Here is a 57,671-nt window from a genome sequence, read left to right on the forward strand (position 1 = left end):
CTCACTCAATATAATCACTCCTGATGTTTCCCCCTAACATGTCATTAGGGTTATTTTCTATCAAAAGTGGCTCAGTTTTCAATTGCTATGGTGGCTCACTTTTAAGTTACCATATACACACATTTCTATGTATCGTGCGTTTAGACCCGTACCTTCAGAAGTTCGTCAGCTTAACCCTTTCTTATAGGTTTATTCGCATACTCACCATATTCATTCAACTCAAGCATTATGATTTACACCACCCCATCGGGTAGGCTTTCGTCAGCTAAATTACACTGTTACGGTAAATTCTTACGCCTTTTCACCGAGCTTATAACACTATCATTCTTACTAAATCAAGTGCTATTCGACTTAGAGAGAACCCTTCGGAGCGTTACCCCTTCATTTGATTCTTCAATATAATCCTTCAATTCCAAAAGGAATTGCCTAGCCTTTACCAGAGAAATGTTGCCATCCTCCATTTAAACTAGGAACATTTCGCACAATTAATGCTACCCGATAGTTGAAGTGTATTTTCTCACAAATAGGATAGTCTAACAGGTTGTCACATCGGCTATTCGGCCAACCCTTTCAATATCTATATGCCACTATTTAACTTCCACATTCTATTAACTCCTACTAATTCTTCTCCATTAAATCCCATTCTATATACATCTGGTTTTGTTGTTTGAAATAAAAAATCTAAATCATATTTACTGTCATAATAACCCATCATCAAAGTCATTACAGCTCCATGAGTACCTACAACTACTTTCTGCCCTCGATAAGTATTTAATATTTCTTTTAAGGTTTTTACAGCTCTTGCCTGGCAGTCCTCATTAGACTCCCCTCCAGATAAAGAATAAGTTGATTCAGAGAATGATCGGTTTAATAAATGAATTAACTCCTTATCGGATAGACGTTTATCTTCTAAGGAAAATATTCTCTCTTTAAGGTCCTCAAATATCAAAACTTTTTTCCCTAATTTATCTGCAAGTTCCTGAACAGTTAGGATTGAACGCTTGTATGGACTGGAGATAACAGCGTTAATACCTTCTTCAATCAATAAATTAGCTATCCGTTGAGCATCTATTTTTCCTTTAATAGTTAATCCTCTTGTTCTTTCACTTCCGACTTTTGGTGAATCACCGTGTCTCACCATATATATATAAGTTTTCATATATAATTGCCCCCAGTATTTATCTTTCTACAGTGACGTTTATTCCACAATTGTGCCCGTTTGCTTTAAAAAATTAAAAATCACCAATCTAATTTCAGCAGTTCTGCAATTAAATCAGAACTACCAGGCATCAATAAAACTATCGACACCACAACGAATAAGATTCCAATTACAAATAATAAAATTACTACCTTAACCGCTAAAGAGACACCTTTTTTCATGATTCCTATAATTATCAAAATGACACCTATTAAAAGCAATAGTAAATACCAAAAACCCATGACATCACCCCTTCTGTAAATCACCTGTTCTTAAACAATCTTGGCCCGATTGTTGAACACAAGTTGAAGAACACTCTTCCACAATCCTTACCCGATATTAAAGTAGTCTAAATTAGTTAGTCAATATCTTTGTCGCTTCTGTACTCTAAGATGTCACCAGGCTGGCATTCCAACACCTCACAAATAGCCTCTAAGGTTGAAAATCTGATAGCCTTTGCCTTTCCATTTTTTAATATAGAAATATTAGCCATCGTTATCCCAACCCTATTTGAGAGCTCAGTTACACTCATTTTCCTTTTTGCTAACATCACATCAATATTGATTATAATTGCCATTGTTTCACCTCAAACTGTTAAATCATTCTCTGACTTTATATCTAGTGCATTTCTTAATAATTTTTGAAGAACTCCAGCAAATACTGCTATAACAATCGAGGCAAAAATTATTATAAAGCCGATAATTGCTATTCCTGGATGCAAAGCACTTTGTGACATAAGTAAGATGGATCCTATTACATACAAGATACTTATAGTAATTGCACAATACTTAATTAGGTTTAAAGAGTTTACAGATGACTCCGAAAAGGCATCTTCATTATCAATTAATTTCAGAAGTCTTATAGCCTGATACAGAGCAACAAAAAATGGGATAGTAGTTAAATACAAACCTAATAAAACAGGATACTGTAAAAAAGCAAACTCTGGAAATATTTCTGCCGTATCATTTGCCAACCACGGCAGGAAAAAAATACACAAAGAAAGTACGATAACTCCAATAAGAAAAACAGCTATCTTTAAGAAAATTGTTGAACCTCGTTTCATTAAAAAGCACCTCACTTATTAACTGATAATTACACCTTAATACATTATTTATTGAATTGCAATAAATATTTATCATATCTTATTATTTCTTTATTGTTATATTTAATAACTTCAATTTCTAGCAAAATTAAAAGCATTCCTTCTTCACAAAGGAATGCCTTTATACTTCGAGTTACTCATAATTAATAATCCTTCTTCTACTAAACTGCCACGTTAGTTTAAGTATGTTTCTTCACAATCTATGTATATTATAACACGTAAATATCTTTTTTTTAGATAAGTCGCAATAAAGAGTCACTTCAAATTGAAAAAATGTTCCGCCAATTACTATGGCGGAACCAATGTTAATTAGATATCTATTTAGCTTGTTAATTGCATCCAAAATTGTGGTTTATTTTATCTGTTTTTCTTAATGCGATTTTTCATTTCGTACCTCAGAACGGAACCGTTTCGTATAAAAATGCACGCTGCTTATTAAAAAATACTACCTTTTATATTCGCTGCCTTTTTCAAACTTCTAGTATGCTCCGCGAATATTACTCTTCACTTTATCCTTGTAGAATTTCACCAAACGGTCCATTTCTTCTGTTGTATAGTCTCTCACGTCCAACGCGCCTAAATTATCTTCCACCTGCTTTACGTTGCGGAAGCCTGGAATAACACTAGTTACTGCTTCCTCTTCAAGAATCCATTTCAAAGCAGCTTTGGTCATATTTCCCCTTCCTTCTGCAATCCATTCAAGCTCACGACTTAGCTCTACACCTTTTTCAAATTCAAGTCCAGCAAAGGTTTCCCCAACATTGAAAGCTTGTCCACCTTTGTTAAAGTGACGGTGATCATCTTCCTCAAAAGTGGTGTCCTTACTGAATTTTCCTGTTAACAATCCACTTGCAAGCGGTACTCTGGCAAGAATTCCAACGCCTTTTTCCTTCGCACTTGGGAATAACTCCTCAAGTGGTTTTTGACGAAAAATATTAAAGATAACCTGTAAAGCGGTAGCATCAGTGTTCCCCAGTACGTACAATCCTTCCTCCACTGTTTCAACGCTCACACCATAGTAACGAATTTTCCCCTCTGCCTTTAACGTTTCCAATACTTCAAACACCCTGCCATCTTTTAAAATTTCCAGTGGTGGACAGTGGATTTGATATAGATCAAGCGTGTCACGTTTTAATCGTCTTAGTGTATTTTCCAGATATGTTCGAACCTGTTCCTCGGAGTAATTTTGTGGATTGGTAATATCACCAGCACGGCAGAATTTACTTGCAATATGAATATCTGCTTCCTTCCCCTTCGTTGCCTTCGCTAAAAGCTCCTCGGCATGACCATCCCCATACACGTCTGCTGTATCAAAGAAATTTACACCTAAATCCATTGCGCGTTCTAATCCTTTTAACGCTTCCGTATCATTTGTTTTTCCCCAAGCACCACCAATTGCCCATGTGCCAAAACTTAATTCACTAATCTTCAAATCTGTGTTTCCTAACTGATTATATTTCATACAGAACTCTCCTCGTTAGTTGATTATGTAATGTGGATTGGTGGTGCGCGAATTTTGGAGATGGGTGCGCGATTTTCTAATGGTAGTGCGCGAATTCTAGTGTTGAGCGCGCGATTTTCCGATGGTATTGCGCGAATTCTAGTGTTGGGTGCGCGATTTTCCAATGGTAGTGCGCGAATTCTAGTGTTGAGCGCGCGATTTTCCAATGGTAGTGCGCGAATTCTAGTTGAGCGCGCGATTTTCCAATGGTAGTGCGCGAATTCTAGTTGAGCGCGCGATTTTCCAATGGTAGTGCGCGAATTCTAGTGTTGAGCGCGCGAATTCCGCTACTCCTCGCGCGATTTTTCCACGCCACTGCGCGAATTCCGCTACTCCTCGCGCGATACCCTCGCGCGATCACTCAACTCAAAACCTCTCCCCCACACTTATACACTAGAAAGGCTATCACATGACAGCCTTTCTAATGTTAATCTCTATATTCCATCAAACGTTTGTTTAAATCACTTGTTTTTCCATAAACCTCTTTATAAATAGCAAACAACCCTTTATATCTCTCCACATTTTCTGGAATTGGCGTATATACCTTGTCTTCTTTTAGGAATTCATTTGCACATTCTTTCAGGGAATCAAACCAGCCACAGCCATATGCAGCAAGCATTGCAGCTCCCATACCTGGCCCTTGCTCACTTTGCATTTTCACAATGTTTGCACCTAATATATCTGCTTGCATTTGTAGCCAGGATTCATTTTTCGCTCCTCCACCAATCGAAACAACTGTATCAATGTTTTTACCATTTTCGCGGAATATTTCTACCGATTCATTTAAAGAGAATGTGATTCCTTCCAAAACGGAACGGGCAAAATGTTTTCTTTCATGGGATGCATCCATGCCAATGAAGCTTCCACGAATATTCGCATCCACATGCGGCGTTCTTTCCCCCACAATATATGGAGTAAAGATTAGTCCATTGGATCCAACTGGAACCGTATCGATATCTGCCAGTAACGCTTCAAAACTGATATCTTTTGCAAAAGTGTCTTTAAACCAAGAAAGACTGTAACCAGCTGCAAGTGTCACTCCCATCGTATAAAATACTTCTGGGGCAGCATGATTAAAGTAATGAACTTTTCCTTCGAAGTCCTTGTCACCATTCGCTTCATACGATAAAACGACACCAGAGGTTCCTGTACTTACTAATGTTTTTCCATCTTCTAGAATCCCGGAACCAATCGCACCACATGCGTTATCGGCACCACCTGCAAATACTTTTGTTGCATCACTTAATCCCGTTGCTTCTGCAATATCCGCTGTAATGGTTCCCACAATTTCATGAGAGCCAACAAGTGGTGGACAAATTTCTGGATTAATCTCAAGTACCTCACAGATCTCTTTGCTCCATGTTTTCTCCGCTACATGAAGTAATAACGTACCTGCCGCATCAGAATATTCCATATGCAGATGCCCAGTTAATTTTAAGCGGACATAATCTTTTGGTAATACAAATGCTTTTGCTTTCTCGAAAACTTCCGGTTCATTGTTTTTCACCCACAGAATTTTTGGTAGGGTGAATCCTTCCAATGCCGGATTTTTTGTTAGGCGAAGTAAGCGCTCTTTGCCTACTCTCTCATAAATTTCTTCACATTCTTTGCTGGTTCTTGTGTCATTCCAAAGAATCGCATTTCGCAATACTTCCTGGTTTTCATCGAGTAGTACTAAACCATGCATTTGCCCAGAAAAACTTAGTCCTTCTATATCTTCCGGATTTCCTTTAAATTCTGCCAACAATTCAGTTAGTCCAGCAATCGTTTGTTCCACCCAATCATTAGGGTCTTGTTCACTGTACCCAACTTTTTCTTGGATAAGTGGGTAGGACTTCGAAACCTCCTGCGTCACTTCCCCATGTTGATTAACTAATAATATCTTAACGGCACTTGTCCCTAAATCTACTCCAATTACATATTTCATCATTTAATCTCTCCCACATCTCATTAAGATAAAAAGACGAAGACACCTGATGGGAAGGTCTTCGTCTTTCTCATTGTCATTCCCTGATGGAAACGGATATAATCTATAAATTACTCACCAGCAAAAGTAGTTAGTAAGTATTGATTAATTGTAGCTTTCATTCTTTCTAGTTTACCAGATTCATTCTTGATTTCTGTTAAACCTAATGCATACGCTTCAAGCTTGCGTAAGTCTGTGTTTCCTTCCACGATATCAAGTCCAATACCATCTTTGTATGATTTGTAACGATCATCAACAATGTTTTCAAGGACTTTGTCATCAATTAAACGTTGCGCTACTTTTAGACCAACAGCAAAGCTGTCCATTCCAGCGATATGTGCATGGAATAAATCTTCTGGTGTGAATGAACCACGACGAACTTTTGCATCAAAGTTCAAGCCACCACGGCCTAGACCACCATTTTTCAAGATTTCATACATTGCTAATACAGTTGTGTGAAGATCTGTTGGGAATTCATCCGTATCCCAGCCTAGTAATGGATGGCCTTGGTTGGCATCCACAGAACCTAGCATATTATGAATGCGTGCATAATGTAATTCATGTTCGAATGTATGACCAGCTAATGTCGCATGGTTTGCTTCGATATTGAATTTCAAATGGTCTTGTAAACCATAGTTTTGTAGGAATGCATAACCACTTGCCACGTCAAAATCATATTGATGGGTTGTAGGCTCTTTTGGTTTTGGTTCGATTAAGAATTGTGCATCAAAGTCAATTTCCTTCGCATAATCGATTGCCATATGGAACATACGAGCTAAGTTATCCATTTCAAGCTTCATATTTGTATTAAGTAGTGTTTCGTACCCTTCACGTCCACCCCAGAATACATAGTTTTCCGCACCTAATTCTTTCCCAACTTCTAAACCTTTTTTCACTTTAGCTGCTGCATATGCGAAAATATCTGCATTATTAGAAGATGCTGCACCATGTACAAAACGTGGATTACTAAAATTGTTTACCGTGTTCCAAAGTAATTTGGTTTTACTATCTTTCATATAATCCTTGATCATCGCAACAATCGTATCTAAGTTTTGATTCGATTCTCTTAATGAAGACCCTTCTGGTGCAATATCCACATCATGGAAGGCGAAATATGGTACGTTTAGTTTTTCAAAAAATTCGAATGCTGCTTCAACGCGTGCTTTTGCAAGGTCCATTCCTGAGAATTTATCCCATGGGCGAATGGCAGTTCCAGCGCCAAATGGATCAGATAAGTCTTCGGTAAATGTATGCCAGTACGCTACGCCAAAGCGTAGGATTTCTTCCATTGTTTTACCGTTAATTTTTTCTTCTGGGTTATAAAATTTAAATGCAAGTGGGTTAGTTGATGTTGCACCTTCGTATTTGATGTTGTTTATGTTATTGAAATATGCCATTATAAAACCCTCCTAAAATATATCTTAATCATCTCATTTAATGTAAATGCTTTCATGAATTTATTATAACACCCTTTTATTCGTTTGTCTATTGGATGAACAAAGTTTTTTAGGAATTTGTCATCCTGAAAAACAGTATTACATTTGGAATTTATCTAGAATATCCTTTAATTCCTCCGATAGTTTTTTTAATTCCGATGATGTCGCAACAAGTGAACTGCTCACATTTGCTTGTTCTTCTGTTGACGCAGTTACCTCTTCACTAATGGCAGATGATTCCTGAGCTGTAGCACTTACTTGCGAAATACTTTCATATAAAACCTCCTGTGAGCTTTGCAGTTGATTAATCGACTTAGAAACGAGATGAATTTTATCTGTGAATTCACGCATTCGTTGACCAACCTGATTCAATAATTCATCTGTTTCCTGCGCTTTCGCCACCTGTTCAGTGAATATTGGATTTGCTTCATCCAATACATCTAACGTTTCTTGTACGCGACTCATAATATCAGAGATGATCGTTCCAACCACCTGGATGGACTCTTTCGATTTTGCAGATAGCTTTCTAATTTCATCTGCAACGACAGCAAACCCTTTCCCCGCTTCCCCTGCTCTTGCAGCTTCAATTGCCGCATTAAGTGAAAGTAAGTTCGTTTGTTCGGATATACTTTTTAAAATCCCCATTACATCACTAATTTGCGTCGTACTCGATTGGAGTGCATCTGTTTTGTTACGTAATGTTGTTGTCATTTGATCCCCATGTTTCGTCTGTTTCACTAGTTCATTCATTTTCTGAATGCCAATATCACTACTTTCGAGTACTTGTTTTGCATAACTTTCCATATCTTGATTGTTGGTAAATACATTGTCTACTTCAAGGTTAATCTTGCTTGTTAAATGGTTGCCGTTTTCAGCCTCATTGGTTAAATTTGTTGCACCACGAGCAATTTCTTCGGATGCAGATGCGATTTCTTTCGCAGAATCGGATTGAACTTTGGATACTTCCGTTAATTCTGAAGCAGCCTGGAGTACTTTAGATGATGCCTCTCTTGTCTTACGCATCATGTCTGACATGTTGCCAAGCATTTCGTTAAAACTGTTTGCTACTAATCCAATTTCATCTTGACGTTGCGTAAATTCCGAACGCACCGTTAAATCACCTTCTTTTGCACGTCCCAATAAGGTCGAAATATGTTCTAATGGTACCCCTACCATCCCCACAATCCGTTTTCCCATGAAGAAGGAGAATACGATAGAAAGCACAATGATGATTAAAGTAATATAAAAAATAATGTTCGTATCCTTCGTCAATTCTTTTGCCGTCACTGTACCTGTTAAATACCAGTCGGTTACATCCGATTTATCCTGAAAAACATATCTTCCTTCGTTTAAGAAAACATTTCCCTCTGAATCCGCTTCAATCTCAAACGGATTGGCTTGGTTAACTTCCTCTTCATCAAATGAGAAGACAACTTGATTATGTTGATCTACAATTTTCAGGAATCCATCTTCGCCAAATTTCACATCCTGTACGGCTTCTTTTATTAATGCATGATTTATTTCCATTAGCATAAAGTATGAACTGTTATCAACATTTATTGATTGGCCAAACAGAATGGTAGGTGTCTTTTCATCACTTGATTCACCAAGTTTTTCTCCACCACCTATCCAGATTGTAGAAGCTTCTGCATCCATTGCCTGCTGGTACCATTTCGAATCTAGTATTGCTTCTTTATCTTTATCGGGCAATAGTGCTAATGACGTGAGAATCGTTTCATTTTCTTTATCAATCAAATACATGTCGAGGTTTTCATCCACTAATGCAGTTTCGGATAAATAATCGGTTATATGATTTTGTAATTGATAATAATCATTTGTTTTTTCTTTTCCATTGAATTGACTAAAAGCCCTAAGTGATTCTGTGAAATCTTTGTTCATCAGCATTGCGGTAATCCGGTCTTTGTATTGCTGAAAGATATAATCGATGTTATCTCCCGTTTGGATGATTGTTTGTTCCGATGCCGCTGTAACTTTAGTTGTAATCACATGATTCGATATGACATAGGATGACACTCCAACGATTGATACACTAATTAAAACACTAACAATAAAACGATATAGTATTTTTTTGCTGATTGATTTATTGCGTTTCGCCGACTTTTTTCTTTTCTTGTAAAAGCCAATCACTTGCATTACCTCCATCAGTTTTTTTTAAAATAGGCTTTTTGTATTGATTGTTGCTATTGATGTAAAATGCGTAGTAACCTCATTTCCGTTTGTTATAACTTGGAGGAACACTCGCCGTCCGGGATCGCTCCGGGCGGATGCTTTCCGCGGGCACGGCCTCAGCCTCCTCGAGAAGACCACTCTGCGGGGTCTTCGGACACGTGCTGTTCCCGCAGGAGTCACCGCCCTCCACTCACCCGGACTAGTGAAGTTGCATGATGCTTTTTTTAACTATTCCTACCACAGTTAATGGTTAGAAAACTTAAAACTAGTGGAGGCAATACACGTAGACTGCGGGAGGATCACCAGCCGCCCGCGCAAATGAAGTGTATTGCCGTAACGGTAGGACATGTATTTTCTCAACTTACTGCGCAGTTTATATCGTTTAAGTCACTGCTTAATCTTTAATCCTATAGAAAACAGCTTTTAAATCTCTTCCCAATAAATTGGGCAGAAAATGTTTTTTGACGTTACAATATGTAAAAAATAAAAGTTATCGTATAATGATTGTACACGCTTACTTTTAAGCACTTGATTTCGATCTAAGGAGGGACACAGCTTTGAACAGTACAACAAGTGCTATCTATAACATTTTGGAATGGATAACTAAATTCGCATATGTAAATCTTTTATGGATTATATTTACATTAGTTGGTGGCGTTATTCTTGGTTTCTATCCATCCACCATTGCGATGTTTGCTATGGTTCGTGATTGGTTACGAGGAACATCCGATTTACCAGTGCTAAAGACTTTTTGGAAATATTACAAACGAGACTTTTTAAAAAGTAACCTGTTAGGAATATTTGTAAACATCATCCTTGCAATGATCGCTATAGACATTTATTTCATTCAATTGAACATGAATGAACAGTTAACCTGGACTTATATTCCATTATTCGCGTTCATGCTTATTGTTGCTTTGTTCCTGTTTTATCTATTTCCAAGCTTTTCCCACTTTGATTTAAAAGTAGGGCAACTGATGAAAAATACCTTTCTCATCATGTTGATTAGCCCAATACAAAGTTTTCTTATCATCATTAGTCTTGTATCGGTATTTTTCATTATGCGGGCAATTCCAGCACTGTTCTTTATTTTCGGCGGTACTACCTATGCCTTCATCACCACTTGGCTCGGATTACATGCCTTCAATAGAATCCAGCAAAAACATGAAAATACGTAACCAAAAGGCCACCTTACCTATCTATTTATCACAAACAGAAAGGTAAGGTGGCCTTTTCAAAAGATATGATAAGTGACAATCCCTCTCCATTTCCCTCGTCACCAAGCATCAGCACTTTCGTATCCTATCCTTTTACCGCACTTGCTGAGAGACCTTCCATGATTTTATCACTAAAGAATAAGAAAGCAATAATGATTGGTAGTACACTTATTACTAATGTCGCACCAATTGCTCCCCAGTCTGTCATGTACTGTCCAATAAAGTTCTGAACACCTACTGTCAACGTTTTAAATTTATCGGAACTGATAAACGTGTTAACAAATACGAATTCATTCCAGTTATAAATCATATTAATAATAACCGTCGTTGACATGATAGGTGCAGAGATCGGCATAATGATTCGGAAAAATAAGCGATGGATGGAGCTACCATCAATTATCGCCGCTTCCTCAATTTCTCTTGGTATTGTAGTGTAGAAGCCAAGTAAAATCATTACCGTTATCGGCAGATTATAGGTCGCATACGTAATAACAATTGAAATTGGATTATCAATTAAATTAACATTCAAGAACATGTTATACAATGGAATTAAAGCCGAATGGATTGGAATCATCAGACCAACCATGATTAATCCCAATACTAAACCACTGAACTTCCACTTCATTCGGGTAATCGCAAATGTTGCCATGCTAGCAACGAGAATCGTCAGAACCGTTGCTACTACCGTAATCCAAATACTATTCCAGAAATACGTTCCAATTCCACCTTCAAATACTTTCAGGTAATTCTCCCACTTCGGATCCGTTGGCAAGGCAAATGGGTTTCCTGCAAAAATCTCTTGATTTGTTTTTAAAGAAAACATAAATAGCCATATTATCGGGAATATTTGAAACACACCGACAAGACCTAAAGCAACATACAGTAAAATATAACCGATTCGTCTCATGTTATGCCCCTCCTATTAATATTGAATTTTATCTTTGCTGGCTGTTAATTTTTGGATGATTACTGTAACAATTAAGGTTATGATTAATAATAAGAACCCTATCGCACTACCATAACCAAAGTCATAGCTCGCAAAGGCTAATTTATACATATAGGATGCCATAACTTCACTTGCTCCATTTGGTCCACCACTCGTCATAACGTAAATCAAGTCAAAGTATTTCAAGGAACCAACGATTGATAATACAATCGTTACTTTAAATACGTTCATAATTAATGGAACTTTAATCTTCAGAGCGATTTGTAATGGTGTTGCACCATCAATCTTCGCTGCTTCAATAAGTGATTCAGGAATATTTTTCAGTGCAGCATAATAGATGAGGATGTAGAATCCTGCATATTGCCAAATAATCGGAATAAAGATGGCAAATAATACAATGTTTGGATCTGCCAGCCATGTTGGTGGATTTTCAATTCCCAATCCCCTTAAGATACTGTTTAACATACCATTGGATGGGTTATAAATCTTAATCCAAAGCTGCGCAATAGCTACAGAAGATAAAAGCATTGGAATTAAATATATTTTTCTTAAAAGGTTTGCACCTTTAATTTTCGATGCCAGTATTAGCGCAACCGCTAAATATGCAATTAAGCTAAGTGCAGAAAATAGCGCTAATAGAAAGGAATGTAGTGCACTTTCCCAGAATTTAGAGTCTTGAAGTGCAGTAATATAGTTTTCCAAACCAATAAATTCCATTGCTCCGATTCCGTCCCAATCCATTAACCCAAAGTATCCGGAAAGAATTAACGGAACAACGATGAGAACGCCTATTAAGAGGAGTGCTGGAAACGTATATAGGAAGATAATCCATTTATTGGACATTACTTTGTTCATAACATTCAACCCCATAGTCTTTTTTTATAAAACCAGCATTTCGCCGCGTCTTTTTGCGAATGTGTTAGTTTCTCTTATATTTTTTTAAAGAAAGAAAAGGACATATCCTGGACTTTGGATCGTCCTTTTCTTTGTGGCTTTCAAATTGTATTACTCTTGTTCTAGTGCTTCTTCATGCGCTTTTGCAAAATCTTCTGGTGTCACTTCTCCACCAAATAATGCTTGAATCATATCCAAGTGTACTTGTGCATCCTCTGCACTCATTTGAACGTCTGCATATAATGTAATATTTTCCGCTGCATTTAAGTCATCTAAAACATCAACATACATTTGTGGAAGATCCAGGGAACCCGCGTCAACCTTCGTTGCAGGAATAATACCTACATCTGTTACTGCCCTTTCGCCCCATTGTTCTACAAAGTAAGATGCAAAGTTTTTAGCTTCTTCTTTAACATCAGAGTTTTCAGCCACGAATAGTCCTACACCAGGGCCACCTACATAATTGTTTGTGTTTCCATTTCCATCCACTGTTGGGAATTTAAAGTAACCAACTTTATCTCTGAATTCCTGTGGTACATCTTCATTTGTTGTGAAGTTTGGAAGATCCCAAGTAGCGATTAAATACATTGCCGCTTGTTCTCCCATAAACATACTTTTTGCTTCTTCATCTGCAAGACCATTGAATCCTGATACAAATGAATCTGCATCAACTAATTTTTGTACTTCTTCCGCTGCTCCAACTAATGCCGGGTCTTCAAAAGAGATTTCACGATTGATTGCTTGTGTTAATACATCTTCATCACCAGCTAGTCTATTCGCTAAATACATGTACCACATAGAACCTGTCCATGCATCTTTGTTACCAAGTGCGATCGGGTTTACCCCATTTTCTTTTAATGTTGCAACAATTTCATTTAATTCTTCGATTGTTTCGGGTGCTTCTAAACCATATTCATCAAAAATTGCTTTATTATAGAAGATGCTAGAGATATTTAATTCTAAAGGAAGACCGTAAGTTGTATCATCAACTGAGAACGCTTCCGTTGTTCCAGAAACAAAATCATCTTTGTTGATCACATCATCTAACGCTGCATACATGTTACCATCAACATATGGTTGCATATAACCTGCTGCCCAAGTCATACCAACATCAGGTAATTCATCAGAAGTAGAAAGAACTTTAATTTTATCTTTATATTGTTCGTTACTCAATACTTCTAACTCAATGGTTGTGTCTTCATTTTCAGCCTCAAAATCAGCAATGATTTCGTTTACAACTTTATGGTGCTGAGCTGAACTTCCCTCTGGCCATAAATGCATGAATTTTACTGTTTTATCACCATCACCCGAACTCGATTCACTTGAACCGCTTTCATTTTCACCACCACCACAAGCTGCTAGTAAAAATACCGATAATAAGAAAATACCAAAAACTGCAATCGCTTTCTTTTTAAACATTTTGAAACCCCCTATATAAATTATTTAGCTTATTTCTTAAGCTATTTACATAATAGCAAAATTCACATCGTTTGTCTACTGGATAAACAAAGTTTATAATAGACTTGTATTATGATATACTATCCCTAAACTGGAGAAAGAGTTGAAACACGATGAGGGCAAACAAGACTTGGAACCAACACGTTGTAAAAAAGGAGAACAAAGCTTTAGTTCTTGAAACGATTAGTGAGCACTCGCCCATTTCTAGGGCAGACATTGCTAATGTTACAGGTTTAAACAAAGGAACCGTTTCATCATTAGTAAATGAACTGATCGAGGAACAACTAATCAATGAATCCGGCCCTGGTAAATCCAGTGGTGGACGTAGACCCGTAATGCTCCTTTTTAATCAGTTTGCCGGTTATTCAATTGGAATTGATTTAGGGGTAAATTATTTATTGGGGGTGTTAACTGACCTTAAAGGAAATATTTGCTTTGAAAAACGTGTGAAATTTAATAACTTAACGTATGAAGAGATTTTAGAGGAAATATGTAAAATAGTAGATTCCCTAACTACTTCAGCTCCTGAAAGCCCTTATGGCATCGTAGGTATTGGTGTCGGTGTACCAGGTATTGTAAATAAGGATAGTAAAATATTACTTGCACCAAATCTCAATTGGAGAAATATTGAATTGAAAGCCGTACTTGAGGAAAAATTCAATGTTCCAGTTGTAATTGAAAATGAAGCAAATGCAGGAGCATATGGCGAGAAGAAGTTTGGCGCTGGCAAAGATTATCATAATGTCGTTTATGTCAGTGTCGGTATCGGTATTGGTGTTGGTCTTATTTTAAATGGCAAGCTATATAGAGGAAATAATGGTTTTTCTGGTGAGTTTGGACATATGACCATTGAAGTGGATGGTGCGAAATGCAGCTGTGGGAACGAAGGTTGCTGGGAACTATATGCATCCGAAAATACGTTATTAAAAAATGCTGCACGAGCAGAAATTAAAGCCCCACAAGACGAGGACCTTACGTTGGAGTATTTAATGGATTTAGCTGAAAATGGTGATGCTGACACAATCAACCTTTTCAAAGATATTGGAAAATATTTAGGTGTAGGAATCAATAATATTATTAATATCTTTAATCCAGAGCAGGTAATCATCGGAAATCGCATGGCTGTAGCGGAAGCCTACATGGAAGATTCGTTAAAAAATTGGATCCATGAACAAGCACTTTGGTTCAGCCAGAAGGATTTAAAAATAGATTTTTCACAGCTGTCAACACATTCCACAGCTTTGGGAGTCGCAGCATTTTCCGTACAAAATTTTTTAAAAAATAGTATACATGAGGAAGCACAGGCACTTTAAAGTGTGGAGCTTGTTCTTCCTTACGATAAAAGAAAGCGCATACTTAATAAAATATAATGAGGTGGACAATGATGACAACAATTCAAAACCCAATACTAACAGGCTTTAACCCAGATCCAAGTATTTGCCGTGCTGGTGAAGATTACTATATTGCTGTTTCGACATTCGAGTGGTTCCCTGGTGTAGGAATCTATCATTCTAAAGACTTAAAAAACTGGCGATTAGTATCTAGACCGCTAAATCGCTTAAGTCAGTTGAATATGTTAGGTAACCCTGATTCTGGTGGAATTTGGGCTCCAGCTCTTTCCTATAGTGACGGAAAGTTTTGGTTAATCTATACGGATGTCAAAGTTACGGAAGGACAGTGGAAAGATTCCCATAACTATCTTGTTACTTGCGACACCATTGACGGCGAATGGTCTGAACCAATTCACATGAACAGTTCTGGTTTTGACCCTTCCTTATACCATGATGAGGATGGCAGAAAATATTTTGTAAACATGTTCTGGGATCATCGCGTGGGTCATCATAATTTTTATGGGATCATGATGCAAGAATATGATGTCGAAAAGCAAAAATTGGTTGGTAAAAAGGAAATTATCTTTAAAGGCACAGACATTATGCTAACCGAGGCTCCACATCTATATAAAATGAATGGCTATTATTATCTATTGACCGCTGAGGGTGGGACGAAATACGATCACCAAGCAACCATTGCGCGTTCTAAGAATTTATGGGGACCATATGAAGTCCATCCAGAAAACCCATTGATTTCATCCTTTGCACATCCTAGAAATCCGTTGCAAAAAGCAGGACACGCATCGATTGTACAGACTCATACGGATGAATGGTTCCTAGTACATCTAACAGGACGTCCTTTGCCGCGTGAAGGTCAGCCTTTACTAGATCCTCGTGGTTTTTGCCCACTTGGCCGTGAAACAGCTATTCAGCGATTAGAATGGAAAAATGACTGGCCATATGTTGTAGGAGGAAACCAACCTTCTGTAGAAATTGAAGGACCGAATATTGAAGAAGTAAAATGGGAAAAAGAATATGATGAAAAAGATGATTTTGATTCAGAAACATTAAATGCCCATTTCCAAACATTACGTATCCCATTAGGTGAGGAAATTGTTTCATTAAAAGAAAATCCTGGACATTTACGTTTACACGGACGTGAATCACTAACATCTAAATTTACACAAAGCTTTGTTGCAAGACGCTGGCAACATTTCAATTTCACAGCAGAAACAAAAGTCGCTTTCAATCCTGAATCCTTCCAGCAAGCAGCAGGACTTGTAAATTACTATAATACACAAAACTGGACCGCACTTCAGATTACATGGAATGAGGAAAAAGGAAGAATCCTAGATCTTACTGTATGTGATAACTTTGCGTTCTCCCAACCACTTCAAGGAAAAGAAATCGTAATCCCTGAAGACGTTGAATACGTGAACTTACGAGTTGATGTAAAGACAAACATCTACACGTATTCTTATTCCTTTGATGATGGTGCGACTTGGAATGAGGTGCCAGTAGATTTATATTCTTACAAGTTATCAGATGATTATATCCAAGGTGGCGGCTTCTTCACTGGAGCATTCGTAGGAATGCAGTGTCAAGATACGTCTGGTGAAGGACTACCTGCAGACTTTGATTATTTCGTTTATCAACCAAGTGAAGATTAAATGATGAATGTGGGGAGCAGTGTGTATGCGCGGTGTTTTGGGTGATGGCGCGCGATTCTTAGTGCTCCTTGCTCGATTCTTGGGTGGTGGCGCGCGATTTCTATTGCTCCTTGCTCGATTTTTTGGGGTGGTGGCGCGCGATTTCTACCGCTACTCGCTCGATTTTGGCGTGGTGGCGCGCGATTTTTAGTGCTCCTTGCTCGATTTTCGCGTGGTGGCGCGCGATTTCTACCGCTACTCGCTCGATTTTCGCGTGGTGGCGCGCGATTTCTACCGCTACTCGCTCGATTTTCGCGTGGTGGCGCGCGATTTCTACCGCTGCTCGCTCGATTTTCGCGTGGTGGCGCGCGATTTCTACCGCTGCTCGCTCGATTTCCGAGTGGTGGCGCGCGATTTCTACCGCTACTCGCTCGATTTTCGGGTGGTGGCGCGCGATTTCTACCGCTACTCGCTCGATTTTCGGGTGGTGGCGCGCGATTTCTACCGCTACTCGCTCGATTTTCGCGTGGTGGCGCGCGATTCTTACTGCTACTCGCTCGATTTCCAAGTGATGGCGCGCGATTTCAACCGCTACTCGCTCGATTTCCGAGTAATGGCGCGCGATTTCCAGTGCTACTCGCTCGACTTTCGAATGGTGGCGCGCGATTTCAACCGCTACTCGCTCGATTTTCGGGTGGTGGCGCGCGATTCTCACTAAACCACGCGCGAATTTCTCTAAGCATAGTCAATCTTAAGAAGAAATATAAGATCACAAAATAACCAAACAAATAAATGTTTGGTTATTTTTATTTAAAGCACACATCGATTTCTTTCATGTTATGTAAATGGTTGTCACTGTTCAATTATTAACCGTGTGTTAAGCACCTCAACCCTCATGCCTACAAGTTTAATTTATCCTTCGTTGCTTCCAACCATTTCGTAGCCATGAGCATGTTCCCCGCTGAGTTCATATGTACCCCGTCCATTGTCAGTCCATAACTACCATTCGATTTCAGATATTGAATAAAGCATTGATGAGTGGGAACAAGAATAGCTTGATATTTATCTGCTAGCTTCTGAACAATTTCAACATAAGCCTTCAATTTTTCATTGCCAATGGAATGAACTTCTTCTTCGATAATCGTTGGTTCCATCAACACGATTATCGCATTTAATTTTGATATAACTTGTTCTAGTAAGCCTGTATAGATTCGTTCAAAGTCTTCTGGGTAAATCTGATCGATGCCCGGACTGTCTAATTGACGCCAAACATCATTAATCCCAATTGAGATTGAAATAATGTTTGGAGCCAGTGAAATAACATCTCTTTCCCAGCGTTCCTCTAAATCAATTATTCTATTTCCACCAACACCTTGATTCATCATATCAAACTTTATTTTTGGAAAATTTGTTACGAAATAATCATGTAAGATGCGGACATAACCATTTCCTAGATTTTCTTGATCCTCGTGCCTGCCACACTCCGTTATACTATCTCCAATGAAAAGGATACGCTTATTCATCATTGCTCTCTACTCCAAAAGAAAAGATAGTCTGTGTTTTATTTACTTCTCCTTCTTCCCGGATGATATTTGGGAATCCTTTATGATGGAGCGATGCTGGTGAGCCTTGTGTTTCCAGACATAGTCCAAGATATTTCTTCGTTACCCCTTCTGTTAACTCTAAGCCTTCTACCAGGTTATTCGAAGTATACATAACAACACCAGGTTGATTGGTTTTAATGGTTAGTTTTCTGCCACTATTTTCATCTTTGACAATTGCTTTTTCCTCTTTTTCATTAGCAAAGATAAAGTAGTGGTCATACCCACATCCAGCTACTTGATTTTGGATGAAATCATCATTGAAACCATCTTCTAATCGTCGGCCATTTCTAAAATCAAAAGTAGTTCCCTGCACATTTAAAAGTTTCCCTGTTGGAATAAGCTCCTCGTCAAGCTCTACAAACTGTTCGCTATCCATCGTAACTTCATGACGATTAATGGTGGATTTTGTATCTCCACTTAGATTAAAATACGTATGATTTGTCAAAGTAAGTGGAGTCATTTGATCTGTGTATGCAGTATAATTAATTATCAATTGATTTTGGTTATTCAGTGTGTATGTGACTTCTGCTTCTACATTACCAGGAAAGCCTCCCTCTCCATCGGCACTCTTATGAATTAATTTAACCATTACTTCATCACTCAACGCTTTAGGCTCAATCTCCCATAAAGCATGGTTAAATCCATTCGCCCCGCCATGCAAGCAGTGCTCATCCTCGTTTGATTCCAGCTGATAGGTTTTTCCATTTAATTCAAAAGCAGCTCCTGGAATCCTACCCGCCACTCTTCCAACTATGGCTCCTAAATAACCAGGATTTGTTAGGTATTGCTCCAGGTTTTTATACGCAAGAACAACATTCTCTGTCTTTCCATCTTTATCGGGAACAAGTATTTCCGTTATAATCCCTCCATAATTTAGCAATGATACCGTCATGCCGTGATCATTCATTAGTGTTGCCTTTTTCCATACTTGGTCATTGGTTGGTTTTACTTCTTTTATGTCAATTTTCACTGTTCTTCTCCTCACTGTTCAAAGTGGATAGGTAAGGTCTTTTTCCTTAAATTTGTTGATTAATAATAACCCTGTACATCTGTCTCGTAAATGAAATGCCTCATTGATACTTTGGGCAACAAGCTCATCATCTAGACCCAATTCTTCCGTAGTTGTAGGTCCACCAGTCTTCTGAATCAGATTTCTAATTTCCTTGGGGCTTGGAATGTTATCCAATATTTCCATGATTGACTGCCAATTTCCCCTTATTCTACCTCCATATTCCCCAGTATCGCGAGCGGGTAGATCCTTCAATTTCTGCTTATATAAGTCAACGATAATTGCAGTCGCGACTCCTACCTTGGCACCATGTAGTAGTTGCTTCGCGTCTTTTTTCAGTAAATCCATTTCCCAGTAATGCGATAGATGGTGTTCTCCTCCTGATGCTGGTCTTGAAAAATCTAGCAGAAGCATAACTAATCCCGATTCAATTAAAGAATGGATTAGAATCGTAACCCCTTCATCATCTGCCTTTGCTATTTTCGATACATTTTGCACACAAGCCTCCAATGATTTTCTTGTCATCTCTGCAGCAAATCGATTATAAGGCTCTCCACCAATACACGCTGAAATCTTCCAATCCAACAAGGAGGTATATTTTGCTAGAATATCACCAAAGCCAGCTGCAGTCATTTCCTGTGGTGCCGCTTTCAATATAGTGATATCAGCAAATACTGCCACAGGGAATGTGGTCTGAATGGTTTGTTTTACACCACGAAGGATAAGTGGTGAGCCTTTTGACGTAAAACCGTCTACAGAAGCTGCAGTTGGTACGGAAATGAAAGGAATATTCATTTTACTTCCACAGAATCGAGTAATATCGTGAATCGTGCCAGAGCCAACCGCAATGTATATATCTGTTTCTAATGGCGTTTCTACTAATAATTCAACTATCGTTGCTTCATCCGCAATCACTTGTTGATGACGATTTGCTTTTAGTAAAACAGTCTTTGTCTCCATACCAGCTTCGACCAACATTTTCTCGATTTGTTTTCCAGCTGCTACGTATGTATTATCATCAACAACTAGAATAATATGTTTATAGTCATTCTCTAGAACAAACGGTAAAATTGCTGCCAAAACACCATTTCCAACTTCAATTTTCGGTAGTGTTACATTCTTCACACCAAGTTCTTGTGCTAATTGATAGATTTCATCTGCTATTTCCATAAAATGACCTCCATTTCAAAAGGAAGCCGATAAGATGCTATCCTACCGGCTAGATTGACGTTATATTTACCATTTTTCTTCATCAGGATAAGGACAGGTTTTATAGGCTAACTTTGCCCTGAATTGGACAAAGCAGCCACAAAAACCACATGTATTACCATAAAGGAGTGATGGACACTTCTTACATGTTGCAAGTCTTTTATTGTATGTTTCATCATCAACAATGTCGGTTTCTAATTGTAGTTGCTCATCTATTTGCTTTTGAATATATTCATCCGAGACAATTACTGAACGTGAGCAGCCTTTACAGCTCATATTCCTCATCCTTTATGTCTTATTTTACGGTAACGGTTGCAATGATCTTCTGTTGTGTGAGATCTTTTGTCATCCCTGGGTAACCAACGTATGGATTCCCATTTTCATCCCAGAAAAGTTGCTGTACGCGTGCATGACGATTATGGTCATATAAGGAGTTCCCTACAATTTCTTTATATGGACGTGCATGGTACACCATTAAATCTGTTATGCCATCCTCAGCAATTGTAAAACTATTATGTCCTGGACCATATTCCATCGTTTCCTCGCATGTAGCAAATATAGGTTCCTTCGATTTAGTCCAGGAGGTTGGATCTAATAGATTGCTATTTTCGTCAGCGGTTAATAACCCCATTGCATAACGATGATCTGTCGCACTAGCAGAATAAGTGATAAAAACGTTGCCATTTCTCTTAATAACCGCAGCACCCTCATTTACATAAAACCCTTGTTGTTCCCAAGGCAAATCTGGGGTTGAGAGCACAACTTGATTTGGTTTAATTGTCCATGGATTTTCCATTTCAGCGATATATAGATTAGAGATGGTATCATTGTCCACTTTTTGTGCCCAAACTAAAAATCGTTTTCCCTTGTTTTCAAAGGTTGTTGCATCTAATGAAAAGCTTTTGAAATCAGTATTAATCTGCCCTTTTTCCACCCATTCACCTTCCAAGGGATTTTCTGAGCTGCATTCTAAAACATAGGGGCGGATAGCCCAAACATCATCCCTATCTCCTGCCGCAAAATGGATATACCATTTGCCATTAATAAAATGGAGTTCTGGCGCCCAAATATGTTTAGACATGATTCCTTCTTCATGTTTTTCCCAAATGACAGTTTCAGCTGCATCTTTTAATCCTTCTATTGTCTTTGATCTTCTAAGAACAATTCGATCATATTCTGGATAAGACCCTGTAAAATAATAGTACCCATCCATATGTCTATATACATATGGATCTGCCCTTTGCTCAACAAGTGGGTTCGGGTACTCCTTTACTTTGATTCTGCCTTCCACTTGATAGGTTCCAGGTGTATCGTATTGCTCAACAGGGGTTTCATCCCACGCTACATCTACATCCACTGTTATTCCATCTTCTATTTCGATTTGTACCTTGTTCTCCAATTCAGGTCGGTTACCAGCCCACGTTGTAACTTGCAAATGATCCACTGTTTTCACCATCATATGTAATCTCCCCTGCATGTATATTTTTAAAATAAGACATTCAAACTAATTCCCTAATATCCTTCGTCGAGTTTCTTACAACAAGTTGTGGTTCATATACAATTGATGATACTTTTTCATCAGGTTGTAAACCATGCTTGATATCTAATAAATTCAACATCATTTTTGCAGCTGTTTCGCCCATTTCACTCTGTGGATGTCTGACAGTCGTTAACTTCACCTCAGAAACTCTGGACAGAACAGAATCATCAAACCCTATTAATGAAATATCCTCTGGTACTTTAACATTTTTCTCTCGCAATACATCCAACAATATCATGGCAAGCTCATCATTGTAACAGACAATGGCTGTTGGTCTATCCTCACCTGTCTGGGACAGTATTTCTTCCAATTCCTCCCGCGGTTTGGTCATTTTTTCCTCGGTATGATAGGTTATAATATTGCTTGGCTTAATTTGCACTTGATTTTTTCTATGGGCTTTTAAATAACCCTTCATCCGTCTAGTTCCTTGTATATCATCTGTTTTGAAAAAGCCCAAAATATTATGATGTCCTTGTTCTATCAGATGTTCTGTTTGTAGAAATCCACCCTTCTCATCATCAATTGTGATACTGAGTGGTTCCAGCTCATCATAATAAGCATTAATCATGATGTATGGAATATTTAACTTTTCCAGGTTTAAATAATAATTAATATTTGGATTAGACATGGCACTTTGGGTCGGTTCAATAATGACACCATCTATATGGTGCGTCAGTAATTTCTCTAAAATTTGCTTTTCATTTCCATGATTATTATCTGTGCTAAATAGACTCACATGATAATCATTTTTACTTAAATGAGATTCAGCCCCTCTAATTATGGAAGGGAAAATATAATCAGAGATGTGCGTTGTAATGATTGCAATGTTCTTTTGATTCGCTTTAGAAGCGTCCATCTCTGTTCTTTCCGCACAATACGTTCCAGCTCCCTGTTTACGGTATAACCACCCTTGATTAACAAGGTCTCCAATGGCTAGTCTAACCGTATGACGACTCACATTAAACCGTTCCATTAACTCACTTTCCGAACTAATTTTTTGATTTGGTACATAAGTTCCATCTAATATTTTTGACTTGATAAATTCTCGGACAATACTATGCTTTGTCTTCATATTACACCTCTGTTCTCATTCACGTCTTACTTGTTCGTATAAGTAACATTATAACAGTTTTTCTACCAATACATACATTGAAAAATCCATAGAGAAGAAATCGGGATTATAAAGGGAATAAACGTAAAAATAACATTATTCGCTCGACTGAATATTCCCCTCCATTACACTTCATTAATCCAGACTAACATTTCCCCAGGAGAACGATTGCACCAAGCATAGTACGGTATTGCTTTTATTTCCACTAGAATCTGCTCATCATCATTCGATGCGTATAGATTGTCTTCCCACGCATTAGGGTCAATTCTTACCGCATCTCCTTTTATCGTGACAACACCTTCCAATAAGTCTTTGTCAAAAGTCACATCAAATCTACTTGCTTTAGGCAGGTAGATATTAGAAAGGTTCTTCCCGTTGTCCACTTCTTCTAAACAGTACACTACAGGCCCTCTTTGCAAGGCAACTTTTCCAGCATTTACCCTTACACTAGGATGGGATTTCATACGTCTTACAGGCATTGGGAAAAGCAATTCAATGTGATCACCTTTTTCCCATGTGCGCTGGATATACGCATAACCATCCTTCGAAACAATACCGACATGGATTCTTTCACCATTTACCCATAGTTCTGGCTGTTTACACCAACCTGGAATACGTAATGCAATGGTAAAGGAATCTGCTGTTTCCGGGTTAATGGATAAAGTAACCTTTTCATCCCAAGGATATTCTGTCGTTTGAATAATATTCACCATTTGCCCATTTAATTCTACATCTGTCTGATTTCCAGCATATAAGTGTACAAATAGTTGATTATCGTCCTTGGAATACATGTAATGACCAATAGAACTGATTAACCTTGCAAGGTTAGGAGGGCAGCAAGCACAGGTAAACCATGGTTGTCTCACTGGTTTCACATGTCGTTTATCATGTCTCGTGCACGCTTTTGGCCAGACCTCTAATGGATTCACATAGAAAAACTTCTTCCCATCTAAATCCATCCCACTAATGGTTCCGTTATAAAGTGCCCTTTCCATCACATCTGCATATTTGCTATTAGTCTCTAAGTCTAACATCCGCTTCGCCCAAAAAACTAATGCTATTGATGCACATGTTTCGGTATAGGCGGTATCATTAGGCAAATCATAATCAAAGGAAAAAGCTTCCCCAAATTCGCTGGACCCAACTCCAGCAGTGATGTACATTTGCTTTTTGGTTAGATTATCCCACAGTCTTTCGCATGCCTTTCTCAGAGAATCATCATTTGTCTTTAATGCAAGGTCCGCCATCGCTGCGTACATATAAATTGCTCTTACCGAATGTCCAACAGCCTTTTCCTGGTCTCTAACAGGTTCATGTGCTTGGTGGTATTCATAACCATGGTGGTAAAAGAATGGGTTTGTATCGCCCCGTTTTTCCCTTTCCATATCAAAATAATGCGGATTTTGTCCACGCTGATCAATGAAATATTTACTTAATTCTAAGTACCTTTCATTTCCAGTAACATCAAATAGTTTAACTAAGGCTAATTCAATTTCTTGATGTCCAGGATAGCCACGGATTTTCCCTTCTTCGTTTCCAAATACAGTGTCGATATAATCTGTATAGTTACACATAATGTCAAGAAATTTACGTTTTCCAGTGACTTGATAATAAGCAACAGCAGCTTCGATTAAATGACCAGCACAATACAATTCATGATTGTCACGAACATTTGTCCAGCGCTGTTCAGGTGCTTTAATTGTGTAGTAAGTATTTAGATAACCATCTTCCTGCTGTGCTCTACCTAATAAATCAATCAGTTCATCTGCCGTTTCTTCTAGTGCTTGGTCTGGGTGATTTTCCAAGCTAAAGGCAACTGCCTCTAACCATTTTGCAACATCGCTATCCTGGAAAACCATTCCATAAAATTCACCCCGAGCTTCCCCTGCTGCAATTTTTAAGTTCTCAATCGCATGACTTGGTTCCGTATCTGGTAAGCGGTCGTTCAGTGCATTCCATTGATAAGGGATAACCTCTTTCCTCACAACTTCCATGTATTTATTCCAGAATCTATCCTTCATTTGAACCTTAATCATCTCATCACCCCTTAAGTTTCATTGCTTTTAAAGATGAGGCTGGGACAAAACTAAAACCTTCCAATCAAAAGGCGAATATTATAGCATAGGAAGCTCATAATATTAACTTTTTACAATTGAATGTTAATTCGCAGTTGATATAAAGTGTTGATTTCTTTAATTCAAAATAGTGAAGCTCTCGCTCACACTTATTAATGTTAGGAGCTGTCAATCGCTCCGGCAGAATACTTCGCTTTCCGTGGGCACGGCCTCAGCCCTCCTCGCGAGCAAAGACCGCTCACTGCGGGGTCTTCGGACACGTGCTGTTCCCACAGGAGTCTTCGCATTCTGCCTCCGCTATGTTAAGTGCTCTAGATTTTATTAAAGCTATTGAACATAAAATCACGTTTTGGGCAGTTCTACCTCACAAAAATAGCATTTTTTAGTGGAAATCAAGTAGAGCAGGAGCTTAGTGGAGGAAACACACGGAGACTCCTACGGGAGGATAGGCCTAGGTGAGACTACGTAGTGCGTTAGCACGAAGGAGGCTCACCAGCCGCCCGTGGAAAGCGAAGTGTGTTTCCGGAACGACGTGTTTTACACAATACTGAATTAAATAGATCCGAAGTTTATACAAAGTCCTCCATTAATTTGAATTTAATGGAGGATTTAAACTTATAGCTTGGACTTTTCTTTACTAAATTTCTTTTGTCCCATCCTCATTACATTTATAAACGATTATTTGATTGACAATACAACAACAGACTTAGAAGGTAATTCGATATCTAGTCTATTCCCTTCTTTCGTGAATCCAGTAAAAGTTTTAGGAGTTACATTTTCTGGTTCTTCAAATGTATTTATTGCATTCATTTCATTTGCAGTTAAGATTCGTCCAGTTACTTCAGATACATCAAGTCCTCGTAAATCTAAGTCAAGGCTAGCTGTTTTTGCTTTATCAAGATTACATAAGCTAATGTTTACTGTACCGTCTTTTGCCTTTGAAGCAGAAACGCTTACTTGTGGGAATGTGAAACCATTTTCATTGATTGTATCTACATGAAAATCTAATGCAATTCTATCTGCATCCTGATGGACTTTGTACATTTCAAATACATGGTACGTTGGAGTTAAAATCATTTTATCGTTTTCAGTAAGAATCATTGCTTGAATGACGTTAATCATTTGAGCAATATTTGTCATTTGCACACGATCACTGTGCTCATGAAAAATATTAAAGTGAACGCCAGCAATCACTGCATCCCTTATCGTATTTTGTTGATACAGGAATCCTGGATTCGTTCCTGGCTCTACATCATACCAAGCACCCCATTCATCAATAATCATGCCGATGCGTTTTTCAGGATCATATTTATCCATAATTGTGCTATGTTTCGTTATCAATTCATTCATATACATCGTTTGCTGCATCGTTTCATCCCATTCTACTTCTGTAAAGTTGACTGCTTGTCCCTTATTCCAGAAGCCACCTGGATGTACATAATAATGTAAACTCAACCCATCCATTAAATGATGTGCCTCACGCATTAACACTTCTGTCCAGTGGTAATCATCAACGTTCGCACCACCGGCTATACGGTAAATTTGATTATCCCCATAGTTTCTTACATAGGTTTGATAACGACGGTACAGGTCAGCATAGTATTCAGGGCGCATGTTACCACCACATCCCCAGTTTTCATTACCTACACCAAAATATTTCAGTTTCCAGGGTTCTTCTCTCCCATTTTCACGTCTCCAATTCGCCATTGGCGACTCTCCGTCAAATGTCATATACTCAACCCATTCTGACATCTCCTGGACCGTACCACTTCCAACATTTCCATTAATATATGGCTCAGCACCCAACATGTCACAAAGCATCATAAATTCATGTGTTCCGAAGTGATTATTCTCAACAACACCGCCCCAATGTGTGTTAACCATCCGCTTACGACCTTCACGTGGTCCGATGCCATCTTTCCAGTGGTATTCATCAGCAAAACAGCCACCAGGCCAGCGAAGCACTGGAATATCCAATTTTTTAAGAGCTTCTAATACATCATTTCGAATTCCGTTTGTATTTGGAATGGAGGAGTCTTCCCCAACCCATAACCCTTCATAAATTCCACGACCTAAATGTTCTGCAAAATGACCATAGATATTTTTGTTAATTTTTCCTTTTACAATATCTGTATTAATCGTAATTTTATTTGACATTTTGACACCTCTTATAAGTTTATTTTAGGAGTGTAAACCTGTATTGGTGATAGTTTTAATAAAACTGAAGCATGTGGATCCAGTTTAAAACTTAGCATGTCCTGAACAGGTTCTAACTGTTTTTCTCGCCATATATCCCTTACTTGAACTTTCCCAGTTAAGTTCCCATCTATTTCATTCAAAGCTATATTTATATTTTCTCTAGATTCTCCGATGTTAAATAATGCTACATACATATTTCCGTTATTGTCATCTGCTGCCCACACTACTTTATCTTCATTTCTACACACTTGTCTCGAACAGCTGGAATTACGATGAACCTCCAAAACCTCCTCATTGGTCAACAAGGATAATGTCCACTCATCATTATCTCTTAATTCTCCACCAAACATTAGTGGCGACTGGAAAATACTCCATAGTGTCATCATGGTGATCTGTTCATCTTTGGTAAAACGGGTCCATCTATCACTAGCTCCACCATCCACAGAGCGAATACCGATATGCCCGAGCGGGAGCATATCTGCATCTGGCCAGTGTCCTAGACCAACATGTTTACTCCATTTATTGCAGCGATCAAACATGTCATAAAGTAATGGCCAAAGGTCCCAGTAATCATCCGTCATCCGCCACATATTGGCATTTTCTTCTAGTAAACTAGCATGTTCCAGTGGAGCTGGCCCTGGTGAAAGACTTAATACCATATCCCGTTCACAATGATCCATTGCTTTTCGAATCAATTTGATTTCTTCGGTATGGATTCCATATAACTTGGAATCAGAAATATCATCTACCTTTACAAAGTCCACTCCCCACTCTGCATAAAGTTGAAACAGGGAGTTATAATAATCCTGCGCTCCTTCTTTTGTCGCATCAATACCATACATATCTGTATTCCACGGACAAATTGAGTTAGGCTTAGCAATCTCTCGTGCTCGAATACTTGTCCCTAAAATAGCTGTGTTTTGATGTACTGCTTGACGAGGTATTCCACGCATGATGTGAATGCCAAATTTCAGACCTAGATTATGAACATATTCTGCCAGCGGTTTAAAACCTTTTCCTTCCTTTGCTGACGGAAAACGATTTACTGCTGGAACCAACCGGGAATATTCATCCATTTCTATTGGCACAAACGGACGATAGGTCGATGATTTAGCACCGGCTTCATACCATTGGATATCTACAACCACATATTCCCATCCATATTCCTTCAAAAATTCAGCCATATATTTTGCATTGCCTTTTACTTCTTCTTCGGTAACGGTTGCACCATAGCAATCCCAACTATTCCAGCCCATTGGTGGTGTTGGTGCTAATAAGTGATGTTTCAATTGATTTACATCCCTTCAATCCGTAAACTTTATTTATTTATTTTTTGCTTTTGCAAGCGAATCATATTCCAAGAGAATTTCGGTAGTATTCCTACAACTTTTCCAACTTCTTTATAGGATTGTCCATTAGAATGTGGTTTTACTTGTTCGTTTTCTAATGTATTCGTTGCTTTTGCATCTTCGTTTTCTAACACGACATGTTCCACCACTTCAAAACCTTCAAATGATCGGACATCTATATTTACATGTAAGTCATTTTCTAGATGACGGTTTACTGCAAAGATTACGAGTTCGTCTTTTTTCTCATTGTAGACAACAGAAGTATCTAAGTACGGCACATCTGTAAAGTCTTTACTATCATATTTAGGAGATTGTACAATTGGATTTAATGCAGTCCCTCGTCCATATACGGATGTGTAGTAGTACGGATAGAAGATGGTTTGCTTCCAAGCTCCTCCACCATTTTCTGTCATAATTGGTGCAATAACATTAACAAGTTGTGCCATACATGCAACCTTTACTCGGTCCGAGTGTTTTAGCATCGTATTTAACATGCTTCCTACTAAAAGTGCGTCTTCAAAGGTATACACATCTTCTAATTGTGGTGGTGCAACAGTCCATGGTTCAATTTGTTTATCCTGTTCATTTGAATGGAACCATACATTCCATTCATCAAAGCTTAGATTGATTGTTTTCTTACTACGTTTTTTTGCTTTAATATAATCACATGTAGAGATAACGGTTTTAATAAAGTTATCCATATCCAATGATTTTGCTAGATAATTGGCTGTATCATTGTTACGATTTCCGTAATATTGGTGGAGAGAAATGTAATCCACATGCTCATAAGTATGATCTAACGTCGTCGCCTCCCATTCAGGGAATGTTGGCATATTGGAATTTGAGCTCCCACAGCTTACCAATTCGATGCTTGGGTCTACTAACCTTAGTGCTTTTGCTGTTTCTGCAGCAATGCGACCATATTCATTGGCCGTTTTATGTCCTACTTGCCACGGACCATCCATTTCATTTCCTAAGCACCATGTTTTAATATTATGAGGATTTTCATAACCATGTTCTCTTCTTAAGTCACTCCAATACGTACCTCCTGGATGATTGCAGTATTCGATTAAGTTTCTTGCAGCATCAATACCTCTTGTACCTAAGTTAATGGCCATCATGACATCGGTGTTGGCTGCCTTTGCCCAATCCATAAATTCATTCGTACCCATCTCATTGGTTTCGGTTACACGCCAAGCCAGCTCCAATCGTTTTGGACGGTTTTCTCTGGGTCCAACACCATCTTCCCAGTTATAAGCGGATACCATATTACCACCAGGGTAACGTACAATAGGTACCTGTAGTTCTTTTACCAACTCTATAACGTCTTGACGAAATCCATTTTCATCTGCTGTTGAGTGACCAGGCTCATAGATTCCTCCATAAACCGCCCTTCCCAAATGTTCTATAAAAGAACCATATATTCGTTTGTCTATCTCAGCGATTTTAAACTCTTTATCAATTAGCATATCTGCTTTTGAGAATTCCCTTGACACACCCTATCATCCTTTCTATTGAATGAAATCTAGTTAATAACAAGAATCGCTCTTCCATCATATAAAACGTTTACAATAATGAGGTAAGCAGTAAATCTTCAAAACTATGCTTTCTAATATTCAAACGTACATATTGTCTAAAATAAATACATTTAGAACATCTTGTACGTACATATATTATGTATTTAGATTAAGAAAAATCCTGCCATTTGTCAAGTGGATAGCAATCAAAAATAATAGGCATCCTTATTATCCTTAATGTGTGGATCTGTCTTCCTTTATATTTTATTCCACATATAAAGTTTGAATTATATTTATAAGTTATTCGTACATCTTCTTTTTTGCAAGTATAACATCGCCATGTTTGTCTTTTCCCATGAATACCAATGTTTGATGCCATTCTTCCCAATCCCAACCCGGCATTACTATTCCTTCTATCTCTTTATCCTTTAGGGATAAAATAAAACGATTATTAGATAATTGCTTCCACGCTTCTAACTGATTGTTTTTACCATCAGAAACCTGTATTAATTGCGATTCAATTTGGTCATTGTTATCTTTATCCATACAGATGTACTCCCAATAACCTGAAATCTCATTCCTTTGAATAGGAACCTCTTCTTCCCCAGCATATCTTTCTGGAGATACAAGTGGCCAACCGTCATTTGTCCAGACAACTTTGCGAATATGTAAATAATGCCACCTTTTATCTTTCTTAGTCCGAATATGGTGGCATACATAATAGTTATCTCCATCTTTTAAAACCGAATTATGGCCTGGAGCCACCCATCCTTCTGTATGTTGAAATTTATATCCACCAAGGATTTTTAAACCAACATCATTCGGAGATATCATTGTATTCGTCATTTCATTTCCATTCAAATCGACATACGGACCAGATATTGATTTGGAACGTGCAACGCGTATATTATAATTAGACGCAAGCGAATCATAGGATACGAATAAATAATAGTATTTTAACTTAGGATGGTAGACAATATAGGGCCCTTCGATAGCACCTTCCACACTGATTTGCCGTTTAGCAATTAGATTCCCTCTGCCATATTCCCTTAACTTACCAGTAGTTGGGTTAATCTCCGCGACAAAAATTCCACCAAAAAAGGAGCCATAAACCATCCACGGTTTACCATTTTCATCAAAGGTTATATTTGGATCAATGGCATTAGGACCTTCTTCACCATGTTTGGTTTTAAAAACCTCTCCTTGATCTTCCCATGGACCTTCAATATTTTTACTTGTGGCAACACCAATAAAGGATTGACTTTTCCCAAATTGGGACGCAGCATAATATAAATAATACGTTTCTCCAAATTTTGTTACATCTGGTGCCCAAAGTCCTTTTGCACCTGTCCATTCTTTCGCAGGGGGCGGAACTTCATTAAATGCTCGGCCAACCCATTGCCAGTTAATTAAATCCCTCGATTTCCTTATTTGTATTCCTGGTTTAGCTTCACCTTCTATTTGTGCATCCGTAGAGAAAACATAATACCAGCCCCCATCCTTATAAATGGCGGGATCATGCGCATTCACCGTGGTCCATTTTGTCTCGTCATATAAGTTAGCGCGGTCACATATCGTCTCATTTGGTATATTATTTGAATCAATCAAAGGTCATTCATCCTCCTAACCAAGACATCACAATATACTTCATCACTGTGGTAATATGAAGAAGCTGATATTATCACAGTAATGAAGTAGTGACTTATTTCCCTTTTTGGAATCATTCTAATACTCCATTTGATAGTTTAATTGCTTTATTCTTTGCAAAGTAAATGACAAACGCAAGTAAGTAAATAACAAAGCCAATAACGTCCATCGTTGCCAATTGAACAGCAGCCCAAATACCAATCCAAATTAGTACTTTCTTTTGGATCATATTATCCTTTAGTTTTACCGCAATGAGAAAGTTTAAAATAGAGGCAACAAACATGAACAACCCGAATGTCAAGATTACTTTTGATACATTATCTAACAGATGTGTTCCCACTAATAGTGTACTACCATCTGCATTCCCCAGCTGCTTTGCACCCTGGTTATTAAACCAAGTATGATAACTAAAGATTGTTAATAACGCGGTGAATAAATTCCAACCCGCTCCTGTAAACAATAATTTTCTTTCCAATCCTCTGTTCATATTTATTCCTCACCTTTTCATACATTTTTAATTCCTAATTTCCTTAGCCGCTTAACCTTTAATACCTGAATTTAAATCCAGTGACTGTACAAAATACTTTTGTGCAAAAACAAATAGCAACATGGTTGGGATAATCGCTAAGATGGCTGATCCCATTAACTGACCAATCATACGATAGTTTCCGTAAATATCTTGTAATAGAAGCAAACCAGCTGTTACAGGCATTTTCTCAACGTCCGTATAAACAATTACTGGCCATAGGAAGTCATTCCATGATCCAACAAAGGAGAAAAGTCCGCAAACAATTAAAATCGGTTTAATCGCTGGCAAAATAATCCTGGAATAAATTTGAAAATCACTCGCTCCGTCGACACGAGCTGATTCATCCAATTCCCTCGGTATATTTTTCATAAACTGTCTAACTAGGAATATATTCCCCATACCTGCTAGTCCAGGTACAATCATTGCCCAAGGTGTATTTACCCAACCTAACATATCAATAATCTTGTAGGAAGGAATCAAGTTTACAACACTCGGAAAGAAAGATATCGCAAGTAATGTAAAGAACATTACATCTCTACCTTTGAATTTCATACGTGAATATCCGTAGGCAGTAATTGAGATGACAATAACAACTAAGATGGTATGTGATATTGCAATAAATAAGGAATTCCCTATCCAACGTAAAATCGGTGCCGACGATGTATCAGAGAATATCGTTACATAGTTTTCAACAACCCAATTGATAGGTAGTAATCTAAACCCAGCTGTAACTACCTCCGTTTGAGACCTGAAAGATGTGGCTAAACCAAATATTAAAGGAATAACCCAAATGGCACTAACAACTATTAAAAATAGATAAGATAAATACTTTGATATACTAATTTTTTTTGTCATTTTCATCCTACCCCTCTCGTTTCCAGTTTTTAACTAGCATTTCGATTCATCAAGTAATACTGTAAAGCTGATATAATCAAAATAACAACCCCTAGTAATACCGCCATAGCAGAAGCTATACCTGCAATGGATTCACCGCTACTAAATGCTAAATCACGAATATACATCATTAGCACCGTTGTCCCTTGTCTTGGACCACCAGCCGTCATCATTAGTGGCTGTGCAAAGACATTAAAGGCACCAGCAGTGGTCATAACTAGTGTATAAATTAACGGAAAACGAATAGATGGTAATGTAATACTAAAAAACTGTCGAATTGGTCCAGCACCATCTATTTGAGCGGATTCATATAAGTCTTTTGGAACCCCATTAATGGAAGCGCGGTAAATTATCATATTACCACCAACACCAGCCCAAATTGTAATGACAAATATAACAATCCAAGCAAATGGTTGAGTCGCGGACCAAACCGTATCTGAACCAAATAGGTTATTAACAACCCCTAATTGTTTGTTAAAAATTAGTGACCAGATTAGTGCCGCGGCTGAAATAGATATTAGCCCTGGAACATAGATAATAGATTGAAAGAAACTCTTCATCTTTACACCTTTATGTTCGAGCGCTACTGCAATTAGTAATGGAATGATAATCATTAAAGGAACACTAATACCGACAAATATGAAGGTATTTTTCATACCATTTATGAATTGATAATGGAATGTTGAATCTTGGTCAAATAAAATAGTTTTATAGTTATCTAATCCAACCCACACAGGGTCACCAACTAGATTCCATTGTGTAAATGAAGCATATATCCCGTATAACGATGGTAATAAAATAAAAACGATAAATAGTATAATGTGGGGACCGACAAAGAAAATAGGTGATAAATTCATTTTCTTTTTCATCGTTCCATTGCCTCCTTATTTTAAAAAAAGACTGCCCTTAAAGGATTTGACCTTAAAAAAGGTCCAACACTATCCTATTGGGACAGCCTCTTTCATCTATTCTTCCGCGTCAGTTTCAGCGTTCTCTATATCTAGTGATCCTTCAGCTACTTTGTCGTCAACAACCTTCTGCATTTCCTTTAATCCCTCATCAATATCCATTTCGCCATGTACTAAATCTGCAATATAGGTGTCAATAGCTTCTGCTACGTATGGATAATGTTCATAAGTGTATATGTGTAATGAATCTTCCTCGGCTTCATTTTTAGTGAAGAAAGATTGCATATATTTTTCATACTCAGGACTTTCGTTTACTTCTTTACTTGCAACGATTTGGCCTGCTTCAGCCCATTTAATAGAATTTTCACGAATGTATTCTAGAAAATCACCAATGACAGCTTCTTTTTCATCTGTCCTTTCTTCATTATTCATCATAGAGAATAAGTGAGAAGATGCACGGTTATGGAATGTATCTGGTTCAAATGAGTAGATATTGGTCACCCCGAAATTCAGACTTTCTACTTGAGCATGTCCAGTAGAGCTCCAAGTTCCGTCAGTGGAGAATAAAACATTACCAGATTGGAACATTAAGTAACCATCTTCACCATATGGCGTCATTAAACCAGCATCAGCTATTGCTTTGGTTTGTTCAATTGCTTGTTTCATTTCAGGAGTATTTACTGCTGGTTCTCCGTCAATCTGGATATCTCCACCTAGGTTTTGAATTTGCGCTAAGATCACCCACCCCATTAATGCATCGTTAACAACGTAATCACCTTCATCTAATTTACCTTCAAGAGATAGCATTTCGTCGTATGTAACTATATCGTCATCTAAAAAGTGCTCAACGCCATATTTTGCTAGCAAATCTTTGTTATAGTACATCGCACTACCATGGATATCTAGCGGAATTGTGTATTGCGTTCCATCAACAATCCCCGCCGTCCATGCTTCAGATAAATAATTATCCTCATTCAACTCTGATTGCGCTTCCATAATTGAAGTCATCGGCTCTAATAAATCTTGTTTAGCAAAACTAGGGACACGGTCAGCATGAATTAACGTAAGATCTGGTATACCACTTCCAGAGTTCATTACCGTATAAAGCTTCGTGTACATATCAGATGTAATAACATGCTTAATTTCAAGTTCTTGCTCAGACTGTTCATTATATTCATCAACAAGCTCATTCATATATGCACCATCATCACCAGTAAGTGGTGTCCAAAATTCAATTACATTTTCATCGGAACTACAGCCCGCTAAACCAATTGCTATTAAAGAAACAAATAAGATCATCATTATTTTCTTCATTGCGCTTAACCCCCTGGATTATTTTTATACTGTAAACTATAATCAGTATTTCATCGCAAATCCCAACTTCTTAAAACTTTTATTAAGGAAAGACCAGCCTAACTTGACAGCGTTTACAAACAAGGTTTAAATTAATTACTCTATTATTCTATCACCTCCCAGAATCATAACATGATAACTATTGGTTCCTTTTTGGTTATCCTATACGAATATGTTCGGCGACTAAAGTCAATTACCTATAATTTGTACGTATAAGATGTTATGTTTAGATTATAATCTACTATATTACATTTTGCAACAATTTTCTAAATAGCATTTTTTATGAATAAAGTACCATATAAGGGGTCAACCACACAGATTGAATACCACCCGTATTTACATAGTATCCAATTTAAGTAAACCCCTGATATGATTTCATAATTTCTATGCTAAGAAAAGACTTTACCTCCGCCAAACTACCTCATTCCAATTTAATTCGTTTCTAAACTGTCTCAAGTTCGTATCTTTATCAATTACAACACATTCAATCTTCGCCATATCTGCAAAGTCATATAGTTGTTCCGTTGTAACTTCAAATGAAAATACAGTATGATGTGCACCACCAGCATAAATCCATGCTTCTGCTGATTCTGCCAGGGATGGTTCCGGCTTCCATAATACTTTCGCAACAGGTAGATTAGGTGTATCAATTTCTGGTTGTTCTGCTTTTACCTCATTAATAACTAGACGATAGCGGCCTCCCATTTCAACAAGTGAAGCAGCTATTGCATCTCCTCCACGACCATCAAATACGAGACGTGCTGGATCCTTACGATCACCCATCGAAAGAGGATTTACAACGATTCTAGGCTTCGTTGCCGAAATCGTAGGACATACTTCAAGCATATGTGAACCTAGAATCATTTCGTTACCTTGTTCAAAGTGGTACGTATAATCTTCCATAAATGAGGTACCTTTATTATCCGAAATCACTTTCATCACTCGAAGCAATGCTGCCGTTCTCCAATCTCCTTCTCCGGCAAATCCATAACCTTCAGCCATTAACCGTTGAACAGCTAAGCCTGGCAATTGCTCTATACCATATAAATCTTCAAAGTTAGTAGTAAATGCATTATAGTTTCCCTTTGATAGGAACGATTTTAGTCCTAATTCGATTCGCGCTTGTCCTCTAATAGAGTTGCGAACGTTTCCTGGCTCATTCGCTTCAATAGGAAGTTCATACAACTCGTTATACGTATCATACAATTTGTCTACTTCTTCTTCAGAAATTAAAGCAATCTCAGAGGCGAGATCACCGATTCCGTAATAATCAACAGTCCAACCAAATTTAATTTGCGCCTCTACTTTGTCACCATCTGTTACCGCAACATTTCGCATATTATCTCCAAAACGAGCTACACGAACGTTCGTACCTTCTGTAAATGCAACTGCTGTTTGCATCCATCCTGAAATTTTGCTATTCGTTTCCGTATCCTGCCAATAACCTACAACAACTTTTCTTGGTACTTTAAGACGTGTCACCATAAACCCAAATTCACGATCACCATGTGCCGACTGATTCAGGTTCATAAAATCCATGTCGATTGACTCCCATGGAATGTCACGGTTGTATTGTGTATGCAAGTGTAATAGTGGCTTTTTCAATGCATCTAAACCCGCTATCCACATTTTTGCAGGTGAAAATGTGTGCATCCACGTAATTAACCCTGCACAATTTTCATCAGCATTCGCTTCTAGCATTAATTTGTGGATGTCAGAGGCATTAGTTAATACCGATTTGAATATAATCTTAGATGGAAAATTTCCTTTTTCATTTAATCCCGTTACCATTTCTACTGAATGCCTTTCTACTTCTTGTATTGCTTCTTCGCCGTATAGATGTTGACTACCTGTAACAAACCAGAATTCGTATGGTCTAAGTTTTAACATATGATTCTTCCCCCTTAGTTAACTGTAATTGTTTCTTTTACATCTGGACGAATCGCCTTCAATCTTTTCATTACATCATTTTCGCCTCGTCCAAAGTAATCATGAAGTTTAGTGTATTCTTGGTAAAGTTTTTCATAGATTTCTACATTCTCAGGTATTGGTACAATCGTTTCTTCTTTCACCCGTGCCATCTTTTCAGCAGCATTAACGATCGTGTCGTATCCGCCATTTTCAACTCCCGCTGCAACCGCCGCAAACATCGCTGCACCTAATGCTGGAGTTTGTTTGGAATCAGCCACGTTAATGGTACGGTTTGTAACATCTGCATAAATTTGTAGGAGCAATTGATTTTTTTGTGGTAATCCACCACATACGTACAGTTCGTCCACCGCAACCCCATTTTGATGAAATGCATCAACAATTTTTCTGGTACCAAATGCTGTTGCTTCTAGTAATGAACGATAAATTTCGTCTGGTTTAGTTTGTAAAGTCATCCCCACTAATAGGCCACTTAGGTTCGTATCTACTAATGTAGAACGATTACCATTCCACCAATCCAATGCTAATAAACCAATTTCTCCAGGTTGATATTTAGTTGCTTCTTTCTCTAAATAGTGGTGAACATTTAATCCCTTTTTATCTGCCGCTTCTTTCACATCGCTTGGAACTGCTTGATCGACATACCACCCAAAAATATCACCTACTGCTGACTGCCCTGCCTCATATCCGTAAAGGCCTGGAATAATTCCATCTTCAACAACTCCACACATACCTTCCACTTGCTTTTCTTCTGTTCCAAGTACCATGTGACAAATAGATGTCCCCATTGCCATCACCATTTTTCCAGGGGTTACAACTCCCATTGCCGGAACAGCTGCATGTGCATCTACGTTCCCGACAGCAACGGCAATTCCTGCATTTAGGCCAATTGCATTTGCCATCTCCTTCGTTAACTCTCCAGCTTTTGTTCCAAGTGGTAAAATATCGCCACGTAATTTCGTTTCCGCCAGATTTTCCAAACGTGGATCTAATGCTTTAAAGAAATCATTGCTAGGATAGCCATCACGTTTATGCCAAATCGATTTATATCCAGCAGTACAACTATTACGTACAAGATTGTTCGTTAATTGTGAAATAACCCAATCTGTTGCTTCCACAAATTTATCTGTCTGATCAAAGATTTCAGGTGCCTCATTAAGGATTTGCCATACTTTTGCAATCATCCATTCTGATGAAATCTTCCCACCATAGCGTGGTAAGAACTTTTCACCTCGTTGCTCTGCAATTGCATTTAATTTATCCGCTTCTGGTTGAGCCGCATGATGCTTCCACAACTTCAGCCAGCTGTGTGGATTATCTTTTAACTTAGGATTGAAACATAATGGTGCTCCATTTTGATCAACAGGGAGCATCGTACATGCAGTAAAATCAATTCCTATTCCGATTACATCTACTGGATTAATACCTGTTTCTTTTAAAACAGCTGGAATAGAAGTTTTTAACACTTCAATATAATCTGCTGGATGTTGAAGCGCCCATTCATAACCTAATTTAATTTTTGATTCTGGTAATTCCTCGTCTATTACACCGTGTCGATATGGAGTAACATGATCAGCGATTTCTTTTCCATCAACTAAAGAAACGAGAACGGCACGACCTGATTCTGTTCCATAATCAACACCGATTGTATATTTTGTTGTCATAATAGGTGTCCTCCTTACTTTTATTGACCATAATATGCATTTGCGCCATGTTTTCTTAAATAATGCTTATCTAATAAAACTTGATCCATCGAGGGAGTATCCGGATTGATTTGATAAGTGTGTAACGCCATTTTTGCTACTTCTTCTAGGACAACTGCATTATGCACTGCATCACGTGCATCTTTACCCCAATTAAATGGAGCATGACTATGAACTAATACACTAGGAATGTCATTTGGATCAATACCATTCTTAGAAAACGTTTCTACAATAACATTCCCTGTTTCGTACTCGTACTCACCCCTGACCTCCTCTGGTTTCATTCGACGCGTACACGGAATAGATCCATAGAAATAATCCCCTTGCGTTGTACCAAGACATGGTAGTGATTGTCCTGCTTGAGCCCAACTAGTTGCCCACGGAGAGTGCGTGTGTACCACCCCCCCAATATCTGGGAAGTTTTTATATAGAACTAAATGTGTGGGTGTATCTGAGGAAGGTTTTAAATGCCCTTCTACAATATTTCCCTCTAAATCTAGTACAACTAAATCATTTACAGTTAATTCCTCGTAAGGAACGCCGCTTGGTTTAATAACAACTAAGCCATCTTCTTTATTAAAACCGCTTACATTTCCCCACGTGAATGTAACTAGTCCGTGTTTAGGGAGTGCTAAATTCGCTTCTAATACTTGTTCCTTTAATTCTTTCATCAATAGAAATCAACACCTTTCCACTTAACAACCCTTATACGTATGTTTGGTTTGTATGATGTTATTTTAATATAAATTGTACGTACAATCAAGAGATAATATGCATCATTTAGAAAACTTATAAATGGATTGTTAAGGGAATGGTGTAAGTATTGGACATATCGTTTATGTGATTGTTAGTTTTACAGAAAGGAATGTATCATTTCCTCGTATAACTAGTAAACTACCTATAAATAACTAAACGTATTGGACTACTATCAACAGGGTGATCGCCAACTACCTAGTTGAGCTCCTTCATTTTCATCTAAACATCCATTATCTTTCACTCGTTCGTACAGGAATTTAACTTCTTTTTTGTGGAATGGATTGATGAATATACTCCGACTTTCATCTGGAATGTACAATTTTTAGAGATAAAAAAGATGATTCCTGTTCAATACAGAAATCATCTTTTGGATGTAGCGTCGCTTTTTTTATATTTTCCATGAAAAGATTACCTTTTAGCATCTAAACATGGTCAAGCTGTCCCCTTAAATATACTAATTCAATTAAGTATTACTTCAATAAAAGGCTTTTACCGACTTTCCCTAAAGCCCCTTCATCTGCAATCAATGTTACTTTATCATGATTCCGCAAGACAGTCGCAGGAAAATCTTCACTAACTTCTCCTTCTATCAACTGCTTCACAGCTTCTGCCTTCTTCTCACCAGAAACGAGCAACACAATCTCTTTACTCTCCATAATTGTTTCAATACCCATTGTAATTGCTTGTGTTGGTACCTCATCAATGGAATCAAAGAAACGCGCATTTGCCTCTCTTGTAGATGCATCTAGCTCAACAATATGGGTTCTACTCGAAAAAGCAGTACCTGGTTCATTAAAACCAATATGCCCATTTAATCCTAATCCTAGGATCTGGACATCGATGTTACCTGCTGTTTGGATTAATCTTTCGTACTCAGAACATTCTCCCTCAAGATCAGCAACAACACCCTTTGGTAAATAGACATTTTCCATTTCTACATCAATATGATTGAACAATTTATCCTTCATGAAATAATAGTAGCTATTCGGATCTTCTTTTTTCAACCCAACATACTCATCTAAGTTAAAGGTCGTAACGTCTTTAAAAGAAACGTTCCCTTCACGATATTTTTCAATCAAACGTTTGTACAAACCTTCTGGCGTTGAGCCTGTTGCTAACCCAAGCACCGTCTTCTCTACCGCTCGTATCCTGTCTATAAGGTACTCACACGCTTTCTCACTTAAGGCTTCATAGTCTTTTACTTTAATAATATTCATAATAACGATTCCCCTCCAAATGCAATCATACCACGACAAAAGGTGTATTTGATAATAAGTTATCAGCAATAAGTAAAATACCAAGGGATGTATTATTTCATCACTTCACCTACTCTGCCCTATCAGTAAATCTTATTAACAACAGACTGCGCTGTTTTCTTTTTCATTTCCAAGGTCTTTTCCTTTGTACGTAATGCAATTCCTGTACATAGCAGATCAACGATGTACAGCTGGGAAATCTTTGCTGTAAGTGATCCACTCTCTAGAGGTGACTCCTTCGCGCCTCCAAGAAGGACGACATCCGCAAATTGCGTGATCTATTTGTTTCTTAAGAAGTTTCATCTTTCATTCTCTATTTTCTAGTATGGATTAATCCTATTATTAATAGTTTTTAATAATGTTAGAGTATCTAGTCGTTATGTATTAAATAAGTCCAAAGCTTATATCAAATCCGTAGTAATTTGGATTGTAATAAATGATTTTGAGGCATGGTTCAGATCTTTCTAAAATAAATTACTTTTATTCCTACCTCTTTCCTTTTTATTAACATAGAACTTTCTCATGCCTCCCGTAAATCTCTTAATCTTTTTACCGCTTCCGCTGTAGATGTTTTTGGATCATCAGGACCTTCATACTCAACAGATAAAAATCCGCCATAATTCGCATTTTTTAATCCTTTAACAATGTAATCAAGGTCAACTTGTCCATCCCCTGGTACGGTTCCAATTAACTCTTCCTCTTTAACAGAAAGAAATGCAGGTATATTTTCATCCTTACGTTTCTTTCTAAAATCCTTAAAATGAACATGTACTATCTTATCCTTTAAGCGTTCGAAGGCTTTGGTTGGCTCTTCATGTACTAATAAGAAGTTTCCTGTGTCAAATGTTGATTTGACATAAGGACTATTCACCTTTTGAATGATTTCTTCCACTTGTTCACTTTTTCCGGCTAAAAGTCCATGATTTTCAATCGCCAAATAGATTTTTTCTTCCTCAGCAAGAGTTGCGCATGCTTTCAACCCTTCTACAATCCAATTTTGACCATCCTTATAGGTAAGCTCTCCATTTAAATCTCCACAGAACACACGAACGACGTCTGTCCCTAATTGTTTTGCAACACGTATTCCGTCCAGAACCTTTTCCCCTTGCTGCTTACGTTCCTCAGCCGTCTCTTTCACAAAATTATTCGTTACATCATATGCAGAAACGATCATTTGCTCATCTTCTAGCACCCTTTTCACCTGTTCGATTTCTGCTTCTTTATCCTTCCAATAAATGTCCAGTAATTCAACGCCATCTAATGAGATACTTTTTGCATAATCAATAAAATCTAGAACCGTCCAATTTTCTTTATTCACTACTTTATGCAGACTATACATGCTTACACTTATTTTCATATAAAACCTCCTCATTTTCCTACTTTATTTAAGTCATAACATCACCTACAAATAGACTTCTTTACCCGTTTCAGCCGATTCATAGATTCCTTGTAACATCCTCATTACCTCCACACCATCTTCAACTGGAGCAATATTTTCTGTACCATCAAGGCAACAGGAAACAAATTGGTTAATTTCATTCGAAAATGCCTTAGCAAAATCAAATCCCAATGTATCCATCTGAGGCGTCATATTTAAGATTGTGTCATGTTGTTCACTAACAATCATTAGCTCTGGTTCGATTTCAGCTCCACCTTTATCACCAAATAATTTCACTGATACTTCATCTTTCTTAGCCTGAAGGGTAAAGCTCACATCTACTAGCAAAGAAGCACCATTTTCAAATCGAATCATTGCATTGGTTAAATCTTCCACACTATTTATGGAAGGGTCATAATCTGCTGCTTTGTAGAATGATAGATTTTTTACATTACTTCGATTTCCTAGTTTATGATACGTATTCCCACTAACCGATACTGGCCTTGGTTTTCCCATTAGATACCAACAAATATCGACCATGTGAACACCTAAATCTATTAATGGCCCTCCACCTGACCTCTTTTTATCACTAAACCATCCACCGGGATTTCCTAATCTTCTTAAACAAGAAGCTTTTGCATAATAAATCTCTCCCAAATCACCATGATCAATAAACTGTTTCAATAGCTTTGCATTATCTCCATGTCTACGCACAAAACCGACCTGCAGTACATTTCCTGTTTTCCCTGCAGCTTCTTGCACTGCTTTTGCTTCTTTTACTGTCATACTCAGTGGCTTTTCTACGAGAACGTGCTTTCCAGCCTCCAGTGCTGCAATTGCAATTTCGGCGTGTGAATTGTTCCATGTACAAATGCTGACAGCGTCAATCGATTTATCTTCTAGCAATTCAGGATAGTCTGTATAACATTGCTCAACCTCATACTTTTTCGCTTTCTCCTTTAACCGCTTTTCATTCACATCACAAAAAGCAACAAGTTCAACTCTCTCATTCTTTACATAGCTATTAATATGTGAGTCTGAGATTGACCCAATACCAATCACACCAACCTTTAACATTTTCTATTTCCCTCTCTTTCTTCTTGTCTAGAAGATTTACCGATTCTTTGTAGTCCTTACGATAGCTTTACCGCTTCTCCCGTTTTAGCAGATTCATATAATCCATTAATAATCTTTTGAAGAAATACTCCTTGCCTTGCTGTACTAATCGGTTCTTCTCCCGTTAAACAAGTATGAATAAACTGTTCAATTTGCAATTCGTATCTATCTTTTTTCGGTAGGTAAGAGGGCGTAATATCAATTAATGTATCATGTTTTTCTTGGTTTATTTTCAACGGAAAAACATCCGCACCGCCCTTATCCCCCATTAAGGTAACAGACATTTCATCTAGTATTTCCACATTTGCAGCAAAGGCAGATTCGATTATAATGGATGCACCATTTTTAAACGTAATTAAACCACGTGCCATATCCTCAACAGAAAAGTTTTCATAATCCCATTCACCAAGAATCCCCACACCTTTTTTATTACCTAGCATCTGATACGTAACACCTAGAACGGTATCTGGTTCAGGGTAATCCATTAGATAAAGGGCTGTATCAAGCATATGGACACCAATATCAATGAGTGGACCGCCACCTTGAAGTGCTTTGTTCGTAAAAACACCCCATCCCGGAATACCACGTCTACGGAGTGCGTGAACACGAGCAGCATACACATGGCCAAGTTCATCAGCATCTATAAACCGTTTTAACGTACGAACCTCCGCTGAGTAACGATAACATAAGCCATAGGTTAACATTTTCCCAGCCTTTTCTGCTTCCTTTTCCATTTCTTCTGCTTCTTCTACAGTCATTGCAGGTGGTTTTTCACATAGTACATGACACCCTGCTTGTAATGCTGCAATTGTAGCTTCTGCATGAAATTTATTTGGTGTACAAATACTCACTGCATCCAATTCCACTGTTTCTAACATTTCTTTATAATCTGTAAAAACATGTTGTATGTCATATTGTGTCGCTAAGCTTTTTGCATTATCGATCGAGATATCAGCAACTGCCACTACTTTTACTTTATCAGGATGCTTTAGATAATTTGGTACATGTACATCTTTAGCTATTCCTCCAGCACCGATAATACCTACACGAAGATCCATAATTATTCCTCCTTTAACTGTCCTTCACCTTGGAACAGGGCCATATTTCTAGATTGCTTATGGCCCTGTTCCAATTCATTCATTTCTATCTATGTTAAGTCAACGTTCGATTGTAACCGTTCGCTTTAATTCATTCGACATATATGCGGCCTTTACCACTTCTAATGTCCTTAATCCATCTGTTCCAGTGATAAACGGTTCTCTTCTCGTTTTTATACAATCGATAAAATCATTTACAAGTCCTTCATCCATGTCATCAGCCCATGGTTTCTGTTGTATTCTTCCATCTTTATCGTTATAAAGAAGTGAATATTGTTTGTAGGCATCAACAGCAATCGTTCCTTCTGTTCCAACAATTTTCATCGTTACATCACCCCATGTTGGAAAGGTAGCAGGTCTTGACCAGCTTGGATCGATTGAGGCGATGACACCTGATTCCAGTTCAAGCAAAACCGAACCACAATCTTCAACATCAATATCATAAAATCTTGTGTCTAATTCTGCATACACATTTTTCACTTCATCCTTTAGAATCCAGCGCAGCAGATCCATGATATGTACAATATGGTCTGTTGCTGAACCGCCACCAGATAATTCCTTTTCAACAAACCATCCACCAGGCATTTGTCCATGGTTTGTTGCATTTACGGCAACCACTTCACCTATTTGACCTGACTCAATCATCTGTTTTACTTGCTGAATAGCTGGTACAAAGCGAACTGGATAGGCAACTTGTAAAATAACCTCACTCTTCTCACATGCTTCAATCATTGCCTTTGCATCTTCCACTTCTGTTGCGATTGGTTTTTCGCATAAAATGTGTTTTCGATATCTTGCAGCTTTTATTACGTGTTCTTTATGGTTCACATTCTCCGAACATACAATGACAGCTTCAACGTCTGTTTGTAAAAATTCATCAAGGTCTAAATAAAAGTTTGTATCAAATTTTTGTGCCATTTCCTTGCCGCGTTTTTTCTCTGCATCCCATATCCCTACTAACTCTGCTTCAGGATGTTGCAGCAGGTAAGTTGCATAACTCAATGCATGCATATGGGCAAAGCTAATGATACCTATTTTCATAATAAAGCACCTCTTTTCAGTGAGACAGGTTCACCAATTGCTACGGAATGTTTCGCTGCTTCTGCTATTTTCATTGCTTTCATCGCATCCACTGGTGTGAACGGCACGCTGCCTTCCGAATTGAGCGAATTTATGATTGCTTCCATTTCACGCCTAAGTGGATTTTTCACAAAAAGTCCTTCTTCTACATCTAGGTTACCAGAAGTAAGCTCCACCTGAATTGGATTACTTTCCTTTCCATTATAGGTAAGCATCCCATATTCACCAGTTAGTTCAAACGTTTGTTCAACTTTTTCCGTCGACCAGGATAATTCCACATGCGCGATTGCTTGGTTCTCCATTCTTAATGTAACTAAAGCAAATTCTAGTAAACTTCCGTCTTGACGCTTTTTTTGTACTCGTTTCGCTGTAACTCTCTCGACATCACCTAATGCCCAAACTAGCCAATCAAAATCGGCATTTCCAACTTGAAGAAATAAGTCGGCTTCCTTCTCTGGACGCGGTATACTGTGTGTTATACGAAGAACGCCTGGGTTACCCAAACTTCCATCTTCAAGTTGCTCCCTAGCGTTGACATATGCTGGATGGAAACGATGTGAATTTCCAAGGTACAGATTCGTTTGATTTTGGCTACATGCTTTTACAATCGATTCAGCTTCTTCCACACTTTGAGCAATTGGTGCCTCACAGATTATATGAAGTCCTTTTTTAGAAGCACGGCGAATATAATCTGCACGCTGGTCTAACGGCAAACAAAGGTCGACAACATCAACATCTAAAGAAAGGGCCTCTTGCAGACTAAGGTTTTCTTTCTCACCGACAACTTCTACACCTGAAATTGCTGACCATGTTTTCAAATGTTCTTTTCTTGCGGGACCTTTTCCTAATACAGCTATTTTAACCAATTTGCACACTCCTTTTTATTGTTATTATTCTGATAATGTATATTTTACAGAATAATCAACTATATTACTATCCAATTTCATAATAAAAATTTGTAATTGTACTTACAATCTACATTTACACTTTTTGAAGGTCCACTTTATCCTTATCTTGAAGCTGAGTTTTCCTGTAGATACATTCTATCTCTTTCAAACGCTTCTTTAATTGAAATCCCGTCACTCTGGGATCTCTTACTTTTAGGACGATGTACCCGTCCCCATGGCCGCACCGACGGGCCCAATCACTCACCAAGCAATCTTTCCCATTATCACTGATTTCTCCGCTCCTGTGGCAGCTGGCAAATTATTCGTCCTTTTGTTAAAACATTGATAGCCAAGGAGAGCAAATACCATTGCCTCTTTTGCATCTGCAGGCATACCATATTCATCTGTTTTTTTAAAATCGATATCGTTGGGCAAATAAGATTTAATCATATTCATTAATGTGTGATTAAATCCACCTCCGCCACTGATTAATACTTCTTTTATCTCACCAGGCTCTATATATCTATTAATTTCGTTAACAATTGACTTTGCTGTTAGTGCTGTAATCGTTGCTATTTTATCCGTATCACGTAACTTGAGGTTCGCTGCTTCATGCCATAATTTTGTAGCATACGCTTTTCCAAACATCTCTCTTCCCGTACTTTTTGGAGGTTGAAGCTTGTAATGGGGATGCTCTAATAGTTCTTTAAGCCAAGCATCATTAACTTCCCCTTTGGATGCTAGTTTTCCATCTCTATCATAAGTTTGATTTCCGTTCGTAACCCATTCTACAAAAGCGTCAATTAGCATATTCCCTGGCCCAGTATCAAAAGCATAAATATCTGTTTTCGCACAATTTTTAGGTAGGGTGGTAATATTCGAAATGCCACCTATATTTACCAATACTCTCCCATAATTCTTTTCACGGAACAACATATAATCAGCGTACGGAACTAAAGGCGCGCCCTTTCCCCCTGCCGCCATATCTCGTGTCCGGAAGTCACCAATTGTCGTAATCCCTGTACGTTCAGCTATAACACCGATATCTCCAATTTGAAGCGTAGAAGTAATTTCCCTACCATCTAATAGTTTTGAGTCAGGCTGATGGAAAATTGTCTGACCATGGGAGCTAATAAGTAAAATATCCTTTTGTAATAAACCTGCTTCTTTAATAACTTGTAGTGAGGCATTAGCAAATAATTCACCTAATAACATATTCATAGAAGAAATGTCCTCAATCCTAGCTTGGTGAGGATCACATAACATTAGTATTTGTTCTTTGATGGCGCTAGAATAAGGCAATGTTAAAAAACACAAGAGCTCCATATCAATATTTCCCTCTATGTCCTTTATCTCTACTACCACTGCATCAATACCATCTAATGATGTTCCAGACATTAGACCAACAACATATTTGGATTGTTTCATGATATTTCCTTTCTAAAAGAGATTTATTAAAAGTATGATCGTATTAAATTATGTAATCTTGGTCTTAATCTTAAGATATGCGGATGTCTTCCAAAATGAACTCGATTCGTTAATAGAATCACGTGTAAATCTATCTCCGGATCGAACCAGATACTTGTACCCGTAAAACCTGTATGTCCATAAGATTCATTTGAAAATAAATCACCACAAGAGGATAATGTTGGACTGTTTAATATCCATCCTAAACCTCGATATTCGCTATCAAACGGAGTATAGTTTCTTCTCGATAAATTTAAAACAGCTTCAGATAAAATTCGCTTCCCTTTAAAAACACCATCATTTTCTATCATAGAAGCATAGTTTTGTAAGTCATGAAGGGTAGAAAACAAACCTGCATGACCACTAATGCCCCCCATTGATTCCGTATTATCATCATGCACAATACCATGCTTATAATCATTTCGTTTCTCACTAAACTCTGTTGCCGCATACCGTTCCCGTTCAAATGTTGGATTAAATCCCGTGTCGAACATCTCTAGTGGTTTAAGGAACTCTTTCTCAAGAAAATGTGCAAATGTATCGCCTGTTACTGTTTCAATCACCTTATACAAAGTAATTAATCCCAAATCACTATAAACCACTTTGGTTCCGCTTTCATATTCAAGCGATTGCTCATAGATTCTTTCTAAAATCTGATTGGTAGACAGATTTTCCAAGTAATATTGTTTATGTGCAGGTAACCCTGATGTATGGGTTAATAAATGTCTGATTGTAATATCTTGCTTCCCATTGTGAGCAAATTCTGGTAAAAAGTAACCGATTGAATCATCTAATCTAACATCCCCACTTTCTATTAGTCTTAAAATAGCAGGTAATGTTCCAACTACTTTGGTAAGAGAAGCTAAATCAAACACTGTATCTATTTTTATTGGTGCCTTTTCAGGATAGACAACCCTATTTCCTACAATTTCTTCTACTATAATCTCGCCTTTATAGGATATACTCAGTGCAGCGCCAGGAATGTGTTCTAGATCAATTTCCTTTTGGAAAAAATTAAGTATTTTTCCCCTCATAATAAATATCCTCCTTTAAATTATACGTCCTTTTCATACGTATCATAGCTGTTACAAATCTTAAAACCTAATTTATTATAGAATGTTACCAATCCCGTCCAATCTATTAATATAGAATGAATATTTCTATTTCGTAAATAGGCAATCGCCGCTTCTACAATGAACAATCCATAACCGTGCTTGCGCTCATTTGAATCAATGCCTAACGGTCCAATACCTCCGAGTTCTCCTTCATAAAGCGGTGCCCAATATACATTTTGGGCAATGACAGGGGATTTAGAATCGTTTATTCGACAAAATCCAATAATTTGTTTCTCCCTTTTTAGCACGACAAATTCCCTACCAGTACCACCCTTTTGAAAATACTGTTTGGCCTCATATTCCCATCTACCTGGAAAACAACGATGCATAAAATTTAGAAATTGACCTTTTTCTTCTATATTTAAAAGTGATACTTCTACGCCTTCTTTAATAGGAATAGACATGTTTTCTTTATGATAATGGTTATCCAAATCGAACTCTTTTCCATTCAGTTTATATCCATGTTTTGTAAACCACTTTTTAGTATATTCATATTGCGTTGGAATACCAGGAAAGTAATGCCATGCATCCTTTCCGAGTATTATTCGAGTTATACCATGTTCTTTTAGTTTCGATTCTGCATGATGTAGTAATGTAGCTCCTATTCCCTGATTTCGATAAGAACTATCTACTAATAATACTTGAATCCAGCCCATATCTTTCCCAATACCAACATCTATGTCATCCTGCCATTTTTTTGTTACAACAAATCCAATTACATGATTGTGATCATTAACTACTATGAGAGAGCCAGCATTGAAAACGTTAATATCATAAAAGCTATTTTGTATAAGAAGTTCATCACGCATTGGAAAGTCTTTTCCTAATTCTTGATTCCATAATGCAACCACTTCTTCTAATCTTTCAATATTCCAAGCAATGTATTGCATAAATTCACTCCTTTGTCTCTTTATTTCCTTTTAAAGTAACTGTACTTTTATCTTTTACAGAAAACATTTCTTCTATAAACGATTACTAAATTTCCCAGAGAAATGATTCTCAATCTCTATTCCTTCTTCTTTTAACGCAGCAATTACAGCACCACCTACGGGTTCCATCTCTGGTTTTATTAACTGTACTTTCAGTTGCTTCTCTAAAAAGACCAGTTCCATTGTATCCTGAAATAGATCGAATCTATTAAATAGACCACCTGTTAAAACAACTGGAACGGCTTCTCCTACTATAAACATCTTTTTACACAAATACGAAATCGATTCGGCCATATGTACCGCATTATGATGAATGATTTTTTGAGCGACAGGATCACCATTGTCTGCAGCTTTCATCACAAGTTTACTTAAGAATGCAATTGTCTCTTTCAAATTTTTAGCGCGATAGATTGTTTGAATGGCATCTGGTAATGAAGTTACCTGAAAATGATCAAGAAACAATTGATGTAACTCCGTTGTATCTCCAAGACCATCATGAGCCAAAAAAGCCGCTTCTAACCCCTGACTTCCAAGTGCATATCCGCTACCCTTTTCCCCTAATAAGTAACCCCAGCCACCGACTCGATTGAGAACACCATTTTCTCCCAATCCTAAGGTGATTGAACCAGTACCAGCAATTTGGACGATTCCTGCGTTTCCTAAAGTACCTGAATATAATGCCGTTATTGCATCATGATTTACGGTAACGTTTATGGAATCAGGCACGAGCGCACTGATTAACTCCTTCATATCCTTCCTTGCAGTTGGATGGCCCACCCCTGACATGCCAGCATATACCCTTCTCACTTTCAAATATAGTTCCCCACTCTGTATTTTCAATGATTGAAATAATTCTGCAATTTCATTTCTAAGGTCAGCATCTAATACACTATTGGGATTGGATGCCCCTACTATAGTCTCAGCTATAATTTCTCCATTCGAATTCGCAAGTACACCTTTTGTTTTTGTTCCGCCTCCATCAATTCCAATTACATACATTTAAAATCCCCCACTCTACTACACGAAAGGGCCAACCCACACACGAGTTAGCCCTAATTTTAATTGTTATTTTTCTTACCATTACTCTTTAGAAATTCGATCGCTTCTCGTGTTGCATTCAAATGCATGAGAGTTTCATCATATTGCAGTGATGCTACACTCATAAATAAAATATCAATTACTTGCAATTGCGCCATACGAGAAAAGGTAGCACCACTTCGAAACGTCGGCTCCGTTGTTACAGAAATAAATAATTTGATGTCTGCATACTCTGTCACTTTGTGATTTCCATACTTTGTTAGACTTATCGTACGTACATTTTTACTTCTGGCTAATTGCAATAACTTGGCAACCTCTATCGTTTCACCAGAGAAGGAAATTCCAACAACAACATCCTCCTCATTTGCATTTGCTATCTGCGTGGCTGCCATGTGTGTGTCAGTATATGCATACGCAGTTTTATTTATCCGAATAAACTTTTGCTCTGCATCTTGTGCAATAATACCTGAAGCTCCTATTCCAATAAAGTGAATTCTTCTTGCATTTCTTAACACTTGTACAGCCTTTTCTACTTCATCTACATTTATTAAATCGGCCGTTTTACGAATGGTTTGTATCGTATTATTTGTCATTTTTTCGATAACGGACCGTAATGGTTCATTGGGCTCAATATCACTGAATTCAGGAGTATTCTTCTTCTGAAGGTCTCCTGCTATTCGTAGCTTCAAATCCTGGAATCCGTTTAAATTTAATGATTTACAAAGTCTTATTACTGCCGCACCACTGGTTGAACTTCTCGTTCCGAGTTCCTTTGCAGTTAGCGAAATAGCTTCCTGTGGATTTTGAATTATATAGGTAGCTATTTTCTTCTCAGATGGAGGCAAAAAAGATAGCATTTCAGAAAGTATGACGATACCTCCAGAAGTTGACATGATATCAGCTCATTTCTTTATTAAATATCCTTCTTCATTACATGAAAGGTTCGAGTAATCTCAAATCCTGTGTTTTTATATAGATAGCCTGCATTTGTTTTTTCTCCAGTCCATAAGAACCAAGCACCATGCAAACTTTCAGCTTTCATCTGCTGTAAGCATAAGTTTAATAGAATCTTTCCTAATTTTTTCCCTTGTTGTTCTAGATCTACACCAAATGGTCCAAATCGATCAGGGACGCCTTCATAACCACCGAAGATACAAAATCCTACCACTTTATTTTCATGTCTTGCAACAAGAATTCTCTCCATCGGCAATCCTTGAAGAACCCCTTCACGTATTGCTCTACCCCAATCAGGATTAAATACTACATTCGCAAATTGAATGACTTCATATAGATCCTTATCTTCTGCTAAAGAAAACGTATACCCCTCTGACTCTCTTAACTTCACAAGTTCTTTTATTTCATTAGATAAACGAAAATCAACTAAGTTTCTATCCATTGCTATTGGTGAATAAAGTTTAGCAAATCCTTGCGATATTAGAAATTGATATGCTTCAGGGTAGGATTCTTCATCAATTCCTGGCATGATGTAATTTGGTGCATAGGAAGCAAAAAATACATTTTTTCTTCCTTTCTCTTTCAGGAAACCTACCGCTTCATCCATAAGTTGTTTTCCAACACCCGTTTTCCGGTAATCCTCAGATACAAAGAAGAAAGGGATCCAGCCGTTATCGGGTTCTAAATCGGTTTCGAACATTGGTAATTGTCTTCGAACAGCGTATACAACTCCAACTAATTGTTCCTTATCAAATGCCAAACGCATTCCTTCAGGATCAAAATTAGCATCCAATAATACTAGATTACGAAACCGTTTTGAAGTGATTGGATCCTTCCATAAAGTTTTATTCCAAAGGTCAACAATTTGTTTCTCATCACCGGAATGATAGTATCTGTATGTAAACATGTCTATTGTCCTCCTATATTTGCTAATTCGATTGCCTTTCTGACAAACCCATTCGCTTCTGTGATATATTGTTTCGCTTCCTCAAGTGAAACTCCTGTTTTAATCATTATGATGGCGGGCTTCACCTCATATTTTGTCTTCTCTAAAATCTCTTCCGCTTTTTGATTTGGTACATGAGTAATGATTGATACAATGTTTTTAGCTCTTTCCTTTAATTTCAAATTACTAACCTTTAAATCTACCATTAGATTTTCATAAACTTTACCGATTTTTATCATTGTTGTAGTTGTAATCATGTTTAGTATAAGCTTGTGAGCGGTAGCTGCTTTCATCCTTGTAGAGCCTGTCAAAACTTCTGGACCAGTAATAACCTCTATAGGAATATCAGCATATTTACTAATAACAGAATCCTTATTACTTGTAAGACTAACTGTGCTTGCACCAATCTTTTGCGCGTATTTTAACGCTCCAGAAACATATGGTGTTCTTCCACTCGCAGCTATTCCAACTACAACATCAAGTTCGGTTACATTTCTTTCATGTAAATCCAGTGCTCCTAGCTCTTCATCATCCTCTGCCCCTTCAACTGCTTTCTCAATAGCCTTTATACCACCAGCCATTACTGCCTGTACGAGTTCTGGAGGCGTACTATAAGTTGGAGGACATTCCACAGCATCAAGAATTCCAATTCTTCCGCTTGTTCCAGCCCCAACGTAAAATAGTCTTCCACCTTGTTTTATTGCATGATAAACCGTATCGACCGCTAATTCAATTTGAGGCAAAACCTTCTGAACACTTTCAGCAACGGTCATATCTTCCTTATTAATTGTTTCTAAGACTTCTAATGTAGACAATGCATCTATATTAGTGGAATCTATATTTCTCATTTCAGTTGTCAATGTTGATAATTTATTCATTTATTATCCATCCTATTTGTATAAGTGATATGGTTCTTTAAATTGTTGAAAGTAATCCACTTGTTGATTACAAGAAGTTAAGAATTCTTCCACTGAACCCTCCAATATTTTACCTTTCAATTCTTTCGTTCCTGCTAATAGATCAAAGAAATACTTTTCATTTTCGTTTTTCAAAAAGCTAAAATCATTTGAATACATTTCGGCGATTGTCTCTAGTAAGATTAGCCCTGCTTCTAATGAGTGTAATTCTTTACGATCTACAATATGTAATTGTATACCTCCACAAATTTCATCTTTATGCTTTTGATAGGTAGGAATAAACGATGTTGGACGTGCTAAAACACCGGTGACATTTTTTTGATTAAATGCCTTTGCTAGCTTCTGACCATCAATAAACGGTGCCCCTACTTGTTCGAATGGTCTTGTAGTTCCTCTTCCTTCAGATAAATTCGTTCCTTCTATTAAACAAGTACCTGGATAAAGTATATTCATATCAATATTGGTTGTATTTGGAGATGGTGGTACCCAAAACAGTCCCGTCTCATCATAATACATATTTCGCTTCCAACCTTGCATCGGAATAACGGTTAATTCACAGTTATAACCAAATTCATGTTTATACATTAAAGCCAGTTCTGCCACTGTCATACCATGCCTGTTCGGTATTGGAAGTAACCCAACAAACGAGCGGACTTCCTCCTCAACTAAATTACCTTCCATCTTTTCACCAGAAACTGGGTTCGGTCTATCTAGTACGACAAAGTGTTTCCCATTTTCAGCGCAAGCTTCCATCACATAGGCCATGGTATAAATAAATGTATAATACCTAGCACCAATATCCTGTAAATCAAATACGACAACATCTACTGCTTCTAACATATCATTACTAGGTTTTCGTGTGGCTCCATATAAACTATATACTGGTAGTCCAGTATAAGAATCTATCATTGAATCTACTTTTTCTCCTTCTTTTGCATCACCGCGTATCCCATGTTCTGGTGCATATAATGCTGTTAGTAAAATATCTGGATGCCTGTGAAATAGATCAATGGACGGTATCAATTTGCCATTTACACCAGTCATATTTGTTACGAGACCTACACGTTTTCCCTTAAATTGCTTATATTCATATTCTAAGAAAATATCTAGTCCGAGCTTCATTCGACACCACCTGCTTGAAATTCATGTCTTGGGAAGGATTTGCTTGCAATCCACATTAATACGACACTTGCAAGGCTACCACTTATAAAAATCCATAAAACTGGTAACATACTTAGTACAACATATAGTAAGTAACTTCCAACAATTATCATAATTGTGTTTAAAGGTTTTCCAATAACTAAAATAATTGCTTGTTTCAGATATTCCAATGTCTTAAAATCGAAATGAACATACATAGGAAAAATGTACAAAACAGCTGCAAAATAAATAAATAAAGCAAAAATGATAAAGAAAGCTAAAAAGGACAGTAACACATGTTCGGAGTTTTGAAAAAATCGTAAATCAACATATAATAGAATTCCTACTAATGCCGATATAAAACCTATGATATTCGTTTGTAGAAAGCCTGTTTTATATGTTTTCCAAAACGTCTTAAAAACTGGAATTTCAGTTTCCCCAAAAACCCATTTTCGTGCAACTGCAAACATTGCCGCAGTTGCTGGAAAAAAACCAAAGGCAACCAACCCTAACAATGAGAAAACAATCCACAATGCATTAAGATAAATCAATTTCATTATTCCATTTGAAATGCTATATAATTTCCAAACTACTCCTTCAAGTCCCATGCTTATCGCCTCTTTTTAACTATATTTCGTAATGAATGAAGTAGTAACAGCCCAAAGATTCAGGCTGCACTACTATTAAAATTCTATGTCGATTTACTGTGTTTCTAACCAGCGATCATATGCAGCTTGATGAATTTCTATTAATTCTTCGACACCTAAATCCATAAGTGTACCTACATATTCATCCCACATCTCATCGATCGACTCTCCACCTGTAATAAATTTAGCTTCCATTTGTTCAAAATAGCTATCAATATCAACCTTCAACGTACTAATTCTTTGTTGCTCCTCAACCGAAAAATATACTTGAGGATATGGTGATTTTGCATATGGGATTAGATCTTCATTTGCCCAGTCATAGATTTCTAGAATCGATGGATTTCCTCCCTCTTTAGAATAGAATTCATCGGTTAGAACCATTGGAACACTTGTACCAACACCTGGTGCATGCTTAGAATTTGTTTCCGTAGTACTTAATCCATCTTGAGATAACAAGATCCATTGATCATCTTCATTCCATTCATATGTTTCCCCTTCAATACCTAACCGAGAAAGAATCGTACCTTCTTCTGTATATAGGTAATCAAGCCAACGCATTGTAGCTTCTGGATGTTCATTATCTTTTGTAATTGCTGCTCTTCCTCTAAAGATTTCGCTGTACTCAATTGTTTGTTTCTCATCATTTGTTGCACTTGTCATAGGAGGAAGCATCGGGTAATTTAAAGCTTCAGACGGATCTTCAAATCCTACTTGAACAATTGGCCAAGTAGAGAAAATACCTGTGCGTTGTCCCTTGGCAACAAATTGTTCCCATGTATGTGCGAACATCTCATTATCTAGTAAATTCTCATCATATAGTCGATTTAGGAATTTAAGATATTCTTTAAATTCCTCTTGAACCCAAGCAAATTCTACTACACCATCCTCTTCATATATACCATCATCCTGTACAATGCCGAAATTCGGTAGTAAACCAACTCGTAAATCTGCAGGTGTATTTGCTGTTAACGGAATAACATCCCCAACATTACCTGGGTCTTCCTCTTTAAATCGTTTTAATAATTCATAAAACTCATCCATTGTTGAAGGTCGATCAGCGCCTAACTCTTCAAGCCATGGTCCATTCATCCACATGATTGGTGTTCTTGAAGTTGCCGCCTGGTCTAATGCTGGTAATGCATAGATATGACCATCTGGTGTTGTAATAGAAGCCGCAAGCTCTGGATTTTCATCTAATAGTTTTTGTATATTTGGTGCGTACTCTTTAATTAAATCTTCTAGCGGAATTAACAATCCTTGAGAACCAAAATCAACCTCTTCACCAGCAGTTAAATCTGCTCCATAAAATAAATCAGGTAAATCTAAACTTGCAAATGCAAGCTGTTTATTCTGTGTGAAGTCATCTGATGTTGATGTTCTATACTCAAATTGAATATTAGTCAATTCTTCCATTTCTTGGAAGAACCCCATTTCTTGCCACTCTGGCTGAATTGGTGATCTCTTACCCATTATTTCTAACGTAA

The 57,671-nt window shown here is 37.6% G+C and carries 50 protein-coding genes (1 of these 50 running past the window's edge); 5 read left to right on the forward strand and 45 right to left on the reverse strand.

The features are described 5' to 3' along the window. Positions 1–577 precede the first annotated feature (577 nt). The 8 genes from D8M05_RS09120 to D8M05_RS09155 all read right to left on the reverse strand — a co-directional run bounded on the left by D8M05_RS09120 (position 578) and on the right by D8M05_RS09155 (position 9,351). A complete protein-coding gene (locus D8M05_RS09120) occupies positions 578–1,159 on the reverse strand; it encodes a histidine phosphatase family protein (protein ID WP_121130958.1) in 582 nt (193 codons plus the stop codon). Positions 1,160–1,239: 80 nt separating this feature from the next. Continuing rightward, a complete protein-coding gene (locus tag D8M05_RS09125; RefSeq protein ID WP_121130961.1) occupies positions 1,240–1,440 on the reverse strand; it encodes a hypothetical protein in 201 nt (66 codons plus the stop codon). 116 nt (positions 1,441–1,556) lie between these two features. Further along, positions 1,557–1,775, reverse strand: coding sequence for a helix-turn-helix domain-containing protein (locus D8M05_RS09130; RefSeq protein ID WP_118890171.1), 219 nt, complete (start codon positions 1,773–1,775; stop codon positions 1,557–1,559). A 9-nt stretch (positions 1,776–1,784) separates the two neighbouring features. Beyond that, entirely contained in the window at positions 1,785–2,261 is a 477-nt protein-coding gene (locus D8M05_RS09135) for a DUF2975 domain-containing protein (RefSeq protein ID WP_121130964.1), read from the reverse strand. A gap of 517 nt (positions 2,262–2,778) precedes the next feature. Then, the gene (locus D8M05_RS09140; RefSeq protein ID WP_121130967.1) at positions 2,779–3,762 is read right to left on the reverse strand and encodes an aldo/keto reductase; all 984 of its coding nucleotides are present in this window, start codon (positions 3,760–3,762) and stop codon (positions 2,779–2,781) included. 466 nt (positions 3,763–4,228) lie between these two features. Continuing rightward, a complete protein-coding gene (gene xylB / locus D8M05_RS09145; protein ID WP_121131193.1) occupies positions 4,229–5,728 on the reverse strand; it encodes a xylulokinase in 1,500 nt (499 codons plus the stop codon). 110 nt (positions 5,729–5,838) lie between these two features. Then, positions 5,839–7,164, reverse strand: coding sequence for a xylose isomerase (gene xylA, locus D8M05_RS09150; protein WP_121130970.1), 1,326 nt, complete (start codon positions 7,162–7,164; stop codon positions 5,839–5,841). Between the two features lie 138 nt (positions 7,165–7,302). After that, positions 7,303–9,351 (reverse strand): methyl-accepting chemotaxis protein, encoded by a 2,049-nt coding sequence (locus D8M05_RS09155; RefSeq protein ID WP_183072744.1) that lies wholly within the window; start codon positions 9,349–9,351, stop codon positions 7,303–7,305. 599 nt (positions 9,352–9,950) lie between these two features. Between D8M05_RS09155 and D8M05_RS09160 the strand changes: the two genes are divergently transcribed. Further along, positions 9,951–10,571, forward strand: a complete 621-nt coding sequence (locus tag D8M05_RS09160; RefSeq protein ID WP_121130976.1) for a YesL family protein — start codon at positions 9,951–9,953, stop codon at positions 10,569–10,571. 124 nt (positions 10,572–10,695) lie between these two features. Here D8M05_RS09160 and D8M05_RS09165 read toward each other — a convergent pair whose 3' ends face one another. From D8M05_RS09165 to D8M05_RS09175, 3 genes are all read right to left on the reverse strand, one after another. Then, positions 10,696–11,517 (reverse strand): carbohydrate ABC transporter permease, encoded by an 822-nt coding sequence (locus D8M05_RS09165; protein WP_121130979.1) that lies wholly within the window; start codon positions 11,515–11,517, stop codon positions 10,696–10,698. Between the two features lie 15 nt (positions 11,518–11,532). Further along, positions 11,533–12,411 carry a carbohydrate ABC transporter permease gene (locus D8M05_RS09170; RefSeq protein WP_121130982.1) on the reverse strand — a complete coding sequence of 293 codons (879 nt, stop codon included), beginning with the start codon at positions 12,409–12,411 and terminating at the stop codon, positions 11,533–11,535. Positions 12,412–12,561: 150 nt separating this feature from the next. After that, a complete protein-coding gene (locus tag D8M05_RS09175) occupies positions 12,562–13,869 on the reverse strand; it encodes an extracellular solute-binding protein (RefSeq protein WP_121130985.1) in 1,308 nt (435 codons plus the stop codon). 152 nt (positions 13,870–14,021) lie between these two features. Between D8M05_RS09175 and D8M05_RS09180 the strand changes: the two genes are divergently transcribed. From D8M05_RS09180 to D8M05_RS19995, 4 genes are all read left to right on the forward strand, one after another. After that, on the forward strand, positions 14,022–15,221 hold the full coding sequence (locus tag D8M05_RS09180) for an ROK family transcriptional regulator (RefSeq protein ID WP_121130987.1): 1,200 nt from the start codon (positions 14,022–14,024) through the stop codon (positions 15,219–15,221). A 71-nt stretch (positions 15,222–15,292) separates the two neighbouring features. Next, on the forward strand, positions 15,293–16,909 hold the full coding sequence (locus D8M05_RS09185) for a glycoside hydrolase family 43 protein (RefSeq protein ID WP_121130990.1): 1,617 nt from the start codon (positions 15,293–15,295) through the stop codon (positions 16,907–16,909). A gap of 25 nt (positions 16,910–16,934) precedes the next feature. Next, complete coding sequence (locus D8M05_RS20170) at positions 16,935–17,099, forward strand: hypothetical protein (RefSeq protein WP_183072745.1); 165 nt, start codon at positions 16,935–16,937, stop codon at positions 17,097–17,099. Between the two features lie 6 nt (positions 17,100–17,105). Then, on the forward strand, positions 17,106–17,606 hold the full coding sequence (locus D8M05_RS19995) for a hypothetical protein (RefSeq protein ID WP_147405169.1): 501 nt from the start codon (positions 17,106–17,108) through the stop codon (positions 17,604–17,606). A 181-nt stretch (positions 17,607–17,787) separates the two neighbouring features. Here the strand turns inward: D8M05_RS19995 and D8M05_RS09195 are convergent, their stop codons facing one another. The 34 genes from D8M05_RS09195 to D8M05_RS09360 all read right to left on the reverse strand — a co-directional run. Beyond that, on the reverse strand, positions 17,788–18,414 hold the full coding sequence (locus D8M05_RS09195; RefSeq protein WP_121130996.1) for an SGNH/GDSL hydrolase family protein: 627 nt from the start codon (positions 18,412–18,414) through the stop codon (positions 17,788–17,790). Beyond that, on the reverse strand, positions 18,404–19,462 hold the full coding sequence (locus D8M05_RS09200; RefSeq protein ID WP_121130999.1) for an aldose epimerase family protein: 1,059 nt from the start codon (positions 19,460–19,462) through the stop codon (positions 18,404–18,406). Before D8M05_RS09200 ends, D8M05_RS09195 begins: the two co-directional genes overlap by 11 nt. Positions 19,463–19,480: 18 nt before the next feature. Further along, on the reverse strand, positions 19,481–20,671 hold the full coding sequence (locus D8M05_RS09205; RefSeq protein WP_121131002.1) for a sn-glycerol-1-phosphate dehydrogenase: 1,191 nt from the start codon (positions 20,669–20,671) through the stop codon (positions 19,481–19,483). 66 nt (positions 20,672–20,737) lie between these two features. Then, positions 20,738–20,986 carry a DUF6171 family protein gene (locus D8M05_RS09210; protein WP_121131005.1) on the reverse strand — a complete coding sequence of 83 codons (249 nt, stop codon included), beginning with the start codon at positions 20,984–20,986 and terminating at the stop codon, positions 20,738–20,740. A 19-nt stretch (positions 20,987–21,005) separates the two neighbouring features. Beyond that, positions 21,006–22,169 carry a family 43 glycosylhydrolase gene (locus D8M05_RS09215; protein WP_121131007.1) on the reverse strand — a complete coding sequence of 388 codons (1,164 nt, stop codon included), beginning with the start codon at positions 22,167–22,169 and terminating at the stop codon, positions 21,006–21,008. A gap of 40 nt (positions 22,170–22,209) precedes the next feature. Then, positions 22,210–23,322, reverse strand: a complete 1,113-nt coding sequence (locus tag D8M05_RS09220; protein WP_121131010.1) for a GntR family transcriptional regulator — start codon at positions 23,320–23,322, stop codon at positions 22,210–22,212. A gap of 164 nt (positions 23,323–23,486) precedes the next feature. Continuing rightward, positions 23,487–25,397: a glycoside hydrolase family 127 protein gene (locus D8M05_RS09225; protein WP_121131013.1), complete on the reverse strand. Its 1,911-nt coding sequence runs from the start codon at positions 25,395–25,397 to the stop codon at positions 23,487–23,489. Positions 25,398–26,114: 717 nt separating this feature from the next. Beyond that, positions 26,115–27,593, reverse strand: a complete 1,479-nt coding sequence (locus tag D8M05_RS09230) for an alpha-N-arabinofuranosidase (RefSeq protein ID WP_121131016.1) — start codon at positions 27,591–27,593, stop codon at positions 26,115–26,117. Positions 27,594–27,604: 11 nt separating this feature from the next. Continuing rightward, positions 27,605–28,924 carry a glycoside hydrolase family 27 protein gene (locus D8M05_RS09235; protein WP_121131019.1) on the reverse strand — a complete coding sequence of 440 codons (1,320 nt, stop codon included), beginning with the start codon at positions 28,922–28,924 and terminating at the stop codon, positions 27,605–27,607. A gap of 29 nt (positions 28,925–28,953) precedes the next feature. Next, a complete protein-coding gene (gene arfA, locus D8M05_RS09240) occupies positions 28,954–30,453 on the reverse strand; it encodes an arabinosylfuranosidase ArfA (protein WP_121131195.1) in 1,500 nt (499 codons plus the stop codon). Between the two features lie 348 nt (positions 30,454–30,801). Beyond that, positions 30,802–32,109 carry an arabinan endo-1,5-alpha-L-arabinosidase gene (locus D8M05_RS09245; protein WP_121131023.1) on the reverse strand — a complete coding sequence of 436 codons (1,308 nt, stop codon included), beginning with the start codon at positions 32,107–32,109 and terminating at the stop codon, positions 30,802–30,804. 112 nt (positions 32,110–32,221) lie between these two features. Next, entirely contained in the window at positions 32,222–32,635 is a 414-nt protein-coding gene (locus D8M05_RS09250; RefSeq protein WP_121131026.1) for a hypothetical protein, read from the reverse strand. A 51-nt stretch (positions 32,636–32,686) separates the two neighbouring features. Further along, complete coding sequence (locus D8M05_RS09255; RefSeq protein WP_121131029.1) at positions 32,687–33,532, reverse strand: carbohydrate ABC transporter permease; 846 nt, start codon at positions 33,530–33,532, stop codon at positions 32,687–32,689. Positions 33,533–33,561: 29 nt separating this feature from the next. Further along, positions 33,562–34,440, reverse strand: a complete 879-nt coding sequence (locus D8M05_RS09260; RefSeq protein WP_121131031.1) for a carbohydrate ABC transporter permease — start codon at positions 34,438–34,440, stop codon at positions 33,562–33,564. 96 nt (positions 34,441–34,536) lie between these two features. After that, positions 34,537–35,793 carry an extracellular solute-binding protein gene (locus tag D8M05_RS09265; RefSeq protein WP_121131034.1) on the reverse strand — a complete coding sequence of 419 codons (1,257 nt, stop codon included), beginning with the start codon at positions 35,791–35,793 and terminating at the stop codon, positions 34,537–34,539. Positions 35,794–36,234: 441 nt separating this feature from the next. After that, entirely contained in the window at positions 36,235–37,722 is a 1,488-nt protein-coding gene (gene araA / locus D8M05_RS09270; protein ID WP_121131037.1) for an L-arabinose isomerase, read from the reverse strand. A 14-nt stretch (positions 37,723–37,736) separates the two neighbouring features. Continuing rightward, complete coding sequence (locus tag D8M05_RS09275; RefSeq protein WP_121131040.1) at positions 37,737–39,425, reverse strand: ribulokinase; 1,689 nt, start codon at positions 39,423–39,425, stop codon at positions 37,737–37,739. 20 nt (positions 39,426–39,445) lie between these two features. Further along, positions 39,446–40,135 (reverse strand): L-ribulose-5-phosphate 4-epimerase, encoded by a 690-nt coding sequence (gene araD / locus D8M05_RS09280; RefSeq protein WP_183072755.1) that lies wholly within the window; start codon positions 40,133–40,135, stop codon positions 39,446–39,448. Between the two features lie 555 nt (positions 40,136–40,690). After that, on the reverse strand, positions 40,691–41,437 hold the full coding sequence (gene nagB, locus D8M05_RS09285; RefSeq protein WP_121131046.1) for a glucosamine-6-phosphate deaminase: 747 nt from the start codon (positions 41,435–41,437) through the stop codon (positions 40,691–40,693). Between the two features lie 559 nt (positions 41,438–41,996). Continuing rightward, on the reverse strand, positions 41,997–42,833 hold the full coding sequence (locus D8M05_RS09290; RefSeq protein ID WP_121131048.1) for a sugar phosphate isomerase/epimerase family protein: 837 nt from the start codon (positions 42,831–42,833) through the stop codon (positions 41,997–41,999). Positions 42,834–42,878: 45 nt separating this feature from the next. Beyond that, the gene (locus D8M05_RS09295; protein WP_121131052.1) at positions 42,879–43,931 is read right to left on the reverse strand and encodes a Gfo/Idh/MocA family protein; all 1,053 of its coding nucleotides are present in this window, start codon (positions 43,929–43,931) and stop codon (positions 42,879–42,881) included. A 56-nt stretch (positions 43,932–43,987) separates the two neighbouring features. After that, positions 43,988–45,028, reverse strand: coding sequence for a Gfo/Idh/MocA family protein (locus D8M05_RS09300; protein WP_379543187.1), 1,041 nt, complete (start codon positions 45,026–45,028; stop codon positions 43,988–43,990). A gap of 99 nt (positions 45,029–45,127) precedes the next feature. After that, positions 45,128–46,108 (reverse strand): Gfo/Idh/MocA family protein, encoded by a 981-nt coding sequence (locus tag D8M05_RS09305; protein WP_121131058.1) that lies wholly within the window; start codon positions 46,106–46,108, stop codon positions 45,128–45,130. After that, the gene (locus tag D8M05_RS09310; protein WP_183072746.1) at positions 46,105–47,013 is read right to left on the reverse strand and encodes a Gfo/Idh/MocA family protein; all 909 of its coding nucleotides are present in this window, start codon (positions 47,011–47,013) and stop codon (positions 46,105–46,107) included. The genes D8M05_RS09305 and D8M05_RS09310 overlap by 4 nt, the downstream gene beginning before the upstream one ends. 282 nt (positions 47,014–47,295) lie before the next feature. Beyond that, positions 47,296–48,462, reverse strand: coding sequence for an anhydro-N-acetylmuramic acid kinase (locus D8M05_RS09315; protein WP_121131064.1), 1,167 nt, complete (start codon positions 48,460–48,462; stop codon positions 47,296–47,298). A gap of 26 nt (positions 48,463–48,488) precedes the next feature. Further along, positions 48,489–49,535 (reverse strand): serine hydrolase domain-containing protein, encoded by a 1,047-nt coding sequence (locus D8M05_RS09320; protein ID WP_121131067.1) that lies wholly within the window; start codon positions 49,533–49,535, stop codon positions 48,489–48,491. Positions 49,536–49,555: 20 nt separating this feature from the next. Next, the gene (locus tag D8M05_RS09325) at positions 49,556–50,506 is read right to left on the reverse strand and encodes a GNAT family N-acetyltransferase (protein WP_121131070.1); all 951 of its coding nucleotides are present in this window, start codon (positions 50,504–50,506) and stop codon (positions 49,556–49,558) included. 72 nt (positions 50,507–50,578) lie between these two features. Next, complete coding sequence (locus tag D8M05_RS09330) at positions 50,579–51,544, reverse strand: N-acetylglucosamine kinase (RefSeq protein WP_121131073.1); 966 nt, start codon at positions 51,542–51,544, stop codon at positions 50,579–50,581. Positions 51,545–51,603: 59 nt separating this feature from the next. Beyond that, positions 51,604–52,476 carry a MurR/RpiR family transcriptional regulator gene (locus D8M05_RS09335; RefSeq protein WP_121131076.1) on the reverse strand — a complete coding sequence of 291 codons (873 nt, stop codon included), beginning with the start codon at positions 52,474–52,476 and terminating at the stop codon, positions 51,604–51,606. A 20-nt stretch (positions 52,477–52,496) separates the two neighbouring features. After that, positions 52,497–53,444, reverse strand: a complete 948-nt coding sequence (locus D8M05_RS09340; protein ID WP_121131079.1) for a GNAT family N-acetyltransferase — start codon at positions 53,442–53,444, stop codon at positions 52,497–52,499. Positions 53,445–53,446: 2 nt separating this feature from the next. Then, positions 53,447–54,361 (reverse strand): N-acetylmuramic acid 6-phosphate etherase, encoded by a 915-nt coding sequence (murQ, locus tag D8M05_RS09345; protein ID WP_121131082.1) that lies wholly within the window; start codon positions 54,359–54,361, stop codon positions 53,447–53,449. Positions 54,362–54,373: 12 nt separating this feature from the next. Beyond that, a complete protein-coding gene (locus D8M05_RS09350) occupies positions 54,374–55,522 on the reverse strand; it encodes an exo-beta-N-acetylmuramidase NamZ family protein (protein ID WP_121131085.1) in 1,149 nt (382 codons plus the stop codon). Then, a complete protein-coding gene (locus D8M05_RS09355) occupies positions 55,519–56,148 on the reverse strand; it encodes a YesL family protein (RefSeq protein WP_121131088.1) in 630 nt (209 codons plus the stop codon). Before D8M05_RS09355 ends, D8M05_RS09350 begins: the two co-directional genes overlap by 4 nt. A 93-nt stretch (positions 56,149–56,241) precedes the next feature. Continuing rightward, positions 56,242–57,671: the 3' portion of an extracellular solute-binding protein gene (locus D8M05_RS09360; protein WP_147405170.1), read on the reverse strand. It continues 148 nt past the right edge of the window; the window shows 1,430 of its 1,578 coding nt (coding positions 149–1,578); the start codon falls outside the window, past its right edge; it ends in the stop codon at positions 56,242–56,244.

Origin of the sequence: Oceanobacillus bengalensis (assembly GCF_003628445.1) — a bacterium.
GTDB lineage: Bacteria > Bacillota > Bacilli > Bacillales > Amphibacillaceae > Oceanobacillus > Oceanobacillus bengalensis.

Excerpts from the sequence above, each read along its gene's own strand:
- D8M05_RS09120 (WP_121130958.1), bottom strand. The coding sequence starts at position 1,159 with ATGAAAACTTATATATATATGGTGAGACACGGTGATTCACCAAAAGTC.
- D8M05_RS09125 (WP_121130961.1), bottom strand. The coding sequence starts at position 1,440 with ATGGGTTTTTGGTATTTACTATTGCTTTTAATAGGTGTCATTTTGATA.
- D8M05_RS09130 (WP_118890171.1), bottom strand. The coding sequence starts at position 1,775 with ATGGCAATTATAATCAATATTGATGTGATGTTAGCAAAAAGGAAAATG.
- D8M05_RS09135 (WP_121130964.1), bottom strand. The coding sequence starts at position 2,261 with ATGAAACGAGGTTCAACAATTTTCTTAAAGATAGCTGTTTTTCTTATT.
- D8M05_RS09140 (WP_121130967.1), bottom strand. The coding sequence starts at position 3,762 with ATGAAATATAATCAGTTAGGAAACACAGATTTGAAGATTAGTGAATTA.
- xylB (WP_121131193.1), bottom strand. The coding sequence starts at position 5,728 with ATGAAATATGTAATTGGAGTAGATTTAGGGACAAGTGCCGTTAAGATA.
- xylA (WP_121130970.1), bottom strand. The coding sequence starts at position 7,164 with ATGGCATATTTCAATAACATAAACAACATCAAATACGAAGGTGCAACA.
- D8M05_RS09165 (WP_121130979.1), bottom strand. The coding sequence starts at position 11,517 with ATGAGACGAATCGGTTATATTTTACTGTATGTTGCTTTAGGTCTTGTC.
- D8M05_RS09170 (WP_121130982.1), bottom strand. The coding sequence starts at position 12,411 with ATGAACAAAGTAATGTCCAATAAATGGATTATCTTCCTATATACGTTT.
- D8M05_RS09175 (WP_121130985.1), bottom strand. The coding sequence starts at position 13,869 with ATGTTTAAAAAGAAAGCGATTGCAGTTTTTGGTATTTTCTTATTATCG.
- D8M05_RS09180 (WP_121130987.1), top strand. The coding sequence starts at position 14,022 with ATGAGGGCAAACAAGACTTGGAACCAACACGTTGTAAAAAAGGAGAAC.
- D8M05_RS09185 (WP_121130990.1), top strand. The coding sequence starts at position 15,293 with ATGACAACAATTCAAAACCCAATACTAACAGGCTTTAACCCAGATCCA.
- D8M05_RS20170 (WP_183072745.1), top strand. The coding sequence starts at position 16,935 with ATGCGCGGTGTTTTGGGTGATGGCGCGCGATTCTTAGTGCTCCTTGCT.
- D8M05_RS09195 (WP_121130996.1), bottom strand. The coding sequence starts at position 18,414 with ATGATGAATAAGCGTATCCTTTTCATTGGAGATAGTATAACGGAGTGT.
- D8M05_RS09205 (WP_121131002.1), bottom strand. The coding sequence starts at position 20,671 with ATGGAAATAGCAGATGAAATCTATCAATTAGCACAAGAACTTGGTGTG.
- D8M05_RS09210 (WP_121131005.1), bottom strand. The coding sequence starts at position 20,986 with ATGAGCTGTAAAGGCTGCTCACGTTCAGTAATTGTCTCGGATGAATAT.
- D8M05_RS09215 (WP_121131007.1), bottom strand. The coding sequence starts at position 22,169 with ATGATGGTGAAAACAGTGGATCATTTGCAAGTTACAACGTGGGCTGGT.
- D8M05_RS09220 (WP_121131010.1), bottom strand. The coding sequence starts at position 23,322 with ATGAAGACAAAGCATAGTATTGTCCGAGAATTTATCAAGTCAAAAATA.
- D8M05_RS09225 (WP_121131013.1), bottom strand. The coding sequence starts at position 25,397 with ATGATTAAGGTTCAAATGAAGGATAGATTCTGGAATAAATACATGGAA.
- D8M05_RS09230 (WP_121131016.1), bottom strand. The coding sequence starts at position 27,593 with ATGTCAAATAAAATTACGATTAATACAGATATTGTAAAAGGAAAAATT.
- arfA (WP_121131195.1), bottom strand. The coding sequence starts at position 30,453 with ATGCTAATTGATAAAGAGTTTAAAATCGCTGAGATAGACAAACGAATA.
- D8M05_RS09250 (WP_121131026.1), bottom strand. The coding sequence starts at position 32,635 with ATGAACAGAGGATTGGAAAGAAAATTATTGTTTACAGGAGCGGGTTGG.
- D8M05_RS09255 (WP_121131029.1), bottom strand. The coding sequence starts at position 33,532 with ATGACAAAAAAAATTAGTATATCAAAGTATTTATCTTATCTATTTTTA.
- D8M05_RS09260 (WP_121131031.1), bottom strand. The coding sequence starts at position 34,440 with ATGAAAAAGAAAATGAATTTATCACCTATTTTCTTTGTCGGTCCCCAC.
- D8M05_RS09265 (WP_121131034.1), bottom strand. The coding sequence starts at position 35,793 with ATGAAGAAAATAATGATGATCTTATTTGTTTCTTTAATAGCAATTGGT.
- araA (WP_121131037.1), bottom strand. The coding sequence starts at position 37,722 with ATGTTAAAACTTAGACCATACGAATTCTGGTTTGTTACAGGTAGTCAA.
- D8M05_RS09275 (WP_121131040.1), bottom strand. The coding sequence starts at position 39,425 with ATGACAACAAAATATACAATCGGTGTTGATTATGGAACAGAATCAGGT.
- araD (WP_183072755.1), bottom strand. The coding sequence starts at position 40,135 with ATGAAAGAATTAAAGGAACAAGTATTAGAAGCGAATTTAGCACTCCCT.
- nagB (WP_121131046.1), bottom strand. The coding sequence starts at position 41,437 with ATGAATATTATTAAAGTAAAAGACTATGAAGCCTTAAGTGAGAAAGCG.
- D8M05_RS09290 (WP_121131048.1), bottom strand. The coding sequence starts at position 42,833 with ATGAAAATAAGTGTAAGCATGTATAGTCTGCATAAAGTAGTGAATAAA.
- D8M05_RS09295 (WP_121131052.1), bottom strand. The coding sequence starts at position 43,931 with ATGTTAAAGGTTGGTGTGATTGGTATTGGGTCAATCTCAGACTCACAT.
- D8M05_RS09300 (WP_379543187.1), bottom strand. The coding sequence starts at position 45,028 with ATGGATCTTCGTGTAGGTATTATCGGTGCTGGAGGAATAGCTAAAGAT.
- D8M05_RS09305 (WP_121131058.1), bottom strand. The coding sequence starts at position 46,108 with ATGAAAATAGGTATCATTAGCTTTGCCCATATGCATGCATTGAGTTAT.
- D8M05_RS09315 (WP_121131064.1), bottom strand. The coding sequence starts at position 48,462 with ATGAAACAATCCAAATATGTTGTTGGTCTAATGTCTGGAACATCATTA.
- D8M05_RS09320 (WP_121131067.1), bottom strand. The coding sequence starts at position 49,535 with ATGAGGGGAAAAATACTTAATTTTTTCCAAAAGGAAATTGATCTAGAA.
- D8M05_RS09325 (WP_121131070.1), bottom strand. The coding sequence starts at position 50,506 with ATGCAATACATTGCTTGGAATATTGAAAGATTAGAAGAAGTGGTTGCA.
- D8M05_RS09330 (WP_121131073.1), bottom strand. The coding sequence starts at position 51,544 with ATGTATGTAATTGGAATTGATGGAGGCGGAACAAAAACAAAAGGTGTA.
- D8M05_RS09335 (WP_121131076.1), bottom strand. The coding sequence starts at position 52,476 with ATGTCAACTTCTGGAGGTATCGTCATACTTTCTGAAATGCTATCTTTT.
- D8M05_RS09340 (WP_121131079.1), bottom strand. The coding sequence starts at position 53,444 with ATGTTTACATACAGATACTATCATTCCGGTGATGAGAAACAAATTGTT.
- murQ (WP_121131082.1), bottom strand. The coding sequence starts at position 54,361 with ATGAATAAATTATCAACATTGACAACTGAAATGAGAAATATAGATTCC.
- D8M05_RS09350 (WP_121131085.1), bottom strand. The coding sequence starts at position 55,522 with ATGAAGCTCGGACTAGATATTTTCTTAGAATATGAATATAAGCAATTT.
- D8M05_RS09355 (WP_121131088.1), bottom strand. The coding sequence starts at position 56,148 with ATGGGACTTGAAGGAGTAGTTTGGAAATTATATAGCATTTCAAATGGA.